This is a genomic window from Desulfofundulus sp. TPOSR, from assembly GCF_011393055.1.
Classification (GTDB): Bacteria; Bacillota; Desulfotomaculia; order Desulfotomaculales; family Desulfovirgulaceae; genus Desulfofundulus; species Desulfofundulus kuznetsovii.
Genome location: NZ_JAAOEF010000001.1, coordinates 1,626,654 through 1,683,002 on the forward strand (window position 1 = coordinate 1,626,654; position 56,349 = coordinate 1,683,002).

65 protein-coding genes (2 of these 65 running past the window's edge) are annotated in these 56,349 nt (G+C 57.3%); 61 read left to right on the forward strand and 4 right to left on the reverse strand.

Annotated features, from left to right (window positions below; all coding sequences use genetic code 11):
- From G7K71_RS08075 to G7K71_RS08140, 14 genes are all read left to right on the forward strand, one after another.
- Positions 1-481, forward strand: the 3' portion of a protein-coding gene (locus tag G7K71_RS08075) for a TraC family protein (protein WP_121450800.1). 284 nt of this gene lie to the left of the window's left edge; only the last 481 of its 765 coding nucleotides appear in the window; the start codon falls outside the window, past its left edge; its stop codon occupies positions 479-481.
- Positions 462-2,276, forward strand: coding sequence for a VirB4 family type IV secretion system protein (locus G7K71_RS08080; protein ID WP_165859272.1), 1,815 nt, complete (start codon positions 462-464; stop codon positions 2,274-2,276). The genes G7K71_RS08075 and G7K71_RS08080 overlap by 20 nt, the downstream gene beginning before the upstream one ends.
- A gap of 1 nt (position 2,277) precedes the next feature.
- Complete coding sequence (locus tag G7K71_RS08085; protein ID WP_166344805.1) at positions 2,278-2,475, forward strand: hypothetical protein; 198 nt, start codon at positions 2,278-2,280, stop codon at positions 2,473-2,475.
- A complete protein-coding gene (locus G7K71_RS08090; protein WP_121450803.1) occupies positions 2,472-4,274 on the forward strand; it encodes a hypothetical protein in 1,803 nt (600 codons plus the stop codon). The genes G7K71_RS08085 and G7K71_RS08090 overlap by 4 nt, the downstream gene beginning before the upstream one ends.
- Positions 4,275-4,330: 56 nt before the next feature.
- Positions 4,331-4,894: a hypothetical protein gene (locus G7K71_RS08095; RefSeq protein WP_121450804.1), complete on the forward strand. Its 564-nt coding sequence runs from the start codon at positions 4,331-4,333 to the stop codon at positions 4,892-4,894.
- 24 nt (positions 4,895-4,918) lie between these two features.
- The gene (locus tag G7K71_RS08100) at positions 4,919-6,034 is read left to right on the forward strand and encodes a peptidoglycan DD-metalloendopeptidase family protein (protein ID WP_166344807.1); all 1,116 of its coding nucleotides are present in this window, start codon (positions 4,919-4,921) and stop codon (positions 6,032-6,034) included.
- A gap of 295 nt (positions 6,035-6,329) precedes the next feature.
- Positions 6,330-7,025 carry a hypothetical protein gene (locus G7K71_RS08105; RefSeq protein ID WP_121450806.1) on the forward strand — a complete coding sequence of 232 codons (696 nt, stop codon included), beginning with the start codon at positions 6,330-6,332 and terminating at the stop codon, positions 7,023-7,025.
- Positions 7,026-7,151: 126 nt separating this feature from the next.
- Positions 7,152-9,089, forward strand: coding sequence for a hypothetical protein (locus tag G7K71_RS08110; RefSeq protein WP_166344810.1), 1,938 nt, complete (start codon positions 7,152-7,154; stop codon positions 9,087-9,089).
- Positions 9,067-9,729, forward strand: a complete 663-nt coding sequence (locus tag G7K71_RS08115; RefSeq protein ID WP_166344813.1) for an SAF domain-containing protein — start codon at positions 9,067-9,069, stop codon at positions 9,727-9,729. The genes G7K71_RS08110 and G7K71_RS08115 overlap by 23 nt, the downstream gene beginning before the upstream one ends.
- Positions 9,730-10,614, forward strand: coding sequence for an AAA family ATPase (locus G7K71_RS08120; protein WP_121450809.1), 885 nt, complete (start codon positions 9,730-9,732; stop codon positions 10,612-10,614).
- The gene (locus G7K71_RS08125) at positions 10,615-11,952 is read left to right on the forward strand and encodes a CpaF family protein (RefSeq protein ID WP_121450810.1); all 1,338 of its coding nucleotides are present in this window, start codon (positions 10,615-10,617) and stop codon (positions 11,950-11,952) included.
- Positions 11,946-12,764 (forward strand): type II secretion system F family protein, encoded by an 819-nt coding sequence (locus G7K71_RS08130; protein WP_165859273.1) that lies wholly within the window; start codon positions 11,946-11,948, stop codon positions 12,762-12,764. Before G7K71_RS08125 ends, G7K71_RS08130 begins: the two co-directional genes overlap by 7 nt.
- A gap of 12 nt (positions 12,765-12,776) precedes the next feature.
- A complete protein-coding gene (locus tag G7K71_RS08135; RefSeq protein WP_121450812.1) occupies positions 12,777-13,592 on the forward strand; it encodes a type II secretion system F family protein in 816 nt (271 codons plus the stop codon).
- 19 nt (positions 13,593-13,611) lie between these two features.
- The gene (locus G7K71_RS08140; RefSeq protein ID WP_243113698.1) at positions 13,612-13,797 is read left to right on the forward strand and encodes a Flp family type IVb pilin; all 186 of its coding nucleotides are present in this window, start codon (positions 13,612-13,614) and stop codon (positions 13,795-13,797) included.
- A 104-nt stretch (positions 13,798-13,901) separates the two neighbouring features.
- Here G7K71_RS08140 and G7K71_RS08145 read toward each other — a convergent pair whose 3' ends face one another.
- Positions 13,902-14,696: a hypothetical protein gene (locus G7K71_RS08145; RefSeq protein ID WP_125185621.1), complete on the reverse strand. Its 795-nt coding sequence runs from the start codon at positions 14,694-14,696 to the stop codon at positions 13,902-13,904.
- Between G7K71_RS08145 and G7K71_RS08150 the strand changes: the two genes are divergently transcribed.
- From G7K71_RS08150 to G7K71_RS08175, 6 genes are all read left to right on the forward strand, one after another.
- Positions 14,685-15,221, forward strand: a complete 537-nt coding sequence (locus tag G7K71_RS08150; protein WP_125185622.1) for a hypothetical protein — start codon at positions 14,685-14,687, stop codon at positions 15,219-15,221. The two genes, G7K71_RS08145 and G7K71_RS08150, sit on opposite strands and share 12 nt — an antisense overlap.
- A 178-nt stretch (positions 15,222-15,399) precedes the next feature.
- The gene (locus tag G7K71_RS08155) at positions 15,400-15,858 is read left to right on the forward strand and encodes a prepilin peptidase (protein WP_121450814.1); all 459 of its coding nucleotides are present in this window, start codon (positions 15,400-15,402) and stop codon (positions 15,856-15,858) included.
- 443 nt (positions 15,859-16,301) lie between these two features.
- On the forward strand, positions 16,302-16,592 hold the full coding sequence (locus G7K71_RS08160; RefSeq protein WP_121450815.1) for an AbrB/MazE/SpoVT family DNA-binding domain-containing protein: 291 nt from the start codon (positions 16,302-16,304) through the stop codon (positions 16,590-16,592).
- The gene (locus G7K71_RS08165; protein WP_121450816.1) at positions 16,573-17,019 is read left to right on the forward strand and encodes a putative toxin-antitoxin system toxin component, PIN family; all 447 of its coding nucleotides are present in this window, start codon (positions 16,573-16,575) and stop codon (positions 17,017-17,019) included. The genes G7K71_RS08160 and G7K71_RS08165 overlap by 20 nt, the downstream gene beginning before the upstream one ends.
- Before the next feature lie 254 nt (positions 17,020-17,273).
- The gene (locus G7K71_RS08170; RefSeq protein ID WP_166344816.1) at positions 17,274-17,942 is read left to right on the forward strand and encodes a copper amine oxidase N-terminal domain-containing protein; all 669 of its coding nucleotides are present in this window, start codon (positions 17,274-17,276) and stop codon (positions 17,940-17,942) included.
- Positions 17,943-18,055: 113 nt separating this feature from the next.
- A complete protein-coding gene (locus G7K71_RS08175) occupies positions 18,056-20,314 on the forward strand; it encodes a hypothetical protein (RefSeq protein WP_166344819.1) in 2,259 nt (752 codons plus the stop codon).
- 427 nt (positions 20,315-20,741) lie between these two features.
- On the opposite strand, the gene G7K71_RS20205 is transcribed toward G7K71_RS08175, so the two are convergent.
- Positions 20,742-21,341: a site-2 protease family protein gene (locus G7K71_RS20205; protein ID WP_395858267.1), complete on the reverse strand. Its 600-nt coding sequence runs from the start codon at positions 21,339-21,341 to the stop codon at positions 20,742-20,744.
- Positions 21,342-21,953: 612 nt separating this feature from the next.
- Here G7K71_RS20205 and G7K71_RS08185 point away from each other — a divergent pair.
- From G7K71_RS08185 to G7K71_RS19835, 22 genes are all read left to right on the forward strand, one after another.
- Entirely contained in the window at positions 21,954-22,346 is a 393-nt protein-coding gene (locus G7K71_RS08185) for a hypothetical protein (RefSeq protein ID WP_166344824.1), read from the forward strand.
- Positions 22,346-23,116, forward strand: a complete 771-nt coding sequence (locus G7K71_RS08190; RefSeq protein WP_166344829.1) for a DUF6338 family protein — start codon at positions 22,346-22,348, stop codon at positions 23,114-23,116. Before G7K71_RS08185 ends, G7K71_RS08190 begins: the two co-directional genes overlap by 1 nt.
- A 133-nt stretch (positions 23,117-23,249) precedes the next feature.
- Entirely contained in the window at positions 23,250-23,393 is a 144-nt protein-coding gene (locus tag G7K71_RS08195; RefSeq protein WP_165859276.1) for a hypothetical protein, read from the forward strand.
- 33 nt (positions 23,394-23,426) lie between these two features.
- The gene (locus G7K71_RS08200; RefSeq protein ID WP_243174603.1) at positions 23,427-23,807 is read left to right on the forward strand and encodes a type II toxin-antitoxin system Phd/YefM family antitoxin; all 381 of its coding nucleotides are present in this window, start codon (positions 23,427-23,429) and stop codon (positions 23,805-23,807) included.
- Positions 23,804-24,265, forward strand: coding sequence for a type II toxin-antitoxin system VapC family toxin (locus G7K71_RS08205; RefSeq protein WP_121450823.1), 462 nt, complete (start codon positions 23,804-23,806; stop codon positions 24,263-24,265). Before G7K71_RS08200 ends, G7K71_RS08205 begins: the two co-directional genes overlap by 4 nt.
- A gap of 90 nt (positions 24,266-24,355) precedes the next feature.
- A complete protein-coding gene (locus tag G7K71_RS08210; RefSeq protein ID WP_166344831.1) occupies positions 24,356-25,306 on the forward strand; it encodes a copper amine oxidase N-terminal domain-containing protein in 951 nt (316 codons plus the stop codon).
- 166 nt (positions 25,307-25,472) lie between these two features.
- Positions 25,473-30,905, forward strand: a complete 5,433-nt coding sequence (locus G7K71_RS08215) for a PKD domain-containing protein (protein ID WP_166344834.1) — start codon at positions 25,473-25,475, stop codon at positions 30,903-30,905.
- A gap of 56 nt (positions 30,906-30,961) precedes the next feature.
- Complete coding sequence (locus G7K71_RS08220; protein WP_166344837.1) at positions 30,962-31,408, forward strand: TadE/TadG family type IV pilus assembly protein; 447 nt, start codon at positions 30,962-30,964, stop codon at positions 31,406-31,408.
- Between the two features lie 37 nt (positions 31,409-31,445).
- Positions 31,446-31,829, forward strand: coding sequence for a TadE/TadG family type IV pilus assembly protein (locus tag G7K71_RS08225; protein ID WP_166344839.1), 384 nt, complete (start codon positions 31,446-31,448; stop codon positions 31,827-31,829).
- Positions 31,826-32,503, forward strand: coding sequence for a pilus assembly protein TadG-related protein (locus tag G7K71_RS08230; protein WP_166344842.1), 678 nt, complete (start codon positions 31,826-31,828; stop codon positions 32,501-32,503). Before G7K71_RS08225 ends, G7K71_RS08230 begins: the two co-directional genes overlap by 4 nt.
- A gap of 40 nt (positions 32,504-32,543) precedes the next feature.
- On the forward strand, positions 32,544-33,263 hold the full coding sequence (locus G7K71_RS08235; protein ID WP_166344845.1) for a hypothetical protein: 720 nt from the start codon (positions 32,544-32,546) through the stop codon (positions 33,261-33,263).
- Complete coding sequence (locus G7K71_RS08240; protein WP_166344848.1) at positions 33,253-34,017, forward strand: GGDEF domain-containing protein; 765 nt, start codon at positions 33,253-33,255, stop codon at positions 34,015-34,017. Before G7K71_RS08235 ends, G7K71_RS08240 begins: the two co-directional genes overlap by 11 nt.
- 18 nt (positions 34,018-34,035) lie before the next feature.
- A complete protein-coding gene (locus G7K71_RS08245; protein WP_166344851.1) occupies positions 34,036-34,755 on the forward strand; it encodes an SAF domain-containing protein in 720 nt (239 codons plus the stop codon).
- A 12-nt stretch (positions 34,756-34,767) separates the two neighbouring features.
- Positions 34,768-36,009 carry a CpaF family protein gene (locus tag G7K71_RS08250; RefSeq protein ID WP_166344853.1) on the forward strand — a complete coding sequence of 414 codons (1,242 nt, stop codon included), beginning with the start codon at positions 34,768-34,770 and terminating at the stop codon, positions 36,007-36,009.
- On the forward strand, positions 35,985-36,878 hold the full coding sequence (locus G7K71_RS08255; RefSeq protein WP_121450833.1) for a type II secretion system F family protein: 894 nt from the start codon (positions 35,985-35,987) through the stop codon (positions 36,876-36,878). Before G7K71_RS08250 ends, G7K71_RS08255 begins: the two co-directional genes overlap by 25 nt.
- Positions 36,875-37,663, forward strand: coding sequence for a type II secretion system F family protein (locus tag G7K71_RS08260; protein WP_166344855.1), 789 nt, complete (start codon positions 36,875-36,877; stop codon positions 37,661-37,663). The genes G7K71_RS08255 and G7K71_RS08260 overlap by 4 nt, the downstream gene beginning before the upstream one ends.
- Positions 37,664-37,793: 130 nt before the next feature.
- Positions 37,794-37,991, forward strand: coding sequence for a Flp family type IVb pilin (locus G7K71_RS08265; protein WP_166344857.1), 198 nt, complete (start codon positions 37,794-37,796; stop codon positions 37,989-37,991).
- Between the two features lie 46 nt (positions 37,992-38,037).
- Positions 38,038-38,217, forward strand: a complete 180-nt coding sequence (locus tag G7K71_RS08270) for a hypothetical protein (RefSeq protein WP_166344859.1) — start codon at positions 38,038-38,040, stop codon at positions 38,215-38,217.
- Positions 38,214-38,696: a TadE/TadG family type IV pilus assembly protein gene (locus G7K71_RS08275; protein ID WP_166344861.1), complete on the forward strand. Its 483-nt coding sequence runs from the start codon at positions 38,214-38,216 to the stop codon at positions 38,694-38,696. The genes G7K71_RS08270 and G7K71_RS08275 overlap by 4 nt, the downstream gene beginning before the upstream one ends.
- Positions 38,693-39,235 (forward strand): hypothetical protein, encoded by a 543-nt coding sequence (locus G7K71_RS08280; protein ID WP_166344863.1) that lies wholly within the window; start codon positions 38,693-38,695, stop codon positions 39,233-39,235. Before G7K71_RS08275 ends, G7K71_RS08280 begins: the two co-directional genes overlap by 4 nt.
- 59 nt (positions 39,236-39,294) lie before the next feature.
- On the forward strand, positions 39,295-40,026 hold the full coding sequence (locus tag G7K71_RS08285) for a hypothetical protein (protein ID WP_166344864.1): 732 nt from the start codon (positions 39,295-39,297) through the stop codon (positions 40,024-40,026).
- A gap of 170 nt (positions 40,027-40,196) precedes the next feature.
- The gene (locus G7K71_RS19835) at positions 40,197-40,328 is read left to right on the forward strand and encodes a hypothetical protein (protein WP_279286280.1); all 132 of its coding nucleotides are present in this window, start codon (positions 40,197-40,199) and stop codon (positions 40,326-40,328) included.
- Positions 40,329-40,626: 298 nt separating this feature from the next.
- Here the strand turns inward: G7K71_RS19835 and G7K71_RS08290 are convergent, their stop codons facing one another.
- Positions 40,627-42,207 (reverse strand): IS1634 family transposase, encoded by a 1,581-nt coding sequence (locus G7K71_RS08290; protein ID WP_166344866.1) that lies wholly within the window; start codon positions 42,205-42,207, stop codon positions 40,627-40,629.
- Between the two features lie 127 nt (positions 42,208-42,334).
- Positions 42,335-43,171: a hypothetical protein gene (locus G7K71_RS08295; RefSeq protein WP_166344868.1), complete on the reverse strand. Its 837-nt coding sequence runs from the start codon at positions 43,169-43,171 to the stop codon at positions 42,335-42,337.
- A gap of 280 nt (positions 43,172-43,451) precedes the next feature.
- Between G7K71_RS08295 and G7K71_RS19350 the strand changes: the two genes are divergently transcribed.
- From G7K71_RS19350 to G7K71_RS20035, 19 genes are all read left to right on the forward strand, one after another.
- On the forward strand, positions 43,452-43,967 hold the full coding sequence (locus tag G7K71_RS19350) for a hypothetical protein (protein WP_243174604.1): 516 nt from the start codon (positions 43,452-43,454) through the stop codon (positions 43,965-43,967).
- Positions 43,968-44,042: 75 nt separating this feature from the next.
- Positions 44,043-44,669: an HD-GYP domain-containing protein gene (locus tag G7K71_RS08305; RefSeq protein ID WP_166344870.1), complete on the forward strand. Its 627-nt coding sequence runs from the start codon at positions 44,043-44,045 to the stop codon at positions 44,667-44,669.
- Between the two features lie 111 nt (positions 44,670-44,780).
- Entirely contained in the window at positions 44,781-45,764 is a 984-nt protein-coding gene (locus tag G7K71_RS08310) for a ParM/StbA family protein (RefSeq protein ID WP_166344872.1), read from the forward strand.
- 162 nt (positions 45,765-45,926) lie between these two features.
- Positions 45,927-46,190, forward strand: a complete 264-nt coding sequence (locus G7K71_RS08315) for a hypothetical protein (RefSeq protein ID WP_166344874.1) — start codon at positions 45,927-45,929, stop codon at positions 46,188-46,190.
- Between the two features lie 252 nt (positions 46,191-46,442).
- A complete protein-coding gene (locus G7K71_RS08320; protein WP_166344876.1) occupies positions 46,443-47,021 on the forward strand; it encodes a hypothetical protein in 579 nt (192 codons plus the stop codon).
- A gap of 5 nt (positions 47,022-47,026) precedes the next feature.
- Complete coding sequence (locus G7K71_RS08325) at positions 47,027-49,417, forward strand: DNA topoisomerase 3 (protein ID WP_166344878.1); 2,391 nt, start codon at positions 47,027-47,029, stop codon at positions 49,415-49,417.
- A 3-nt stretch (positions 49,418-49,420) separates the two neighbouring features.
- On the forward strand, positions 49,421-50,278 hold the full coding sequence (locus G7K71_RS08330; RefSeq protein ID WP_166344880.1) for a S1 RNA-binding domain-containing protein: 858 nt from the start codon (positions 49,421-49,423) through the stop codon (positions 50,276-50,278).
- Positions 50,235-50,897 (forward strand): hypothetical protein, encoded by a 663-nt coding sequence (locus G7K71_RS08335; protein WP_165859280.1) that lies wholly within the window; start codon positions 50,235-50,237, stop codon positions 50,895-50,897. The genes G7K71_RS08330 and G7K71_RS08335 overlap by 44 nt, the downstream gene beginning before the upstream one ends.
- A gap of 927 nt (positions 50,898-51,824) precedes the next feature.
- Positions 51,825-52,169, forward strand: a complete 345-nt coding sequence (locus tag G7K71_RS08340; RefSeq protein WP_121450849.1) for a DUF4258 domain-containing protein — start codon at positions 51,825-51,827, stop codon at positions 52,167-52,169.
- Positions 52,170-52,185: 16 nt separating this feature from the next.
- The gene (locus G7K71_RS08345) at positions 52,186-52,464 is read left to right on the forward strand and encodes a YgiT-type zinc finger protein (RefSeq protein ID WP_165859281.1); all 279 of its coding nucleotides are present in this window, start codon (positions 52,186-52,188) and stop codon (positions 52,462-52,464) included.
- Positions 52,465-52,577: 113 nt separating this feature from the next.
- The gene (locus G7K71_RS08350; protein ID WP_166344883.1) at positions 52,578-53,150 is read left to right on the forward strand and encodes a hypothetical protein; all 573 of its coding nucleotides are present in this window, start codon (positions 52,578-52,580) and stop codon (positions 53,148-53,150) included.
- Positions 53,151-53,181: 31 nt separating this feature from the next.
- Positions 53,182-53,433 carry a hypothetical protein gene (locus tag G7K71_RS08355; protein ID WP_313884914.1) on the forward strand — a complete coding sequence of 84 codons (252 nt, stop codon included), beginning with the start codon at positions 53,182-53,184 and terminating at the stop codon, positions 53,431-53,433.
- Between the two features lie 47 nt (positions 53,434-53,480).
- Positions 53,481-53,729, forward strand: coding sequence for a hypothetical protein (locus G7K71_RS08360; protein WP_121452475.1), 249 nt, complete (start codon positions 53,481-53,483; stop codon positions 53,727-53,729).
- 370 nt (positions 53,730-54,099) lie between these two features.
- Positions 54,100-54,333: a hypothetical protein gene (locus G7K71_RS08365; protein WP_166344885.1), complete on the forward strand. Its 234-nt coding sequence runs from the start codon at positions 54,100-54,102 to the stop codon at positions 54,331-54,333.
- On the forward strand, positions 54,326-54,520 hold the full coding sequence (locus G7K71_RS08370; RefSeq protein ID WP_166344888.1) for a hypothetical protein: 195 nt from the start codon (positions 54,326-54,328) through the stop codon (positions 54,518-54,520). Before G7K71_RS08365 ends, G7K71_RS08370 begins: the two co-directional genes overlap by 8 nt.
- A 98-nt stretch (positions 54,521-54,618) precedes the next feature.
- The gene (locus G7K71_RS08375) at positions 54,619-55,434 is read left to right on the forward strand and encodes an ArdC family protein (RefSeq protein ID WP_313884915.1); all 816 of its coding nucleotides are present in this window, start codon (positions 54,619-54,621) and stop codon (positions 55,432-55,434) included.
- Positions 55,431-55,622, forward strand: coding sequence for a hypothetical protein (locus G7K71_RS08380; protein ID WP_166344894.1), 192 nt, complete (start codon positions 55,431-55,433; stop codon positions 55,620-55,622). The genes G7K71_RS08375 and G7K71_RS08380 overlap by 4 nt, the downstream gene beginning before the upstream one ends.
- Positions 55,623-55,698: 76 nt before the next feature.
- The gene (locus G7K71_RS08385) at positions 55,699-56,139 is read left to right on the forward strand and encodes a RadC family protein (RefSeq protein ID WP_166344897.1); all 441 of its coding nucleotides are present in this window, start codon (positions 55,699-55,701) and stop codon (positions 56,137-56,139) included.
- 20 nt (positions 56,140-56,159) lie between these two features.
- On the forward strand, positions 56,160-56,349 hold the 5' end (the start) of the coding sequence (locus G7K71_RS20035) for a DUF3854 domain-containing protein (protein ID WP_166344900.1). 815 nt of this gene lie beyond the right edge of the window; 190 of the gene's 1,005 nt are visible here — the first part of the coding sequence; its start codon is at positions 56,160-56,162; the stop codon falls past the right edge of the window.

Genomic DNA, 56,349 nt, shown 5'->3' on the forward strand with positions numbered 1-56,349 from the left:
TAACGTCGAGGACGCCCTGCGGGGCGCGCTGCGGCAGCTGAACTATCCGGTGCAGTTCCTGGTTACCTCGGAGGCGGTGGACACCAGGGCCGCCGTGGAGGAACTGCGTGAGATGGCTCCAAGCCTGCCGGGTACACTGGCGGACATGGCCCTGGCCCGTGCCAACTGGTTAACCGGCTTGATGCAGGAGCGTGCGGTATCGGCCCGGCGGGCCTACGTAGTGCTCTCCTATAACACCGTGAAGGGCTTCGACCATGCTCTGGAAGAATTACAGGCCAGGGCAAATACCCTTGCGGTGGCCCTGGCGGGAGCGAAGATACGCCTGGAGCCGCTTTCTTCCGAGGCCCTTGTGGACCTGCTGGCGCACCTGTTGAACAGAGGACGCGCCTGGCGGCCTTCGGAGGCGGTTAAAGCCGGGGTATTGTGCCTGTATCACGTGGGCGAAAGGGATGTGTATGAGGATGCGGTTCCTGCAGCGTAGGCGTAAACAAGAATCGGTGGAGAAAGATCCCCTGACCCGGCACGTCCTGCGGGTGCAGAACCTTTTCAGTCCGTCGGGGCTTATTGACGAGTTCGACTGCCTTGCTTTAGGCGACCGCTGGTGTAAAGTTTACGGCGTATTAGGGCTGCCCCGCGAAGTGACGGTGGGTTTTCTTGATGAAATCTTTTTTGCGGGGGACGTGGATCTGTCCATCCACCTGGAGCCCGTGCCGGACGGGGAAGTATTGAAAAACCTGACCCGCCGCGAGACACAGGCCAGGGCGCAGTACGACCTGGATCGCAAGGCGGGGAGCATTTACCGCCTGCCGGAACTGGAGGCCCAGATCCGGGACTACCGCAGCCTCCGGGAGGCCGTGCAGTTCGGCCAGGACAGGCTATTTCACGGCACACTGTTCATAGCCGTCCATGGCCATACCAAAGATGAGCTCCGCAGGCGCTGCGACCTGGTGGAATCGGTGCTGGCCCGGCGCGGCGTGCTGGCCCACCCCCTGGTGTTGCGGCAGGCGGCGGGGCTGAAGAGCGTTCTGCCCTTTGCTTCCAACCGGGTGGAAGACTTCGCCAGGAACATGACCACCGGCGTGGGGGCCTGCTGCCTCCCCGTAACGGCTTCCGGGAGCGGCCACACGAAAGGCATAATGCTGGGGTTCAACTATTTCACCGGGTCCCCCGTCCTGCTCGACCGGTTTGCCGGGGAAAAAATTATCCCCAACCAGCACCTGTTCATTTCCGGCGAGTCCGGTTCGGGCAAGTCCGTATCGAAACGGCACATCGCCCTCCTGGAAGGCTACCGGGGGGTAAGGACGGCCTTTGTGGACCCGGAAAACGAGTACATTCGCTTCACGGAGGCTTTGGGCGGCCCGGTGGTGCGCTTGAAACCCGGTGTGTTTTCCGGAATGAACCCCCTGGAGCTGGAGCCGGAACAACAGGAAGACGGAACCTGGCGGGTGAATGTACTGGATAAAGTTGCCGACGTGCGAGGTCTTGTAGGGGCCGTTTTCCGGTACTTTTCCGGGGACGGCCTCACGGCGCGGGAGGCGGCCCTGCTGGAAGAAGCCGTGCTGGAGGAATACCGGGCGAGGGGCGTAACGCACGACCCGGGAAGCCTTTACGAAGGCGGCATAAAAAAGCCCATGCCCACCCTTTCGGATATACAGAAACGCCTGGCGGCCAAGCCCGGCGGGGAAAGGGTGGCGGACGGCATGAAACCGCTTCTTTCCGGCGGTTCCCTGGGGATGTTCGACGGCCAGACCACCTTGACCCTTAAGGAAGCGCCATATATATGTTTTGCCCTCAAGGGTCTGGGCGACGACCTGGCGCGCTTCGTGGGCGTATACGCCGTGCTTTCCTGGCTCTGGCAGATGTTCGCCCAGCGGGGCGGCAGGGAGGTGCCCAAGTGCGTGGCCGTGGATGAAGCCTGGATGTTTCTCAGACACCCCGACGCGGCGCTTTACCTGGAAACCCTGGCCCGGAGGGGCCGCAAGCACGGTTGCGCCCTGACCATCGCCACCCAGCGGTTTGAAGAATTCGCCTCCAGGGAGGCGGGCCGGGCGGTGATCGAGTCCTGCGCGACAATTCTGGTGTTAAGGCAGGAGGAGCATGCGGTCAAAGCTGTCATAGAATACTTCCACCTCTCCGAAGGGTGCCGCAAGATTCTCTCGGGGGAACATGCCCGGCCCGGCCTGGGCATCCTGCGGGTTTCCGGGCAGACCTTTGCCGTGCAGGTTACGCCCGCACCGTTCGAGTGGGAATACGTTGAAACGAAGGTGGGGGGATAGCATGCAAGACGACCACGAATACAACCCGGTGACCCCGTTGTTGCCCATGTTCCTGGGTTTGTTTATTGGCCTGGCCGCCACCGTAGTGTCCTATGTGGTCTGGCTCGTTTGGTGCATCTGGCGTGCGAAGAAGCTGAACCGCCAACCCACCGGGTTCCCGGAGGCAATCAAAGCCCGCATGAGGAAGTGGGGGCCATGAAGCGGGCGGCGGCTTTGTTTTTCGCCCTGCTCCTGCTCCTTTTTCCCCTGGCCCCTGCACTGGCGCAGGTTGATTTAATACAAGATCAGCCGGAAGACGCAGCCGGAGACCCGTGGGCGCCGGAGGACCGGGGAGGCACCTTCGAGAAAATCGTGGCCTCCCTGATAACTTTTCCCATTCGGATTTCCGAAGGTGCGCTGAAGGCCGCCGGGTTCAAATCCATAGACCAACTGGTGTTCCTGGAGGGGGTTCCGGACGACCAGAAGCGTTTCGTCCCCTGGGAGACTGAGGGCGAAAGGGGTAACCTGCGAGAATGGTTCGTCGCCTTATGCTCGATAGCCGCTCCTTTTTACCTTATCGTTATAGCGGTCACCGCGTTCAAGTTTTTCTACGCGGCGGCCAACCCGGGGGCCAGGCGGGAGGCAATGGAGTCCATCCAACGCTGGTTTTTGGCCGTCGGTATCATCGTGCTCGCACCCTTCGTCCTGGAAACCTTCATGTGGCTTTCATCGGTCCTGCTGGACGGAGTTGAGGGGGCTTTCCAGTACGTGGTCCAGGGTACGGGCAGAAGTGTGGGCGATTGGGGAGTTAACTTCGGCGGGGTGAACGTCAGTACGGGCTCCGTTCTGGCCACGGCCGTGGTCAAGCTGGCGTTCTTCCTGTTCTTCTGTTACCTGAACGTCATCTACCTGGTGCGCAAGCTGGCCCTGACGGTGTTCTATGTGTTCACCCCCTTGATGGCCCTCATGTGGGCCGGCAACAAAAACGTTACCGCTGCGGCCGTCTGGCTGGGGGAGTTGGCGTCCAACGCTTTCATGCCCGTGGCCCACGCCCTGGTGCTGGGTACCATCCTCATCCTGGCGGACGTAAAAAACCTGGAGGCCTCCTGGCTGGCCGTACTGATATACCTGTACACGGTCGTACCGCTGTCGGAGGTCCTGCGCAATTCCATGATGGGTATTTTCACCAGAGCGGCGGGGTTGAACGAGAAGGCCGTGGCCACCGGCGCGATGGCCGCCCTGGGCCTGGGCGGGGTGGTGTCCCTTGCCCGGCTGGGTGCGGCGACTTTCGCCTCCCGACCCCTCCCGCTGGAAGGGGAAAGCCCCGCTTCCGGCGGAGGCGAAGCACCAGAGGGCCCGCCTCCGGGCGGGTGGGGCGGCACGCCCGGCGGGATTCAACCTGCTCCCCGGCGGCAGGCCGGGTTTACCTCCCCGGATCTGCGCGGCGAAATGCCTGCCGGCTCTTCCGGCAGCCCGCCGGTGGCGGCCAGAGGAATGGGTTCGTCCTACGGGATGTTAGGTACACACTCCGCAGTTGGTCAGACGACGCACCCGGTAACCGGGTCGGAAGTCATTCCGCCCGGGTCACCGCTGAAAGGACGGGTTCAAAACCCGTCAATAACGGGACTTCTGGCGGCAACCGACACCGCCTCGCGGGCCGGTGAGTTCGCCCGCACCGGGGCGAGCATCGCCGGCGGCTTTGTCGGCGGTGTAGTGCCCGGCGGTGAAGCCATTGTGAAAACCGGGGCGTCCCTGGCGGCAGCCATGACCAGGGGCGCTTCTGTGGTAGCCGGCACCACCCTGCAGGCGGCCCGGCGGTCAAAAGAAGAAAAAGTGGGCTTCGGGGAGGCTTTAAAGGCCGAGACCGGGGCGGGCAGCGTCACCGGGGCCGCCGGCAGGGTGCTTTCCACGGCGGCCATGAGCGCCTGGAACCCGGCCCTGGGGCAGCGGCAGGCGAAGCTTTACGCGGCATATGACGCGGCGCAAAGAGGACTGGACGGATTAAGGTATAGGAATTAATGATTACTGCGGGTACCGGAAAGGTGCCCGTTTTTGTTTTTTGAGGTGATTAAACTTTGAGCTACCGCAGAATGGGACGTGGTCTGGCGCAGCAGGCTTTGAAAAGGGCCGCACTAAAGCTGCTCAAAAAGTCCGGGTCGAAGCTGGTGGCCGTAATCATCGGTACGCTGGGACCGCCCCTGATCATCTTTTTTATTGCGGTGGCCCTGGCCCTCTTCCTCTTCGCGGCGGTCTACGCGGCCATGCCGGGGGACCAGCACCTGACCGGCGTGAAGCCGTCCCAAGCGGACGCGGCCATCCGGGACTTCGCGAAGTCGCGGGTGGCGGAAATGAACGTGAAAGAAACCTGGCTCGTCCCCGGTGATGGCGCGTGGTACCCGGGTAAAGGCGAGTACACGTTCGGACGCCTGGTGGACCGCTACGGGCAGGACACGAAGCTGGTCAACGAATGGGGGGACGCCTACGCGCCGGTGCTGTACCGGGCGCTACAAACGGCGGGGACGGACCGTATGGCCGACCGGGCCTGGGTGGAGGCAAAAATCCGGGAAGCGGCGAAGGAATTACGCCCCTGGTTTTATTACAAGGAAAGCAAAGTCACCTACTGCGGCAAGGATGGGTGAACTGCAGAAACGGTTTACCTCCTGGTGGAGGCTTACACGATCAGGGGCCACAATCTTTACCGCTACCGATGGGTGACAAAAACCTACGGTGACGGTGGTTCGGTGACTTACGAAGAACTTGCAGGCATCGAGACCCTGGACAACGGCAGGAAGTACCTGAAGGCTTACTTGGCGAAAGCGCTCGGACTGCCGTCTGGTTCAACAGACATTGAGCTGGCCGGGGACATGGTCTTTAACGCGGGTATAGCCTTCACACAGGCCAGGAAAGAATGGCTGGCCTGGCTGGATCATGCCTTCGGTGTGACCTACGCCTGGGCCTCCGGTGCGGGGATCCCTGCCGAGTTCCGGACATTTCTGGAAGAGGCTGAAAAGCTCACGGGTATACCCGCCTGGTTTCTGGCAGGGTTGATTCAAAAGGAATCAGACTGGAATCCTCTGGCCGTTAACGACAGGACCGGGTGTTTCGGGTTGACCCAGCAGCACCCGGACTACTGGCCTGAACGGGCGCGGGCCGCCGGGTTCGACCCGGAGCGGGATAAGTGGAATCCCAGGGCGCAGATTATCGTCGGTGCGCTGTACCTGGTCTCCCTCTTTGACGCCCGGGGACTGGAATGGGAGGGTGATGGTTGGAAAAATGATTCAGACTTACATGCAGCTCTTGCACGTTATGGTGGTTATGGAGCGGACGTTGTGGGAGCGAAGCCTTATATAGATAAGGTCGTCACGGCGGCGCAAGCCTACCGCACCCCGGCGGTGTGGCCGGTGCCGGGGACGGGCAGGGGCGACATCACCAGTTACTTCGGCATGAGGTACCACCCGACCCTGCATATATGGAGGATGCACAACGGTATTGACATCGCCGCGCCGGAGGGGACACCGGTCGTATCGGTGTCGGGCGGTGTGGTCACGACCGGGTACGACAGTGAATCGGGTAATTTCGTGGTCGTCCGGGACGGCACTTATGAGTACGTCTACTGCCATTTGTCCCGGATATTGGCCGTAGACGGCCAGGCCGTAAGGCCCGGCGACCAGATTGGCCTGGTGGGGGCCACCGGTGAAGCCACCGGTCCGCACCTGCACTTCGGGGTAAAGAAGCTAAATACCAATAGCTGGATAGACCCGTTGTTGGTTTTAAGTTAATATTCTCCCCCGGGCTTGAAGGTCGGGGTATCCGACGCAGAAAGGACGGTGAGCTGTCGTGTTGTCCCTTGCTGTACTTTATGCGGTGGGGTGCCTATTAAATTGCACCTTTTACCTCATCGCCCGTTTGGTGGGAGCACAGCATGTTGCGGACAATCGGGCGCTGGCGTCGGTGTGGTGGATGCTCGGCGCCTGGAGCTGGTTCATACTGGCAATGGTGCTTTTTTAGAAAGGACAGACCTCTCCCACAGCGAATCGGATCAGGAAAACGTCGTTTTGGGAGGGGGTGGGACAAATGGGTTCTCTGTCGGTGTTAGTTTTCGGCTTTTCAATGATTATGATTGGAGTGGTGTCGTTGTTGTTAATGAGGTCGTACTTTTCGAAGCTTTTCAGGCGGATTAAAGAAAGCCATTTGGCGGCTGAAATTAAAGGACCCCTCGACAACTTTGGAGTCGTTGCTGAATTGGTCGGGAACGTAAGAGCTGTCTATTCCCCGGTTGGGGGAGGGCGGTACATTTCGCGAGAAAAGACGGTCCTCCTGAGTTACCCCCCGGGGAGCAAAGGTCTGTGGGCACTTTTGGAAGCAGCTCACGAAGCGGGGCACGCGGCTAAACCGCATCCCCTTACCGAATTGCTGGCATCAACCCCGTTAAGGCTCGCGATCAGCATGGTGGCTCCCGTGGCCATATCTTTTTTTGTGGGCTGGCGGGTGCCGCACCAGGCAATTTCTTTAGCTCTGCTGGCCGTTTTACTGAGCTTTCCTTTAATTGCCCTGGCGGCCATCACGCAGGAGGAGGTTGGAGCCTGCCTTTTTTCGAGGCGCTGGATGTGTTCCTATCTTGATGGGCAGGGCTACGAGACCTATCAGGGTGCTGTTGCTAAAATGATACATGCCGAGGTGGCTTTTGAAATTTTGGACGGGTTTGCCCTGCTTTTGTTTTTCGAGGGTGCAATCGTTTTATTTTGGGGCTTGGGGAGGACGTTAATATGAGCGCAGGCACGCGGTGGATAAAAGAAGAAATGCTGGTTGCCGTTGCGGCGATAAGCGCCCTTTTGTTATTGACGGTAGTCGGGAAAATGTTGTTCCTTTTCTGATTGGATGGGGTGGTGGCAAATCATGCTCGTTCTCCTGGCGCATCCGGATCCAGAAGTCCTGGCAGGCTACCTTCGGGGTGCGGATCACGAAGTCAGGGAGCTGTACGTGAACGACCTGGCCGTTCAGGCAGCCGTGAAGTTTGGTGCTGACGCCGTAATTTACTCCGACAGCCTGGAACCGGTTGTGCCCCACGAGGAGGCACTGAAGGCTCTCCTCGACGCCGGCCTGCGCGTGGTGCTCCTGGCCCGGCGGGATAGCCCTCTGGTACCCTATGCTGGCGCCCTGGGAATCCGGGACTTAGTTTTCCTTCCTGCTTCCCCGGCCCAGGTCCTGTACCGCCTGGAAAACCCCGCATCTCCCCAGGAAGCGGCTGAGTTGGTGAGGGGGCTTATGGTAACCGGAGGCGTAGCGAGTCCGCTGAACCCGGCCACACTGGCCGAGGCGGGCCTGGAGCCCGACGAAGCAGCGGTGGGGGAAGTGGAAGCAGGTGAGGCAAAGAGAAAAAAAGCGGGGCTGCTTGGAAAGCTGAACCAGCTCCGTCCGGTTAGCATCAATCAAGCCGGTAAACCTGAACAGGAAAAAATGCAGGCCGGAAACGACCCGGAGCCGGAAAGATCAACTCCGGGAGGAGAAGACGCCGTAGAGCCGGACTACAAACCCCCGCAGGATACGGGTAGCGGTATTCCTGTTCTAAACAGGGTGGTTTCGGGCACCCCCAAAGTGCTCCTGGGACTTGGTAGCGAGCAGCTGGAAGAATGGTTCCAGGGGGTATTTGACGGCGTTCTGGAAGTAATCCACGCTTCCAGGACGCCGGAAGATTTTAAGGAAGCCGTTGAAAATACCGCCCCGGATATAGCCGTACTTATGCGTCCGGGGCCGGCCGGAGGCATAGCCGGCGCTCACAAGCTTGCCGCATGGGCGGTTACCAGGGTGCCGGCCGTCCTGTTCATCGCAGGGGAACTCGACGATGCAGGCAAAGAAATGGCGGAAGAGGCCGCCGGTGCGGGGGTGCGCCACATACTTACCTGCCCGCCCGGCGGTTTCGTCTCCGGGGAAGAACTGGTCTTCCTGGTCAACTCCCTGATCCGTGAGCTGAAGCCCGGACAAGCAGGACCGGCGACGGCGGTGCAAAAGCCCGAGCCGAAAAAGAAACCGCGGAAGAGCGGGCGGCCGGAAAGAAAGCTCCGGTTCGTACTGCCCAGGGTATCTGTTAAAGAATCCGTGCCATTGGAGGAGGAAACCCCGGAAGACGAAGCGGAAAAGGATGTGCCCCTTCATGAGGCACAAGGGAAAAATCCGGCATCCGTAGTCCCCGGGGGACTTCTGGCGGTCGTATCGCCCTGGCGTCCGGGTCTTGCGGGCAGAATCGCCGCCCAGGCGGCGAGGATGTTCGCGGCCACCGGAAACGAAGTGGCCTTTATATGCGCGGCGAAGGAGAGCACGGGTGCGGTCTGGCTGGACGTGAGCGACGAGGAACTCATCATGTGTGACTGGCGTGTGCCCGGGTCGGCCGTTCCCCTGGTGCGTGACAGGCTAAAGCTCTGGCCGGTGGACCCGGCAAAAGACCTGGACTGCGGCAGGGACGGCGTGATCGAGCTCATAAAGCAGGCACGCAGGACTGCCGTCTACACGGTGGTCGACTTCGGCGGTGACGTCAGCCTGGCCGGTAAAGCGGTATTCCTCGGGCGCTCGGTAGTGATGTGCGTCGTCCCCGGCGGGGACCCGGTGGAGCTGAAGACGGCCCTGCTCTGGTTCCGGCAATTGAAAGAGGGGAGGGAAAACGTGGTGGCGGGCATAGACCTCAGGGGGGTGCCGCCGGTCGTGCCGGAACAGCTGAACCCCGTGCTGACCATCCGCCACAACCCGGCGGACGCCCTTTCCGAAGCCCTGGTGCGGGGGGTGGAAGGAGAGTTTTACTGGGAAAGGATGAGGAGCATTGCCAAAAAACAAACTGGTTAACGTTTTAACAGCCCTGGTCCTGGTCGTACTGTCCGGCGCTCTTGTCTGGTACATCATCGGGATTACCGCGCCGACGGTACCGGTGGTCAAGGCCCAGAAGAAAATACCAGTGGGAACGGTCATCACCGGCGACATGGTGAAGGTCCAGCCCATGGCCAGGGTGGACGTACCTCCCGACGCCGTATCGGATGTCCGGGAGGTAATCGGCAAAACCGTCATTCTCGGCACTCTCCTGCCGGGAGACCCTGTCAGGAAGGCGCACATCAAGGCGGGAGTGGGCAGCCTGCAGGCCCGTCTCAGCTCCCTGGCCCCCGGGAAAGTGGCCGTGGACCTGCCTGCTGAGATAGCGCTAAAGGGACTTTCCGCAGGGGATAAAGTGATGGTCTTCGGTGAAGTGCCGGTCGGGGATGCAGCCTCGAAAACGGCGGCCACGGTTGTAGAACTCATAGCCCGTGATGCCGTGGTTCTCGAGGTGCCCGGGGACAGGCCGCAGGGCGAGGGCGTATTCGGCGGCACCGGCGGCAGCAGGGGGCCGGTGGTGGTGGCGGTAACGCCCGAGGAGGCCAAAAAAATCGCCAACTCCATCGTCAGGGGCAAAAGGACGGCGATAGCCCTCCTGCCCCGGGAGGGGGTCAGGTAAATGTTCGGGTTGGGCAGGAAAAAGAAGAAGGATATGCAGGAACCCGGGGAGAGCCTGATCCTGTGGGGGCCTGCAGCGGGAACGGAGCATGCGGAGCAGGAGGAACGGGAACGGGAAAAGGAAAACCCCGGGATGATCGACGGCATTCCGGTCTCCCCCGGGGCCCTGCCGGGGCGGGGGAAGATAGTAACCTTCCACTCTCCCAAGGGTGGGGACGGCGTGAGCACCGTGGCGGCAAACGTAGCCGCCCTGCTGGCCAGGCATGCCGGGACGGTGCTGGTGGACCTCAACGGGGTGGGCGCGGTGAGATCCAGGTTCGGGCTGCCTTCCGACTGTCCGGTGAACATCCTGGACTGGGAGAGTGCTGAAGACAGGCGGCACATATCGGTTTACGAGCACCAGTGCGGGTTGGCCCTGGTGCCCGGCGTGGTGCACTACGACGATCTGGAGCGGGTCAATCCCGCTCTTGTTTTCCGGGTCCTCGGAATCCTGAAAGATGCCTACGAGTACGTGGTGGTGGACGCACCGCCGGTAAACGGGGCCAACCCGGCCTGGGCCGCCGCGGTGGTTTCCGACAGGGTGTTCACCGTCATCACTCCCGACCGGGCAAGCATCGACATGCTCGGGGGTACCGTGAACTACCTGGAAAGGCTCGGGTGCGAAGATCGCTCGGCGGTAATGCTGAACAAGGCCGGTGTGCCCGGGGGTATACGTGTCGCCGACCTGGTGGACAAAAATCCCCTGGGGGTGGAATTCAAGGCTATCCTGCCGTACAGCGATGCGGTGATGGAATATAACAACCGGAGACAGGTGGTAGCGCTCGCCAGACCCAAAGACCCCTTCTCCCGGGCGGTGTCCGCTTTCACGGAGGAGGTGTTTGACTGAATGGATATAGAGCTGATCAGGAAACTGGCCGGTAACTTGAACGAGGTCGTGCCGCTGGAAATTGCCACCGCCGATACTGAACAGGGCCAGGACGCGGCTATCTCCCAGGAGAACCTTTCCCGGCTGAGGGGTTACGTGCAGCTGGCTTTGAGGCAACAGCTGAAGCCGGAGGAACTGGGGAAGTCCCGGGACCCGCTGGTGCGCTCGCGGCTGAGGAGCATAGTGATGCGTGCCCTGGTGGAGCTGGACATCCCCATAGGCAGCGGTGCGGCGGCGGCCCTGGCCGAGGAGCTTGCGGACGACCTCCTCGGTTTCGGCCCCATCGAGCAGTTCTTTTACGACCCGGAAGTTACCGAGATCAAGGTGATCCGGTACGACCTGATCCGGGTTGAAAAGCACGGTATTGAGCGGGTGGCGGAGGGGGTGCGCTTCCGGGACGAGCAGCACTGCCGCGACATACTGGAGCGTATGCTGGCCCCCACGGGGCGGCGTATCGACATCAGCAGTCCCCGGGTGAACGCCAGGCTTTTCGACGGCTCCCGGCTGATCGCCCACATCCCCCCGGTGGCCGTGGAGGGCACTACCATCACCATCCGGCGGTTCCGCCAGGACATGACGGTGGAAAACCTGCTCAAGCGGGGGGTGCTCACCCCGGAGGTGCTGGAGTTCCTCAAGGCGGCCGTTCTGGCCCGGATGAACATCGTGATATGCGGCGGTACCAGTTCCGGCAAGACGACCCTCCTGAACTGCATCGCTTCCTTCATTCCCGACGAGGAGAGCATCATCACCATCGAGGACCCTGCGGAACTGCAGCTGCAGCACAGGAACGTCAGGCGCCTTGAGGCAAAACCGCCCAACCAGGAGGGAAAGGGGGCAGTCACCCAGCGGGACCTGATGGTTGACGCCCTGCGCATGGCCCCCAAGCGGATCATCATCGGGGAGTGCCGCGCGGGGGAGGCCTTTGACATGCTGCAGGCTATGAACACCGGCCACCTGGGGAGCATGACGACCATCCACGCCAACTCGGCCCGTCACGGCACCCGGCGCCTGGTCAACATGGTCCAGATGGCCGAACTCGACCTGCCCTACGAGGCCATTATCGAGCAGATAGCCGACGCGGTGGACATCTTCATCCACGTCCTCAAAGACCGGTCGGGACGGCGGCGGCTGGACCACATCGTGGAGGTGACCGGCGTCGAGCGCACGCCCGAGGGAGTGCTCAACGTGGGGCTGAACCCCCTCTGGCAGTACGACCGTTCTGCCGAAAGGCTGGTCTGGGTGGCGTCAAAATTCACCCGGGAGCGGATTTTCCGGGAAGAGGGGGGCTGGACGTGCTGACGCTTTTGAGCATTGCCGCCGCCGGAGCCACCGTTCTGGCCCTGCTTGTACTCATCTTCGGCCCGAATCTTTCCGGCCGCACCCGTTCCGTAAGGCTTAAAGAACGCAGGACGGCCGTGAAACAGGATCTTCCCGTGCTGCTCGCAGGGGCTGCCGGGTGTGCCCTCCTGGCTTACGCGGTGACCGGGACGGTTTATTTTGCTGCCGCCGCCTCGCTGGGCGGCTTTTACGTGTCCAGGTGGTGGCGTGGCGTGCAGGAAGCCCGGAGAAAAGAACTCCTGCGGGTGCAGTTCGCCGACGTGCTGCAGCAGTTGGCCAGCGCGGTACGGGGCGGCCTGAATCCCTACCAGGCCCTGGAGGACGCCGTGCCGAACATGCCCCGGCCGGCCAGGGACGTTTTCTTTGAAGTGCTGCGCAGGACCAGGACCGGGCAGACCATTGTCCAGGCCCTCGATACTGTGCGCCAGGAAACGGGCTGGGAAGACCTGCGGGTCCTCACCGTCGGCCTGAGCCTGTACAGCAGGACGGGTAGTGACCTGGCGGCCATATGCGACCACGCCCTGGAAGCCTACTACGAGAGGGAAAGCTTCCGGGCGTTCATCGACGCGGTTACCGCCGACAGCCGCATGACGCTGAAAATACTGTCCGGTTTGCCCTTCCTGGTGGTGGGGTTTGCCCGGGCGGTGAACCCGGAGTTCGCCGGGCCGCTCTTCCACACGCTGCCCGGGAGCGCGGTATTTATAATGTGCTGCGCGATGATCTTCCTGGGCAATGTGGTGGTTAAGAAGATGATGGCCGGGGTATCGCAGTAGGGAGGGGGAAATATGGATCTGCGTCTCATGGCGGCTCTGCTGGCGTCGGCGGGTATAGCCGCTTTAATGTTGAAGAAGCCGTCTCTTTTTTCGGAAGACGTCCGGGGGAGGGCGGAGGAACTGCTGGCCCGCACGGGGAAAAGGTTCTCTTCCGGCGATTCCCGCACCCTGCTGGAAAGGAAAATCGTCCAGGCGAACCTGGACATCCGGCCGGAGGTGTTTGCGGGTTTGCGTATAGCCCTTCCCCTGGCCTGCATGGCCCTGTTCGTCCCGCCGGCGTTGTTCGGGTTCCTGGACATATACTGGGGGATCGTCCCGGCGCTGGCGCTCTGGTTCCTGCCCGGCTGGTGGCTCAACAACCGGGTGAAAAGCCGGGTGGCCGCCATCAGGCGGGACCTGCCGGACTTCTCCATCATGTTTTCCACGGCGCTGGCCGCCGGGGCGGACATCCTGACTGCCCTGGAACAGGTGGCCTCCTCGCTGAAGGGGGAGCTGGGGGCCGAGATCCAGCGTGCCTGCCGCGACATGGCTGTGGGGAAGAGGCGCACAGACGCCCTGGCGGAGATGGCGGCCCGGTGCGGGGTGGACGAGTTGACCGCTCTGGTCAGGGTCATCGAGCAGGCCCAGCGTTACGGCTCACCCCTGGCCGAAACGGTGAAGCAGCACGCCGCCCAGATGCAGCTCCTCCGCCGTTACGAGGCCCAGCGGGTGGCCGGGGAACTGGGGGTCAAGATCATCTTCCCGATCATCATGTTCATCCTGTTCCCCATGCTGGTTCTGGTGGGGTTCCCCGTCGTCTGGCACCTGGTTGCCGCCCTGGGCAACTAATTGAAGGAGGTGATATCCGGTGCTGAATAAAGTCAAAACCCTGGCGGTCAGGTTTCACCGCGACCGGTCGGGAGCCGGAATTGCCGAGTACGGCCTGATCCTGGCCCTGGTGGCGGTGGTATGCATCGCGGCTCTCACCGCTCTGGGCGTTGCCCTGGTGAACAAGTTCAACAGGGTCAAGGAAGCCCTGGACAGCACGGGCTAGTCAAGATCCCCGGGTTACCAAACCCGGGGATTTTTCTTGAGGAGGTGTTGCCGCCGTTGTGGCTGTGGTTGTGGGCTTTCATGGTTTTCGCGCACATTTTTTTCTTATTCTGCTTGGGCATTTGTTTCCACCGCGCCGGGCCGGAGTTCCCGTACGGAATTGACCAAAGCGAGTACATCATCAGGTGTCAGAGAAAAAGCATAATACTTCGCAAACAAAACCCTGAAATCGGGAGGTTTTCTTTCAAGAAGGTTTTTGCCCGTTTTCGTGGAGAGAAGAAGCGTGGTAACGGCGAGGACCGTACGCCGGATCGTGCGGACGGGAACCCCGGAAATGCCGGTGCCCGGTATCTGCCCATCCCGGAAGAGCCAGGTTTGAAATTTGACTTTGACCCCCGCTTCATCCGAGTTCTTCGAAACGAGGAAGGCGGCGGTTGCAAGTTCGTATTTAATGCTTACGCTGGGATCTTTCGTACTTTCGTAGACGCGGTACGCGAGAGGCGACATGTGAAGTTCCCATGCATCCTTCTTCCGGAGAGCATATATCATGGGGGTGACCTGAACGCTTCGGGCAAGGAAATAGCAATTCACAAGTTTCCAGATCAGGAGGAAGATCGCGAAAAAGGAGAAGAAAAGGCCAACCCACATTGCTATAGAAGTGATTCCCTGCAGCAGGAAGGCGGTGAAAAAGCCGGAGCAAGCAGTGACGGCCACAATGCTTACGCAGGAAAAGCCGACCACAAGTACGTGCCGGCATGTTACCGCGGGAGCGCAGCGGAGCCCGGCACGCAGGAGCTCCCTCTCAGGGAAGCAGCTGTACAGTTTTTTCTCATTCCGAAGAGGCTTATAGTCGTGCTTTTCTGGATTTTTCGTTCCTTGTGGTACGTGATGCTCCTTCATGACCTGGTGTTCCTGCCCCTGTTTATATTTCTTTTTCTGCGATTTGTAGGCATCGAATGGAAAAGTTGCCCCGCCGGGCCGGTACCTCACGGCTACGTGGAACCGGTTTTGTGGCTTCAATTTCTGAGTGACTGGAACCGTTTTGGGGAAACCGGTCAGGTGGCCGGTGTTTTCCGCGTCTGCCTGACTTTTTATCTTCTTCTCCTTGGCGCGGACTTTATCCTCCCGGCAGTACTGGTTCCTTTTGCGCGGGCGCTCGGCAGGTGGGTCAAATCCATGCCTGCTTCCGTGTACCTCGACTGTCTTACGGGGTGCAGTTTCATCCTGGTGCCCCTGCTGGGAGGTTACGCAGCGGCGGCGTGGTTTGCAACGACATCTCTTACCGGCCTGGTGGTGACGGAGGGCAACCGGGCATTACTGCTGCTCTGGGCGTGCTTTTTTGCGTTCTACACCCTGCTGGTGCCTTACAACCGCAAGGTTTACCACTGGCACGCCGGCCTCTGGTGGCGTTTCATCACAGTTTGAACCGCTATCCCTTAAAGGGGGTCATACTACGGAACGATTTGCCGCGGAACTCGCCGACCGGGCCTTCTACTTCGGGCTGGGCCTGCTCGCTTATGCCGTTTTTCGCTCGGTCATCACTTTAACCATTGCGACCGCATACAGCTTTTGGGAACTATTCAGAAGCAGGGGGTGTTAGTGAATGTCGATTGAATTTCCTGTCATCATCGCTGCCATCGTAGCTCTTGCGGCGGCTTATACGGACGCCAGGTGGGAAATGACCATCCCCAACTGGTTGACGTACCCGACCGCTCTCGGCGGGGTGCTCCTGGATTTATGGCTGGGGAGGTATGATTACCTTATCGGTGCACTGGTAGTGTTCGTGGCCATGTTTTTATGCTGGATATTCGGCTGGATAGGGGGCGGGGATATGAAGCTCGCCCCGGGGCTGGCGCTCTTCCTGGGACCCCTGCCGGTACTGTACGGGGTGGCCCTGGCGTCCGCCATCTTCGCCATATGGGGCGGCTTTAAAGCCTGGCGCGGTACGGGCCGGCCGGCGGCCTTCCTGATGGTCCTGGTGGGGAGAATGCCCGGCGGGGCTGTGCCCCTGGCGGTGTTGATGGGTCCGCTGGCGGTGGGGTTGAAAGTGCTGGGGGTATGAGAAATAGCTGTCAAAATTGCGGAAAACAACAGCATTTGCTAAAATAAGACAAGGAATACCATAACTGCGGGCCTCACCTGCCGGGGGAGATTCTTCTCCGAAAGGGGGTGGGGCAGGGATGATTACCGCACAAGACGTAATACAGATCGTGCAGGCAACCATCCAATTGCTCACCCTCGTGGTGCTCATCACCTACCGCAGGGAATAAGGTAAAAACCCTCTAAACTGTGCCAGCAGTTTAGAGGGCAACCGAAAAACCTCGGCAGGTCGAGGCACCAACGCCGTTTGTTATGGTATTCCTGCTTTTAATCTAACATATAGCCCCCATAATGTCAAGGGAAGTTGACTGCCCGGCTTTGCCGGGCTTTTTGTTTGTAGGAACGGTTGTAATTTCTGCCTTATAGAGTATATAATAAGAGAAACTCTGAAAGGTGGAATTCCGTATGTCTGAAAGGATAGCAACAAAGCGAAGCTACCCCGTTGTTAAAAAGGTGCGTGTTTGGGGAAAGGGTCAATTTACCATCCCGTCCGAGATGAGAGAACGCCTGGGAATCAATGAAAACACAATCCTGGAAGTTTTTCAGGCCGGTAAGGCTATTGTGGCTACCCCGGAAAAGATAACGGTCAAGGAACTGGCTGCTTCCGTCCGTAAGGAAATGGCCAGAAACGGTATCGACCTGGAAAAACTTTTAGCTGAGTTGAGAGAGGGTAGCCATGAGTATAAGACAGATTAAAGTGTTTCTGGATAGCAGCGTTATTATAGCTGCCCTTGCCTCAAGTACGGGCGGTTCACATGAAGTGCTGGCCCTGGCCGAGTTAGGGATAATTGTTCCCTGTATATCCGAAGACGTAGTGGGCGAGGTCCTGAGGAACATTCAAAAGAAGCTGCCAGGTTGCATGGACAGCTACTACGTCCTGTTTAAGACACTGCCGTTCGAGATAGTGGACGCAACCAGTGAGGATCTGGAATACGCCAGTTCATTGATCAACGAAAAGGATGCTCCAATACTGGCGGCGGCCATATCCGGTAAGGTAGATTGGCTGTTAAGCCTGGACAAGCATTTCCTGAACAGCGATTTGAAAGGGAAGGTAAACTTTGCTATCGGTACACCCGGGGATTTTCTACAAGAGCTGGTGTCCTTTCTGAAAGGAGATGGTTAACCAGGAACCTGCCCGGCCCTGCCGGGCTTTTTTTATTTTTAGGGCTGTTTTTGCCCTGCCCGTGCTATAATATTCCAGAAGGTGGTGGTTCCTGGAACAAAAGTTTTCGTTCATGCGTCGAATATATATAAAAGGAGTGGTATCATCTGCTGAGATTTTTCTGGTTCATCATCATATTGGCGCTTTTCGTGATCTTCGTGCCGGGAATGCGCCCGGTGTAGGTATGGACAAACTTTCCAAAAGGAGAGATGTTTATGCGTAAAGCGGCTGTGCTGTTTATTGCAGCTCTGATGCTCCTGAGCTTTGCTACCTTCGCGTGGGCGGAAGCGCAGGATGGCGGTGGCGGACCATCTAACTTAGACGCTGCGACGCACGGGGTAGATAACGGTTTCATCGACGGTTCAGTGCCCGTATATGGAGGAGGCGGGGGTTCGGGTAACGTTGCCAAACCTATCACCATTGTTGTCAACGGCAATGAGATCCGTCCCGACGTGGCCCCGATGGTGAAGTCCGGGCGCACCTTCGTACCCTACCGGTTCATAGCGGAAGCCCTGGGCTGCAGGGTGGACTGGGACGGTAAAGACCAGAAAGTGACCGCCGAGAAGGACGGCCTGAAGGTAGTCATGTACGTCGGCAGGAAGGCCGCCTACGTCAACGGTATGGAGAAGCAGATGGACGTGGCCCCGATGGTGAAGTCCGGGCGCACCTTCGTCCCGGTGAGGTTCATCAGCGAGGGATTGGGGTACAACGTCAGGTGGGAGAGCGACACCTGGACGGTGATCATAAATTCTCAGGATTACGACCCCGGCCAGGGCTTCCAGAAGGTCAGCTATAACCACAATGAGCCCAGGCTGGGCATAGTCACCGACGGCGTGTTCTGGAAGGGAGGTTATGACCCTATCAAAAGGTCGTGGATCAATTAGAGAATTAAGTAAAAAGGGCTCAGGAATATTCGGTCCAGACAAACGTTCAGGCTCACTCGCCTGACGTTTTTATTTTTTTGAGAAAAACTTGGGAGAGCAAAGGGGGAATGCACGTGCGCAGGGTTATCGTCGCGTTTCTGGTTCTGGTGTTCCTGTTTACTTCGGCGTTTCCGGCGCTCGCGGCAACGACGTCCGGGTGGGGTTTGTGGAAGGACGTGACCACCTTCGGATTCGACGATTATCACACCAGGGTGGGGGACAATACGAACTTCCCGGTGATGTGGCCCGCCTGGTACGCCTTCCAGAACCCGCCCGAAACTTCCTACTCCCAGCCGCTGATCCTGGACGGGGACTACTTCGGCAAAGACCGCCCGGTGATCATCGCGGCCATAGGAAAAGCACTATGCGGGTTTGTTTCCAAACAGGCCAAACCCGACGGGAAATTTCAGCCCAACCCGCCGGTCTGGTCCCTGCCCCTGAAGGGCGACGGCCCGACCAAGAGCCACCCGACGCTGGTGGACCTCAACGGCAGGAAGCTGGTATTCGTAGGCACCGAGCACGACAGCACAGTGGGCGGGGCATGGCTCCAGGTGTTCGACGTGACGGACTTCGACCACCCGAAGGAAGTGTTCCGCGACTGGTCGAAACAAGTTCATGACATTGTCTCTGCTCCGGTTGTTTACGATTGGAACGGTCGCCTGATAGTAATAACTACAACCGGTGATACACAACGGATAGCTCTCTGGGTTAACATGGACAAGCTAAAGGAAACTGGAAAGCTAAATCCGGGAGAGGAAACGGTTTACTACCTCGATCTCCCCGGCCGCACATCGTCCACGCCGAGCATCGTGAAGCTCGCCGACGGGTCCGACGGCTTCGCCGTGGGCGTGGACCAGGGGCTGTACAGCGGCAAGCTTGCAATCTATAAATTCAACGATATCCTGGGAGAGAACAATGGAAAACCGTATTTAAAGAGCAAAGAGCTATACAGGACAGCAAACCTCCCCTCCGGCCTGGTGGCCAGCTTCTCGGTCAGCGGGGACCGTACGAAGCTGTACTTCGGAGACTGCCGGAGCCGGGTGTACTGCTACGACACGCGGGCACTGAAAGGCGCGTGGGTGAACACCGCTGTCGCCGGCACCTTCTCCAACCGTTCCCCGGCCCTGCTCCCGGGTACGGTCTTCTTCCCGGCAGTGGGCGGTACCAGCTCGGGTGACGTGAACTCCCCGGGCAAAGTGATCGCCGTGGACCGCAACACCGGGAAGACGATGTGGGTGGCGAATTTCGACTCCCGGGCTCAAACAGCCCCGGCGGTCTGGGCGGTCAACGGGCACGGCAGCATTGTCCTCGAAGGTACGCGCGGCATTTCCGGCAAATCCTCCCCGGCACTGGCCATGCTGGGCGCGGGCACCGGTGAGAAATACGGGTACGTCAACCTGCCCGTGTCCAGCGGCGGCGGGTCTTACGCCGCCGGTGTTTCGGGTGAAATCTCCGTAGCCCACGACCACCTGGTGGTCACCACGAACGAGGGCATATTCGCCTGGAACGCCATCCCCATCGACCTGGAGGCTGTCTCCATCGACTCCGGCGTGCCCAGGGGTCAGAAGGCGAAAGTGGGGCAGAAATACACCGCCACCGTGGTCTTCAAGTACAGGCAGGATCCCGGTGTCGAGTGGCCGCTTGACCTGATACCCGTGGCGGCGTTCCACGTAATCGGCGACACAATCAATAAAGCGAGTTTAAAGGACGAAGCGGGCGCACCGCTGCCGGTTTACGAGGGCAACAAGCAGCAGGTCATCTCCCTCAACAAGCAGGGTGACACGGTGACGGTCACGTTCGACTGGACAGCCCAGCCGGGCTCGAAGAAGCTGGTCGCCGCCCTGAACACGTTCTACCCGGACATCATGAACCCGAAGCTGGTGCGGTACTACCCCGAACTGACCGAAAAGAACAACGTGGTGTCCGTCAATATCGAGGTTGAGGGCCTGCACGACGTCAAGGCCACCCTCCTGCCCGCCAAGACTGTCTGGAAGACGCTCCCCGGGCGGGACGTGAAGATAATCGTAACCGGCAGGGCGACCAGGAAGGACGACAGCAGCGGTGAGATCCCGGTGAGGTTCACGGTGAGCGGCCCGGGCGGGCCCGTAACGAAGACGGTGCGGCTCGGACCGAAGGACAGCGAGAGGACGATTTACACCTTCACCACGTCCACCCCGGGGACGTACAGGTTCCGTGCGGAAGCGTGGCCGGCGGACGGCTCCTGGGAGGACGCCTACCCGCCGGACAACGTGGCCGAGACCACGGTGAGGGTGGAGGTCGTGCAACTGCCGCCGAAGGACAGCAAGATCCATGCGGAGTTGATTGGGGATTAGATTGTAGATCTGGTTCAGGGGCCGGGGTTGACCCGGCCCTGTCGTTTTTCAGAAGAGTTTTCGTGTGCTGCTAAATTCCCACCTGTATTTTGTACCGGTTTGCGAAAAGAAGGAGGTGGCAACAAAGGAGTTGATTATTTTCCGACCCATATACAACCTCTGGTTCAGGTTTGCCAAAAAAAGAATTCTGGAAACCCAAAGCGTTTACGAATACGGCTATGCGGATTTTAGAGTATCGTCGCTTTTCACCTCCATAACCGCCGTAATAGGCGGTCTAATGTTTTACCCATATTATCTGAGAGGGGATATTGGGAATTATGAAGCTTTTTTGCTCATGCTGGTATTTGTTGTAATCAAGTTTGGCTTAACGCATATTGTGGGCATATCACTTCAAGAAACTGTGTTTATTTTGGACTTGCCCAGTCATTTAAAAGGGAGGGTTGTTTATGGTTGTTATAATTTCGCCAAGAAAGAAGCGGTAGAAAAGAAAGACAATCAAAATAGCGCGGACAATATTGGCAAACAAAAACGAAACGTTTTTCTTTCTGTATGTAGGTTTGTAAACCATGCGTTCAAACTCACAATAGCCCAATTTTTTAGCAAAACAATAAAGACCGATGGCAGCTTGTCTCATATCTGTAAAAGCGGAAATCGGGATCATATTAGTCACGAACGAATTGAGGTTGGCGAAAGAAAAACCCAACAGAACTATTTTGCAAACACCGGCAGCGTGGCCAGCAAAAAAATAGAATATCCCGAAAAAGACAGCATTTGCCACTGGTCCTCCAATAAAGGGAAGGAACAGCCGTGGACCGAATGGAGAAGGCATTTCTGGCTTTGTGAATCTTGTACAGTTTCCACCATCGGGGAACAAGCGAAACCTGAATATGGCATTTCTTACTTTGATGGAAAAAAGAACCCGGCTACTTCCCACATTAACCCCAGTGACAGGAATTCCCAGGGAGAAGTACACACAAGCATGGCCAATTTCGTGCAAAAAGATCGCAAGGTAATGGCCCATCAACATGGAAACGATAAATGCCAGTATTTCCACCACTTAATTAATCAACTCCCTGTGGAAAAACTGCGCTTCGGAACAAAGCTGTTAATTATTATCAGTTCTCCCGTTTGGCTCATCCACCTGCTCTTTGACAAAAGGGACTTAAGGATAATCGACACTGTGAAATACAGAGACTGGGAAGCTGACCATTTCGGGAAAATATGTTTTGACCCCCGCATGCCGAGGGAGATGGAAAAAGATATTGCAATTAACGAAACAGTTACCAGCGCCATCGGGTTTTGCTCAGCGTTTTTGGTATTGATGGCGTTAAAGTAAAATACCGCGGCTGGGTCTGCGGCCTGCCGACGGAAACCACGAAACTGGTGGGTGTTGCAGACGCAGACGGCAAGCGGGTCGGCCGGTTCAGCCCAAGGAAAGTCAGGTTGCTGGTGCGGTCTACAGGGTTTTCCTGGAAGGAGATGAATGGCCGCATTACTCCCCCGGTTGAAACCGGGGGAATCCTGCGGCTGAGATCTTTAACATCGGGAAGTTTTTTCTCCGGACACGAGATTTTCTGTTTACTGCCGAATCCCACCTGTATTGGTACCATTTTGCGAAAAGGAGGTGACGAGAGCAAAGGTGTTCCCGGTAAACAAGATGACGTTTAAAGTTCTCGCTATTTACTTTAAAAAGAAAATCGCCAAGCTGAAAAAAGGCCGTCCGCGTCTCTATTTTGATATCTTGCATGGAGAATGCATAATCCTGCCTGACGTTGTGATCTGGACCGGCTACGGTTTGTACCTGGCGGCCATGCTTTTTGCGGCATGGCAGGACGGGTGGGAGCCGGCTCCGGTTGTCAGGGCGCTAACGGTAGGCGGGTGGTTGCTGTTTTTCCATCTTGCCGTTGTTGCCTTTTACCTTGCTTACCTGGTATGGAAGGATTTAGTACGAGAGCGTCGAAATGAGTGGGTAGACCTGTCGTGGGGCGAGATCCGGCGAGGTGAGTTTGATTTTGAGAGGTGGTGCCGTTAGTGGCCGGGCTGACTCTCGCGGCGCTTTTGTTTTTATTGATGATATATGTTCCGGGCAGTGTAGCACTGGGTGTAGCCGGAAGACGGCGGACGGAACGATCATTGTCAGATGTTTTAACCACCGGCTCCGGTGTATTTGTAATAGCTCTCGGGATTATGGGAGCCCTACAACTCGCCGGTCGTTCCGGCATTTTCGAGCGTTTTATGAATACAATCATGGCCGCCAGCGGGGTTGTGCAGGTGAAGCCGAGCCCCGAGGCCATGTTAATAATGTTTTCGGTCGAATACACGGTGGCATTTATTTTGGGGTGGGTAGAACTGCTCATGGTAACCGGCAGGCCATGGGACCAGCGCGGGTCGGTGGTAAAAGTAAAACCGGGTGATTCGCTGTTGGAAACGCTGATTGCGTACCGTAAAGCCGGATTGCGGCCGGACGTGGTTATTCATCTGAAAGATGGCCACAAGGTGGAAGGTGAATGCCTCCGTTACAACTGGAATGGGAAAACGGCATTTCTGGTCAGGGACGCGGATAACCCGGAAAAACAGATATGGGTCGGTCTGGACGAGGTTGTTAGGATTGAATTTGTCAATCTTAACATTGTGGAGATTGCGGAAAGAGATAAAGAAAAGTCCCTGGAGTTATTGCGAAAAATAGCAGCTCATAAAAAGGTGTTGAACTGGATGTCCCCTGGTTACGGGGACGAAGTGTATGAAGGGAAAATCCGGGCAATTAAGAACAACCCGGGTAAGTTAGAGCGGGAAGGTTTGTAGTCCTCCCGCTCTAACTTTTTTCTGGACGAAAATCTCGGGGGGTGGGTGTATGACAGTCGTTATGATCTTCCTAACCGCTCTGTGTGGGGTGTATTTAAGCTGGGTAGCTGTACTGTGGTTAAAAGGGTTTCTTATGCCAGGCGCACATCCGGGAATCATAGTCCTGATACTGGTTTACGGCTATGTTTTGTGGAACGCCAAAGAAGAATTGTGGGAAGGGAAGGAACCCTTCTGGTTCAACCTGCTCGTTCCCCGGAACAGCATTTTGCTGCTTTGAATATCGGGAAGTTTTTCATGCGGGCACCCGGAAATGGAAAGAAATTCTTGCGGGCAGGTGATGTTGCATGGTATAATATTAACAGCAATGCAGTTGAAGGGAATGATAGCAATGCATATAGTCAATGTAACAGATATCCGGCAAAACGCCAGCAAAATAATTACCCGGGTGGTTGAATCCGGTGAACCAGCAGTGGTTCTGCAAAGGTCAAAGCCAGTCGTTTATATTGTTGGGGCTTCCGCTTATGAAGAAATGCTGAGAAAACTTGAGGCGGCAGAAAATTTGTTCCGGGTGGCCGAAACGAAAAACACCCTGCAGGAAATCACCAGGCTGAGGGAAAAAATGGCCCGGAGGGGCAAGCAGCAGGACTCTGTACCCCTTATCCGGGAGTTGCGGGAGGGCAGGGTACGTTGAGCCGCTACGTATGCCTGGACAGCAGCGTACTGATCAAGCTCCTCACCTGGGAAGAAGGGAGTGATGCCGCAGCGTTCCTGATGGAACGCATTATTGAATCCGGACGGACAATAGTATTGCCCGCTTTTGCCTGGGCCGAGGTGGGCAGTGTATTGCGCCAGAAAGCCAGGAGAAAAGAAATAACCCCGGAGGAAGCGGAAGAAGCCTGGCGCATGTTCGGCCGGTTGAAGATAATAACCTACCTGGAAAATGAGAGGGTGTCGGCTGCGGCCTGGGACATCGCCGTAAAAGAAAACCTCCCCACGCTTTACGACGCCGCATACCTGGCGGTGGCAGAGATAGCCGCACAACAATCCGAGGGGGGTGTTTGTGAGTTCTGGACCGCCGATGAAAGGCTGGTGAACACGCTGGGCGGAAGGAAGAAATATGTGAGGTTGCTCCGGGGCGTCCAGCCGTAATGGGAAGGAAAGAGAGGAGCATGATTACCGGCTTCAGTTGACCAGTTAGTCGATCATCGTTAACCTGTAAATACATAAAGGAGGTTACCTATGAAAATCAAGCGGATGTGGAGAAAGGGCCTTTTAATACTCACCGTAACCGTACTGGCGCTCACGCTGTTTGCCACCGTGGGGTGGACGGGGGATGAAGACGTGGAGTATATGCGGTGGAACGGCCCGCCCGTTGATAGTCTCACCCCCATCAAGTACCGTATGGGCAGCAAGATAGTCATAATGGAATTTCCCGACATTGAAAAATATGCATGGAGACTTGGGGCAGGAATGGGCGAGAGATACCCGGCAGAGGAGGTTCTTGAAGTTAACGGGGTGCCCTGGCAGGACTCACCCTATGCGGAAGTAATCAAGGAAAACCTGACCTTTTACGGTGAAAGCGGCAGTTATTTCGCCCGCCACCCCGAGTTGATGGAGATTGTCCTTGACAAGCGGTTCAACGGTAAGGGAGCGGAGGTCTGGAAGCTTTTCAGCCAGGGCAAGTCCGTAGCCGAGATCAAGCAGATACTGCTGGGCGGCAGTGAAAAGAAGCAGCCCGGAACCGGGTCTTCGAATGAGAAGCCTTCCCCGGAAGAACTGCCCCCGCCGGAACCCGGGGAAGTCTCCGTGGTGCTTTATTTGAACCAGAAGGACTATTCCGTTGCCCGCGAAGGTACCTGGCACAGGGCCAGCCTGGACGCGGCACCGGTTTACCAAAACGGGAGGACCCTGGTGCCTCTGCGCGGGGTGATGGAGCAGTTCGGTGCGGATGTGAAATGGCTGCCCGAAAGCAAGCAAATCAAGGTGCAGCTCGGGGACAGGGAAGTGGTGCTGACCCTCGGCTCCACCGAAGCCCAGGTCAACGGGCGGGCGGCAAAACTTGACGTACCGGCAAAGGTGGTTAACGGCAGGACCCTCATCCCCCTGCGCTTCGTCTCGGAACAGATCGGCATGGATGTGGTCTGGGAAGCAAAAACGCAGAGCATCACCATAAAGCAAAAACAAAAGTAAAAGAGCAGCTACAACCGGCAACCCTGCCCGGATCGGGCAGGGTTCATATATTTTTTGGAGGCGGCTGCCGGTAAAGAGAAGGGAGGGATGGATAAAAAATAGCGGCTGAATTTATCTGGAGTCTGCAGCGAAAAAATCGAGCAAGAAAAGAGGTGATCTTTTACGTATGAGGAAAGGGAGGCAGCGCGTAACGGCGCTGGTAATCCTGGTGGCGTTCCTGTTAACCCTGTACCCGGCGGGGCCGCCCGCCTACGGCTGGTCCGACTCCGGCCTGCCGTGTAAGAAGGGAACAGTAGTAAACATTTCTAATTTTGTTCCGGTCATGGCCAACTACATCGGTGTCTGGGACGTCCAGATCAGCGGGGCCGTGAGCGGGTCCGGTAAAACAGCATACTTCAACACTTTTGACAACGGGGGCGGTTTGGGCTACAACTTCGTATCCAGCAGCAGCTACACCACCGCCGCGAGGGAGCTGAACGGCAACCCGTCGTTCGTCACCAGCAGGATCGGCTCCTACGAGTCGACGATCAGCTGGGGTTCCGGCTCCCAAAAGCGGACCTACATCCGAGATTTTGCCGAGTTGTGCGGTGCTGTGGTTACGGGCTTCAGCCAGGGCGTCGTGTACGTAATGACCACCCCGTACCCCAGCGCCCGGATCAGTCCCCCCTCCACCGCCAAAGCCGGGGAGCAGGTGAAAATCGCCATCAGCGGCACGTCATTCGTCCACTCCAGCAACCAGTACCAGTCAATCACCTACAAATTCTACGTTGACTCCGGCCTGGTGGACAGCGGTTCGGGAACCAAGAGCTTTTCCAAGCAGGTATCGCACACCTTCCCGACCGCCAAAACCTACACGCTGAAGCTTGAAGTGACGGACGGGGTTGGGCGCACCACCACGACAACCGAAACAATCAGCGTCCAGGCCGGGGCAAAGCCGCCTGCGCCTCCGCCGGGGGGGAACATGCCGCCGGTGGCCGATTTCGAGCTGCCACCCAGCGCGGAAGTCAATGAGCCGGTAAACGTGCGGGACCGTTCGGTGGACTACGACGGTACCATCACCAAATGGGAATGGAGCGTCAGCCCCTCCTCTTATACCGGCACGCTCGGCAACACGGGCGGCACACTGAAGTTTACCCAGAAGGGCACGTACACCGTGAAGCTGACCGTAACGGACAACAAAGGGGCGAAGGGCGAGTGCACCAAATATATCGCCATCGGTGAATCCCTGCCGCCTCCACCTCCGCCGGAACCGCCGGAACCGGAGAACAAACCCCCGGTAGCGCGCTTCTCCATGCCGTCCGAGTGCGGCCCGGGACAGACCGTTAACGTCACCAACCGGTCCTACGACCCCGACGGGTACATTGTGGAAGTGAAATGGCGTATAAGTCCCTCCACGGACGTGGAAGAAAACCTGGGCGATGACGGTGGGACCCTGGTGTTCCACAAACTCGGGACGTACACGGTCAAACTGACCGTTACCGATGACAGGGGCGACAGTGACTCCACGGAGGAAGAAATAGAAGTCGTCAACCAGCCGCCTAGGGCCAGGATCGTCGTCCCGGATAAAATCGTTCAGGGCGATGACGTAACCATCCGCAGCGCCTCCCGCGACCCGGACGGGGAGATCGTCAAGCTCACCTGGTCCGTGACCCCGGCTGAAAACGTGGTCGGGGAACTGGAAGGGGAGGAAAGCACGGTATACTTCGATAAGGAAGGGCAGTACAAAATTGCCCTGACCGTCGAGGACAACTGGGGGGCCACGGACACCGATGAAGTTACGGTGACCGTGGAACCGGCGATACCGCAGGCTTTCTTTACGGATGAAGGAGCCTACAAACAGAACCGCAGGATTGTCCTCACCGAAGCGGGGCAGTCTTCGGCCAGGTACCCCATCATCAAAGAACAGGACGAGTGGGAGATCCTCCCGGCGGGCAACGGCGCGACGTCCGAGGCCATCAAGGTCAAGGACGTGTCGCCGGACAAAAAAGAGGTGCTGTTCAAGACACCCGGTACCTACAAGGTCAGGCTCCGGGTAACCAACACCGCCGGTCACACTTCGGAATGGTACGAGCGGACGCTGGACATCCGGCCGGATGAGCCGCCCGTGGCGGACTTCGTGGTACAGCAGGCTTACCTGCGCGACCCCGCCATCGGGAAGAAGGCCACCGTCGAGGTCAGGGACACGTCCTACTCCCCGGACGGAGATATAATTGCCCACCGGACCTGGAAGTACCGTTACGACAGCAACAACGACGGGAACTTCGAGGACGAGCAGTGGGTGGTGTTCAGCGACGGCAACGAGATGTCCCCCAGCTTCCAAACCGACCAGGTCGGCAAGTACCAGATCGAGTTGGAAGTGACGGAGGGATTTGGTGAGGACACCCTTACGGAGTTTGTATCGGCGGAAGACTATCTAAAGGCCGATACGTCCTCCAAACCCCTGGATGAGAAAAAGACCGAAGTCATCAATATCCGCCCGTCCGTAGGGTTTGACGTGCTGCGGAAGAAGAAGGCGGATATCATTTTTACGGTAGGCAACACCCAGGGGACCGGGTTTGATGCGGCCATCGTACAGAACCTTGATGGGCTTATCAACCAGTACTTGAAACCGGAGCTTGAGGCAAACAACGTCGATTACCAGATAAGCTCGGTTCAGGCGCAAAGCATGACAATGCAGGATACATTCAATTGGCAGGCCTACGATCATGTAGGTCGTTGGGGGGAAGACACCGGTGGCTACTATACAGGGCAGAACCACATAATCATAGTAGGCAAGGATGTATATTTCTACGGTTACGGTAGGCCGGCTTTCAAGGATTTCCTGTTCATGCCGGACAACACTTCGGGTAAGAAGACGTTTACTTTCGATCTCTCGGAGAGCGGCATTAACTACCACAGCATGGAGGGCGGCGGCTTCCTCTTCAACAGCAAGATCCAGAACGACATTCTGAGCGGTTATGTCATCCTGTTCGCGCAGGCGGGCATAGAGCTGTACGAAATCCCCGGGGTTAACGTAAACTCCTTCCACAACGAGCAGTATTACCTATTGGCCAATGCCCCCTATGCGAACAAGATAGGGACGTTCCCAAAGGCGCTTAAGGGCGACCATAGCATCAAGATCGAGGCAACGCCGGACAGACTGGATCTCTGGGATAACGGGAGTAAGGTTATTGACGGGTTTGCTTTGCCGCATCAGTACGGCAATGGTTTCGGTCCGATTGCCAGCTATGCTCCGCACGATTGCGACATGCTGTCCTGGTTCACCTTCAAGAACCTCGTTATGACGGTTACGAGCGGCAAAACCCTCGATGAGGTTCTCCAGGGCCAGGTCATATGGCGGGACGATGCTGCACACTTTCTGGTCAACATTAGCGCTGTTCCCTATCCGGAATTCAACGATCCGGTTAAGGCTGCATACATTTACTCGCAGCTTTTGAACGACCGGGTTGACTTTTCCGTGCTGGGCAGTACCGCCAACCAGGCGCAGGCCATGAACATAATCGCCCGTAACGACGGACAGGGGACGTTCATCCTGAACAGCAACCGGAATACGGCCATGCAGCAGTTGACGAGCTATATCATCAACAAACTGAACAGCCTTTACCCGCCGGTGGAAAACTACGTCCTGCTGAACGAAGAAGTTTACTACAAAACCTACTACAACGACCCCGAAGAAGACCCCAAAATGGCCGAGCGATGGAAGTACAGCCACGACCCGACCTATTTCGAGAACAGCCTTGGCCTGGCCCCGTTCCACGAGCAGTGGCTGCCCGCTCCGGTATACCGGTTTGATAAGGTAGGCGAGTTCGTCACGACGTTCCAGGCGCGGGACAACCCCAAGGATGACGACCGCTTCGACGAATACCGCCTGTGGTCGTACATGCCGGCGGAAAGCCTGCACCTGTACGTGCACAGGAGACCGGTGGCCATGTTCGGGGTCAGTTTGACGCCCGTAGGGAGTGGAACGCAGCAGTATACCATAACGGAGGATTTTGAGGATACCGGTTACAACTTCAGCTTCAGCGGCGACTGGGTAAGAAGCACAAATCAGCGTCACGGCGGTTCCTACTCGTTTAAAAGCAATAGCATAGGCCACAGTCAAACGACAAGCACCCAGTTCAATGTCACAATACCATCCGGCGCAACGGACGGGCGCATATCGTTCTGGCACCTGGTGAAGTCGGAGGCCAATTATGATTTCCTCAGAATTTACATTGACGGTAACAGAGTCGTCAACCGCTCAGGGGATGGTAGCTGGCTATACTATGAACAGGCTTTACCCACGGGTGAGCATACAGTAAAATTCGAGTACACCAAGGACGGCAGTGTAAGCAGCTACGATGACAGCGCCTATGTCGATGATATAGTGGTTTCGTACAAGCAGAACACCGTATCCTACTACACAACCAGCTTTACCAGCGACGCCTACGACCTGGACCACATATCACTGCCCAACAAGGGGATTGTCGAGCACAGGTGGTCCTGGCGGCCTGCCACCAGCCCGACCTGGAACAGCGGCAGGCCCACAACGCTGGCTAAAGACAACGATTACCTGATCAAGTACGAGGTCAAGGACATGGAGGGCGTGTGGTCGTTCCCCGTGATCAAGCTCGTCAGCACGCGGAACGTGAACATGGCCCCGGTGGCCCAGTTCACGGTCAAGCCGAACCCGGCAGTGGTCAACAAAACGGTGACCATCACCGATATGTCCTACGACCCCAATGGTGATCCAATCACCCAGCGGCAGTGGCGCGTCAGGCCGCCGGGAGGTGCCTGGAGCAGCCCAACGAGCACGCCGCCGACGAGGTTCGGTACCGTGGGCGAGTGGACAATCGAGCTGAAAGTCAGCGACGGCTCGTTATGGTCCGAACCGTTCTACCAGACGGTGCAGGTCATCCCCGACAACACGCCGCCCGTGGCCCGGTTCACGGTGCAGCCGAACCCGGTCTATGACTGCGACCCGGTAACCTACACCGACACGTCGTACGAACCGGACGGCGACCCCATCGTAGCCCGCGAGTGGCGCATCAGGAAGGACGGCGGGGCGTGGCAATACTTCACCAACCCGCCCACCGTGTTTGAAAATGTGGGTGGGGCCGGAGTCTACGACATCGAGCTGAGGGTGCAGGACCAGCCCAGACTGCCCCAGTTGGAGCCCAAATGGTCCGATTGGTACCGGCAGACACTGACCGTGCTGGACAGCTTCAGGGTTATAGGGAGCATAGAACCCAACCCCGGGGAAAGAGGCAGAAATGTCACCATAAGGGCGTCGGCGGTAAGGATCTCGAACGGGCAGCCGGTGGAAATCGACAGGATGAAGGTAATCATTCCCCTGCCGCAGAAGCCCGACGGCAGTGCCGCCCTGCCGCCCGGTGGCTCATCCCACGAAGCCTGGATGACCTACAACCCCGCGGACAAAACCTGGTCCTACACCTACACGATACCGGAGCGCACGGTGCACGGCCGCTGGCCGGACGACGGCACCTACCTGGTCAAGGTGGTCGGGTACCGCAACGGTACGGCCAAGGAAGACGTGATGCTGCTGGAGATAAAAGGACACATCCAGAGAAGGTTGATCATCAGGACGCTGTCCTGGTAGCAGTGCCTGGTAAAACCCCCTCTCCTCCGAGAGGGGGCTCTTTTTTTCAGGGGGTGATGCTCATACGGGAAGAAAATATTCTCTCGCCTGGCCGCGACCGACGTGGCTCGGTTGTGGTTGAATTCGGGCTGGTCGCGCCGCTGTTCGTCGCCATGGTCATTTTCCTGCTGGTCCTGGGCCTCTGGCTGTACAACAGCTCGGTGGCCGCCCAGGCCGCACGCCTGGCCGCTCACCACCTGGCCGTGACCGGGGACGCCCGGGAGTCCCGCGACCAGGCCTTACGGCACCTCAGAACGGTGTCCATAGCAACGGAGGGCATGGACGTGGCCGTATGGAGGGACGGGGACACGGCCCGGGCGCAGGCGAACCTGTCCATGAAAAACTTTTACCCGGGCCTGCCCAAACTGCTCGGAGGGGGCGGGTGGAACGGCCCCATAAAAATTCAGCGGAAGGTGGGGTGTGTCATTGAGTACAGGTTCAGGAATCCCTCCGAATTCAACTGACCGTGGTCGCAAACATCTTCACGGTGATGCAAAAGGGGTGATCCTGGTTGAATTTGCCGCCGCGTCCCTGGTGCTGATCATCCTGTTCCTGGGGATGATAACCCTCTGGGGCGTGCTGAACGACTACGCCAATATAAACAAGGTGTGCCGAGAGGGAGCCCGGGAAGCGGTTCTCACCGGGAGTGAGTACGCCGGTTACCGGAAGGCCCTGGAGGTGGCCTGGGTGTGGGGCCTCAAGCCCGAGCGGCTGTCGGTGGAATTCTACCCGGACAGCGGGGGTAACAGGCGGCTGGTGACCTGCGTGGCAACCTACCGGGCGCCCCTTTTCTCCCGGAACTTTCCAGCCCTGGCCGGTAAAGGCGGTCTTGACGAGGTGACCTTGAGAAGCGAGGCCACATTCGGGTGGTGGGACTTCTCATGATCCGCAACCTGTTGAGTGACGAACGGGGGAGCATACTGCCCGTAGTGGCCATGGTGGTGGCCGTAGCTTTCACCCTGGCGGCCATCGCCCTTGACTTCGCCCGGTACAAGGCGGCCTCGGAGAAACTCCAGACGGCGGACGACGCGGCCGCCCTGGCCGCGGCCATGACCGCCGACCGCTACGTTACCCTGGAGATAGACATGGGCGAGTACACCACCTGCTGCGGGGATGAAGAATGCGACCCCTGCTGCAGGTCCTGCGGCACGACCGTGGTCTCGGGCCTGGAAAGGGATCTCATCGACAACGGCGGCTGGGAGAAATACTGCTGCGACTGCGGCGGGTGCTCCTACACCATACTGGACCGCTGGGTGGAGTTCAGGGGATCCAAAGCCTTTACCGCCGCCGAGACCATGTTCGAGCTCAACCGCCCGGCGGAGATGGACGCCGCACAAGGGGGTGACGCGAGGATAACCGGGATAACCGTCTACGACGACAGGCACAGCCCGTACTACCCGTCCGTGGTCGTCAGGACTTTCGGCCGGGTGAAGACCCTGGCGCTGAACTTCCTGGACAGGTTTGCGCCGGGCAACTTCGATTACCTGTCCGCAAACCGGTGCGGCCAGGGGGGGGACGTTTTACTACGACCTCAACGGAAGGTGGCACCGGGCGGCTGAAGATGCATGCAATTAATTACCGAAAGAAAGGGTGGTGCCCTTGCAGGGGTTGATCAGCGGGAGCTTTTTCGTGGCGGCCTCAATTTTTCTCGCCGTCAGGGGCTCCCCGGACGTGGTGACCGCCGGGGCCGTCCTGGGGAGCGCCCTGTGCGCCGGGTTCGTCTCGTCGAAACAGCACCTGAAGGCCGTGCTCCTCGGAACTGTCCTGGTGGCGGTTTCCCTGGTCCTGCAGTCAATTGCCGGCCGCTGTACCACATGCATTCAGGCGGACATGCTCCTGGCCGCCGGGGTGGTGACCTCATCCGTAGCGGCGGGAGGGCACAGGTTCCGGGTGGTGAGCGGGGTGCTGGCGGCGGTTCTGGTTGCCGCCCTGATGTTCTGGGGCCCGGCACCCGGGCAGGGCGGCTTCAGTCAGGAAACGTTCGGCAGGTACATCGCGGTCGAACAGGGCGGGAAAACCGTCAAACTCGATACGGCCCTTAAACCCGTCCTGCTATTTTCCCCGGAGTGTCCCGCCTGCCGGGATGCTTTGAAGCAGTTGATCGGCAGGGACCCGGCGGGGAAGGGATGGCAGCCCGTAATCGCGCAGGGCGACCCGGCTGAAGCGGAACGCACACTCAAAGGCATGGGCTACACCGGGGAAATTTCCCTCTTCCGGTGGAGGGGTCCGGTACCCGTCATGGTCTGGACGGAGGACGGCAGGACCTGGAGCACCCACAGCGTGCGGGAAATGCTGGAGGTGGTGCCCGTTGAGCCTTGAGGTGTGCAGCCTGATCAACTTCTCGTCGGCCCTGGCCGCATCCGCAATGGCCGCCGCCGGCCGGCCGTCGCTGGCGGTGCTGTTCCTGGTCGTCCTGGCCCTGGCCAACGGCGGTTTCTACCTCTTCTTGAAGAGGAAACCGGCAAAAATCAGGGAATTTGCCTCCCTGGCGGAGGAGGCGGAAACCCTGAGACGGCAGTTGGTGGAAATGGAATCGGCCCAGTGGACCAGGGCGGCGCGGGTTGCGGAGCGTACCGCGCCCCTGGTTTTCTCGTCGGCCAGCGACAAACTTACCGGGGCCGCTACCCGCAGGAGATTTGAGGTATGCTTGAACTCCATGATGGCCTCCACGAGGCCTTTTTCGGTGTTGTTCCTGGACATCGATTATTTTAAGAAGGTCAACGACACCTACGGGCATCGGGCCGGGGACGACGTGCTGCGGGGATTCGCCCGCACGGTGTCCCGTTGCCTGCGGCCGGAAGACCTGCTGGCCCGTTACGGCGGCGAAGAGTTTGTAGTCCTTTGCCGGTCGGACCCGGCCGGTGCGGGTAAAGTGGCGGAACGGATACGCGAAGCAGTGGCCGCCCGGCCCTTTGAGACCTGTGCCGGGCCGGTGGCGGTGACCTGCAGCGTCGGGGTCGCCGGGCGCACGCAGCAGGACAGCATGGAAACCCTGCTGGAACGCGCCGACAGGGCGCTGTACGCCGCCAAAAACAGTGGCCGCAACAAAGTGGTAATAGCTGGAGAAAACTGAACAGGGAGGGAATGTTGGATGCCTGAACTGCCGAAGCTCAGTCTCAAAAAGAAGAACACTTCCTTCTGGGTGGCCGTGCTGCTGAGCCTGGCCGCCGCCTTCTCGCTCTACGCTACCTTTCACCTGGTCTACCGTCCCGTCGGAGTGGTAATGGTGGCCAGAGAAGTTCGACCGGGGGAACAGATCCGGAAAGACGCACTCAGGGAGGGCACGGTATTCGCCGGCGACCTCGCCCCCGGAGCCGTCAGGTCGCTTGATGCGGCTGTAGGGAAATATGCCGCCTCGTCGTTGTATCCCGGGGAACAGCTCATCGCGGACCGGCTGGTGCAGGACCCGGATAAGGCGACGGGGGCTTTCAGCTACCTCCAGCCCGACGAGACATACGTCGGCTTCAATTCGGAAGAAGCCCGCTGGCCCAAGGGCATTAAAGAAGGGGACACCGTCACGGCGGTAGCCGTGATGGACACCGGGGCGCGGATCGTCGGCACGAGGCTCAAGGTCATCGGTACCGACAAACCCGTTCCCGTGCTGGGGCAGGTGCAGGTGATGAAGCAGGCCGTACCGGACAACGCTTCCACCATCACCATCGCCGTGCCGCGCAACCTGGTTGCCGAGCTGTTGTACGCGAAAGCCCGGGCGAAGGCTTTCTATCTCCTGCCGGAACATCCCAAACTGGTATTCCGGGAAGAGGGGGAAACCGTTTCGGCTGAAAGCAAACCCGGGCCGCAGAAACAGTAGGGGGGATGCCGGTTGGAATTTCACGACCTTCTCAAGCGGGTCAGGTACCGCGTGGTGAAAAAATGCGGGGATTTGTTCCTGCAGGACTGTGAAGACCGTACCAGGCAGGAGGAAGTGATCAGGAAAGAGGTCAGGGAGCTGGTGGGGCGGAAGGATACCGGCCTGGAGAAGGAGGTCATCTCCTACCTCATCGGCCTCGGGCCGGTGGAACGGTTCCTGGAGGAACCGGACGTAAACGAGATAATGATCAATAAAAGGAACGAAATCTGGATCGAACGCGCCGGGAGCAAAATGGAGCGGGTGGACGTGGAGTTCGAGAGCGATGAGGAGTTGCTGACGTTCGTCCACCGCATAGTGCACCGGTGCGGCCGCCGGGTGAACTTCAACAAACCGCTGGTGGACGCCCGGCTACCCGACGGGTCGCGGGTGAACGCGGTGGTGCCGCCTTCGGCGCCCAACCCGGTGGTCACCATCAGGAGGTTCGTGGTCAAGTATTTCTCCGAGGAAGACCTGATCGCCCAGGGGTACATGAACCGGGAGATGGCCGACTTCTTCCGGTACGCCGTCCGGGGCAGGCTGAACATCATCGTGTGCGGGGCCACCGGTTCCGGCAAGACCACCTTCCTGCGCCTCCTGGCCAGCCACATTCCGGAGAATGAAAGGCTCATTGTCATTGAAGACACCCGGGAGCTGGCCCTGGACCACCCCCACGTGGTGTCCCTCGAGGCGTGCGAAAAGGCCAGCATATACGAACTGATGGTCAACGCCCTGCGCATGAGGCCCAGCCGGATCATCCTGGGTGAGGTGCGGGGCGCCGAGGCCTTCGAGCTCCTCCAGGCCATGGGCACGGGTCACGAGGGGAGCCTCACGTCGCTGCACACCAATTTCGGCAAAATGGAAGCCATACACCGGCTGGTCAGGGCCATGATCCGGGTGGGCGGTATGACCGCCGAAGACCTGATCGCCCAGATTTCGGAGACGGTGGACATGACCGTGTTCATCAAGAAGTTTCCCGACGGCAGGCGGAGGATCACCCACGTCACCGAGGTGCGGAGCGAAAACGGCCGGCCCGTGTTCAACGACATCTACCGGTACGACTACGCGGGCGCGAAACACGTGGCCGTGGGGAGGCTGAGCGACGAACTGCTGGAGCGCATGCGGGAAAATCTCCTGGGCGAGCCCCTTCCCGCCATCGCCCCCTTCGGGAAAAAGCAGGAAGGGGGGAAAACATGCCTGTCATTGCATGCGCTTTGATGGCAATAGCGTTTCTGGCCTGGTATGTGGCGCTTAAAAAAGAAAACCCGGTTGCTTCCGGGGTGAGGGGCCTGCTGGCCCGGGCGGAAGCCGAAAGTGAGGCCATATTCCTTATTCCCGGGGGAAAGAAGGACACCGGCTGGAAGCTGCACCGGCTGGGGGTGAAGATTGGCTACCGCACTTTTCTCCTCCTGGCCGGCACGGCGGGAGCCTTCCTGGCGGTGGTGTCCCTTGTCGCCCTCAAAAACCCGTTCCTGGCGGTTGTGTCCTTCGTCCTGACCCTGGCCTTCGCCCACGGCCAGGTTGACGTGCTGTACCGGAAACGCAAAGCGGTGATCGACGAACAGGCCGAGGTCGCCCTGCAGATGCTGGCCGGGCTTTACCAGGTTACCGGGGATCTGGTGGACTCCCTCAAAAAGGTGAGCCAGGGCACCGCCTCCCCCCTGAAGGAAGAGCTCCAGCAGGTGGTGGCGGAGTACAACGCCGGTAAAGACCTGGGAACCGCCCTGAAAGACTTTGCGGAGCGGGCCGACAACCGGGACATAGAGCTGTTCGTCCAGGGGGTGTCCCTGTCGGAACACTACGGTACCGACACGTCGCAGGTGATCAAGCACATTGCCGAGACCATCCGCAACCGCCTGCTCCTGCGGGACGAACTGAAGGCGGAGACGAGAGGCCAGAGCATGACCATCAACCTGTTTTTACTCCTGGTACCCCTGGCGGCGGCAGGTATCTGGATATTCTCCCCCACCTCCAGGGAAGTGCTCATGAACAGCCTGGCCGGGAAGGTGGTTTTGACAGCGGTGGCTGTTGTCGAGTACGTGGCGTGGTACCTCACCCGCAGGAAAGGGGTGGTGGAAGAACTATGATGGTTCTTTCCTGTGTGCTGGTTTTCATGGCGCTGCTGGCCTGGCTGGTGAGGCGGTTTGCAGGTTTCCCCGGGACGCTGGAAGTCTTCAAAGGGCTCGGCTCCCTGGCGGCATCCCCGCAAAAACTCAAAGAACTCGGAGTCAGGCTGGAAGCGCTGAACATAAAGGTGTCGCCGGAACTGTTCATGGCCTCCCGGTTTGCGGGGGCCCTGGTCCTGGCCGCTGCCGGGGGAGTGGTTATCTGGAAGTCCCCCTTTGCCGGTGCGGGGCTCCTGATCCTGGCCTTCCTGGTCTATAAATTCCCCGAATGGCAGCTCGCCAAATTGGAAAAAGCCCGGAAGGAAGAAATCAGCCGGGAATTCCCGCTCATGGTGGACATGGTCAGGGTATACGCCCGGGCCGCGGACCTCTACCAGGCGCTCAAGATCGTGCCCTATGCCCTGAAAGGGGAACTGGCCAAACAGATGCATGTTTTGAGCGCGGAACTTGAAATTGCCCCCATGGCCGAGGCGCTGGAAAACTTCGCCCACCGCTGCGGGCTCCGCCAGGTGCAGGACTTCGTGGGCGTGGTCCTCCAGGGGATACGCTCCGGCATGGACGTGGACGAGATCCTGCAGCGTTACTCCAGCATGGCCTACGAGCGCAGGGTGACTGAAATAAAGAGGAAGATTAAAACGCAGCCGCTGATCCTCTCCGTCCTGCCCGGGCTGTTGATGTTCAGCCTGATCGTCCTCTGGGTGCTTCCCATGTACACAAACATCATCAACAAGCTCAAAGCTTTCTGAGCAAACCCGCCTTGCGGCGGGTTCTTTTTTTCGGGGGGTATTTCGCGGGGGAAGGAGGGTTGAGGGTGTGTTCGACGCAGCTCCCCCGGCGATTTTTTCATAACCAATCACATAGAGGAGGTCACTGGACATGAAAAACATCTTCAAGCGCTTTTTATCCGACGAGAGGGGCAACGCTTTCATCGAGAACGGCCTGTGGATCATCGTGGTGGTCCTGCTGGTGGCCGGCGCCGGGTACGCCCTGGCCAACCAGGGTATCAAGTCCAAGTTCGACCAGATTCAGAATCAGGTTACCAGCACTCCGGTGCCCAACATCAGCGGCCAATAACAGCAAAAGGGGGGAGGGACGGGGGTGCTTCCCCTGTCCCGGCAGTATGTTCGGTTTACTCAAGCGCATATGGCATGACGAGAGGGGGAGTCACTTTCTCGAGGTCGCCCTGTATATAATCCTGTTCACCCTGGCCGTGGCACCTTTTGTTTCGGGCCTGGCGGGTGAAATCGGGGTGAAAATGCAGGAAATGAGGAACAAGATCGGGCAGGTGGGCGGCCCGTGAGTTTCCGGAAAGATTCCCGGGGTTCCGTCAGCGTCGAGGCCCTGTTCGTCATCGCCATCCTGCTGATGCTGTTCTTTTTTGTCGTAGAAATGGGATTTTTAATGTACGACTGGGCGGTGATAAACCATGCTGCTAGCGCGGCGGCGGTGGAGGCGGCCATGAACGGCCGCTTCTCCGCCGGCATCCGCCAGGCCATGGCGGAACATATAAGGAAAATGACCACAGAAGGCAATGCGATGGGTACCGACGCTTCCGGTACCTCGCCTCCGGGGAGTGTCAACCCGGGGATCATTTACGTCTACGGCACGGATGCGAACATGAACGTCCAGCGGGGCGGGACGATTACCGTGGGGGTGGCGTACCCCTTCCGGTTCAAAACATTCCTTTTCGACGCCCTGGGCCGGTGGCTCACCGGGGAAAACCAGGTTGTCCTGAAAGTTAAAATGACGGCGGTCAGCGAGGTGTATTTTGAGCAATGATCTTATCGAGAGTTGGGCGGGACCAGAAAGGCTTCGCTTCCGTCACCTTTCTGGTCCTGCTGCTGGCCATTATGGCGGTGGGTTCTCTCCTGGCGGATGTGGCCCAACTGTACGCGGTGAAAATAGCCGCAAGACACTATCTCAACCTCTCACTACGGGCGGCGGCGGGCCAGCTGAGTCTGGACGACCTGAAAAACAACCGGATAGTCATAGACGAACCGGCGGCCCGGGACAGGTTTTACGAGGTTCTGCGGGCGAACTTCAAACTTGACGGAACCAACCAGCCTTTGCCCGGTTCCCTGGTGGACGGCCCTGTGGAGGTATGTTATTTCAGGGTGGTCAACAGCGACATGCTTCCCTTCTCCTACACTTTCGGCAGCTATTCCGAAACCATCACGCGCCCGGCGGTGACCGGGATAATCAGGTTTCCGGTAAAAGTTAGTTTCTGGGGGAGGATTATCAGCTCGGGAGTGCCGGACAGTACGGACATGTACGTGCACTCGACCGTTGCGCCGGAACTGATTGCGGAACATTTATAGGGCCGGGTGCCTTGCCCGGCTTCTTTATTTTGAGTCAAAAATGAAAGGAGGATAATCTTTTGCGCCGAGTTTTGATTTTCCTGGTGTTGCTGCTTCTACTTACCGCTCCTGCCCATGCTGAGATCCGGGTGGTGGAACAAGATGATTTGCCAGTCACTGTCGCTGGTTACCGGGTGTTGGACGTGCAGGATGAGCGGGAACTTGCCTGCGTGGAGTCGGTGGTCTGCGAGATCTACCACCTCCAGTCGGTGCTGCCAATCCTTGAAGAAAAGGACTGGTCGGTGTACGTGGTGCGGAAGAGGTGCAATGGACCTGCTGACGCAGCAACGGGGTCTAGCAGTGAAATTGCCGGGCTGGCCGTTCCGGGGAAAGCCTTCATATTTGCCAGCGGAGCGAACGCGAAATACCTCCGGGTGACGGAAGAAAGCGACGTCGGAACGCTGGTTTTTGGAGTGCCTGCCTCTCCTTATCTTTCGGCTTACGCGACGGCTCATGAATTGGGGCACCTGATCCGGTTCGGGTTTCTTTCCGAAGCGGATTTGCAGGAATACGTGGGATTGCGCGGCCTGAAAGGGACGGAAAGGAAGAACCGGTACGACGACCCGGAGGAACTGTTTGCTGAGGACTTCCGCTGGCTCTTCGGCTCGGAGGCGGCTAACCGGGTGGAGTACAGGCCGTCTTATCCGAAACCGGGGGAGAAAGAGCGGGAGTGGATTCTCGGGAAGCTCGGGATGGGCTCCGGGTACCCGTATAAGGAGTATCCGGCTTTTTGTTTTTTTGGATGGAAGTGATGAATCCCGGCCCGTATGACGGGCGCCTAGGCCTGGACGAGTCAGTGGCATGACCGGCTAATTTTAAGGCTTTTTTGGAGGTGAGCGTTCATGCTTAATAAAGTTTTCAGAAATCCGGCTTTGAAAATGACACGGCTACCGCTTGTCGGGCCGACGGGAACAACGCGGAATTGGACGCCGAACTGGCGAAGATGGAGGAAAATGCCCTTTATTACCAGGAGCTTTTCTTTGTCCATATAGAAGCCGTCGGAAGTCCCGATACTTCCGCCTCGCCGGAGGCGGTCCCTTCGGGGTGCACCTAGCGCTTCCTGTGTAGATGGGAAATACAGTTGGATGAAAAATAGTTAGAAGGGGATGCTTACGATGGAAAGAGAAAATGAAATTTTTGCAATGTGTTTAAAGAGAACGCCTAACATTGTAAAATTCGAAACCCGCAGAGATGAATGTAAAGAAATCATTAAATATTTATCTCCTCAGGAGAATATTGGTGTCCCAAACTGAACTTTAACACCCAATCCCAATAAAACCCCGGAAAATCAAGGCTTCCGGGACATAACGAGTTGGCGTGCCACAACATTTTACCTTATTGTGGTAGATATGCTAATTAATGATTATTACATGATTTGGAACTCCTATTCCCAATGCTTTAAAAGCTTGAAAAGCATTTCCTGGTAATTCAGTTCGGCACAAGTATCTTATGCCTTCCAGGGTTAACTCGACAGCTTTTAGATTTTTTAAATCCCTCATGAGATACAAGTATTCAACCTGGCTGCCGGCCAGCTTGAGATACCGGTAAAAAGCCGATTCCAACACCAGCGCCAGAAAACAAACCATGACATGTGCCCTTACCCGGCGGTCTTTCCAGTGGTAGATTGGCCTTAAATCAAGGGTGGATTTTAATTCCCGAAAGGCCCTTTCCACCCGCCAGAGTTCTTTGTATGCCAGGGCTGCCTCTGCGGTGTCCAGTTGGGAGTTGGTCCTGAGAACATACTTACCGTCATAACGGGCATCTTCTTCCAGAGCCTTCTGATCCACGGCAACATTGGCGCCTGATATTTTCAGAAACCTGCTGTAGCCACTGTTTGACAGCATTGATTTAAGACCTTTTTCGTTGAGCTGTTTTTCCAATTTCTTGACAATCTCTTCCCGGGCTTTTCGGTCGTGTTCAGCCTCCATTGGGTTATAGCAGATAATGTAACGATTGGCATCATGCCAGACTTCTTTTACTTTCAAGTTCTCGGCCACTTCTTTATAACGGCCGCCCGTTTTCAACACTTCCGCAACCGCCTGCATCCGGCGCATTTTTACGCCGACGATATATTCGATATGTTCTTTATCCAGCTCATCCAGAAGTGTTGGGCTAACCATTCCCCGGTCGGCTACGAAGATTACCCGCCGGAGCAGAAACCGTGTTCGGGTATCATGGATGACCTTCTTGAAGGTCTCGATGTCGGCAGTATTACCGGGAAAAACCTGGTGAGCCACCGGTATCCCTTCCCGGGTCATAAGCACTCCTACAATAATCTGCACCCGGTCGGAGCGGTGGTCTTTGGAATACCCGTATTCCGCCAGACCTTCGGGACCATTTCCAGTGAAGTAGGTGGAGGTGGTGTCCCAGAAAACCAGATCCAGTTCCAGGTTAAATAGATTTTTCGTTTGCTCAAATAACTCCAGTTCAATGGTTTCCTTATGTAGGATGAGAAAGTCCAGTGCCCGGTAAAAATGGTGTAACTCCAGTTCCTTAAAGGCGGGCCGGTAGATCTCGTTGACCCATTCGTTGACCGCCCGCTTGGACAATGGATCACTGATACGGTTTAGGACCATGGCGTATATGGCTTCATCAAGAGGGCTGGTTATTTCTGTTTTATCAAGAAGGTTTTTGATAATGGCAGCCAGCCCCAGCTTTTCCCACAGGTGCCGGAAGATCAGCTCAGTACCCCATTCTTTTGCCTCTAAAACCATGAGCCTGGCGGCTTCAGCTTGGACCCACCTCTTTTTGGAGAATTTAGCCAGGCTTTCAATAAAACGGTCGAGGCTACCCGACTGGGCATCTTCAATGCGGCCCAGGTTAGCAACAACTTTCTGGCGTACTTTACCGTTTTCGCGAACACCTTCGACTATTTGCAAGTACGTCCTTTTAGTGCCATCTTTATTGGCGAAGGTTTTAGTCCTGACAAACATAGCATAATCATTATAACATGGCAATATTGGATATTCAAAGACAGTAAATGGTATACGTGGCACAACATTTTTTGATATTCCCAATATACATCCTTGATTTTACTGGGTTTTCAAGAGTTGATAGAGCCTAAAACCGGCTTTTACTGTCAAAGTTGAGCCAAAGAATATCCAGTTGGATAATCTCTCGATCAAGTTTCAAGAAATCCCAAAATGCATTAATAAAATCAAAGGCAGATTGAGGGTTAAAGGTTAAAACGTTATATTGTGGATAGCTATTCATTTCTTCTAAAATTTTTTTAAATATAATATTGTCTTTGTGCTTTTTCATTATCTTTGAGATATAATGTTTTGGTAAACGGTTGAATTTCTCTATAATACCTATAATCATTTTAATTTTTGCAATGCCTGTTATTTTGTTATAATGAGTTAGGATTACCTTTATTTGTTCTTTAAAGTCAGAATACATTCTTTCATAAAAACCATGAAATAAAAGGCCTCTTTCTTTTAAAACAGCATCAATTGTGGGGTGAACTGCTATATCGTATATTCTGCTAGCTACAGAGCGTAGTGAAAGTATGTGTTCATCATTAATTCTTCCATCTGAATAATCCCAAATAAATGGATAACGGAGAACTCCGTGGAGGTAGTAATGGCATAACTCATGAGCTATATCCGTCATGTTTATTGGTATAGGAGTTACAATTGTTACAAAATAATCTTTTTCGATTGATATAAATTTGGATGATATAAATTTGGGAATAGGTGTAACCCGAGTAAATGCATAATATTCATTACTAATTGGTTGGTTCAATACCCTAAAATAATCTTCCATGCTGTAAAAATTTAAATATGCATTGGGAATGCTAGACTCTGTTTCTTGCCAAAAGACTTTAAATATTTCAGGGAGACGATCTAATTCCTCCAATACTGAGGAGGAGGATTCTTGCTTTGCAATACTGTTCATTTATTTACCACTCCATTTTTGAGGTTAATGTTTTAGTTCTATTTTCTTTGATAGTAATATATCTGTTTGGTTTTGAATGGGTTCAGGTTTCAGTAAAGAAACTGTTGATTTCTGTATGTACTTTTTCAATATAGAAAGACGAAAACCCTTTTCGGTTTTTGTATACAAAGTTACAAAAATCGTCAAATTATTAACCAAAGGAGGTACCGGAATATGCTTCTGGGTAGTTCGGAGACCAGCGGCTCTGCCATCCTCGCCAAGCGGCTAAGGATGGACTTCATTGCAGAACCTGACTAACGCGAAGACCACGCGGACGCTCCGGGGCGGGCCGTACCGCCGGCGCGTTCCCGTCCTGACCCCCAGGTACTGCTGGAGGCGCTGTGCAGGCTGGTTCTGTGCGGGGAAGTGGACCGCAATACGGCCGGGAGAACGGCGGGGCCGGGCGTGCAGTTCGACGCCCTGCTGGGTTTGTTCGGGAATAGAAAAAGGTAAATGTGTGGTGGTACCTGTGGAGCATGTCCTGACCGAGCGTGAGCGGCAGTTAGCTGAGCTTTTCTTCCGGTGCCTCGTCCAGGCCAGTAAGTACGGGCCGGTAGACGTAGGCGCCTTCATCCACTCTTTCCGGGAATACCTGTACGGCAGTTTCGTACCGCCGGAAAGACAAAGACCCTGGAGACAGTTCAGATGCCTCAATTGCGGCGTAGAGTTTTCCGCCGAAAAAGCGGACCGTATGTTCTGTAGCGCATCCTGTGCGGCTGCGTGGAACAGTAAAAACAGGGCCAGGAAGAGAGCATGATAAGGCCGGGTACCTTTTTTCTTGGGGTGCCCGGCTTTTGCTTTATTAAGAACCTGTAGAAAGGTGGTCTCGTACATGCGCACACTCATTCTCCACCGCCCGGGCCTGCCCGGGTGGCTGGCCGAAATGTTGAAGTACCAGGGGCCGAACAGGCTGGCCGTACAGATGCTGGCCTGGCACGAGACGCTGTATTGTCACGCCATTGCCACGGCGGTGTACGCCGAAGCGGTGGGCCGGGCGCTGGGCTTGCAGGAAAAAGAGCTGGAATGGCTCACCCAGGCTGCATTCTTTCATGACTGCGGCAAGATTACCTGGCCTTCAGCGCTGGTAAGTAAAACCCGTTTGAGCGACGACGACCGGAAGCTGGTTAACGCCCATCCTATAGCGGGGGAGTATTACCTTCGGGAATACTGGCCTGACGTACCGGATCCAGTGTGTCGTGTGGTCAGGGAACACCATGAGAGGCCGGACGGCTCCGGCTACCCGAACGGGCTGAGAAACGGGGAGACACACCCCCTGTCGGTGATAGTTGCTGCAGTGGAAGTCTATACGGCACTCCTGGAGCACCGGCCCTACCGGGACAAAAGTTTCACCCGGGCTGAAGCCCTGGCGGAACTGGAAAAACAGGGGTTTTCGGGGGAGGTGGTCCGGGTGCTGGCGGGCATAAGTAAGGTGGCGGTGGGGAAGGCAGTGGGGAAATAGATAACACTAGTGTTTTATACTAGTGTTATCGGTGTGGTAAAACGGGTGCTTTGAGAAATAGCGCGTTTAACGCGCTTTTTTTGTGACCATTTACCGAAAGGAGCTGGTTTTATGATAGCCATCGACGTTGGCTACAGCCATACTAAGGCCGTGTCTCCAGATCGACGAGTGCTCATACCTTCCGTAGTGGCCCCATACAGCGAACTACCGCTGGCTGAACTATCCCGTAACGGCTCCGGCCACGTGGTTGAAATCCGCAGATTGAACGGCGATACCAAAAACGGCGTTACCAAAAAGTACTTCGTGGGTGAGCTGGCCCTGCGGGAAGGACAGGGGGCGACGTTTACCCTTGACCGGGAGAAACACAGACATCCCAACCACGACATCCTCGTACTGGCAGCCGCCCGGCTCCTGGAGGCCCGGGAGGGTGCTACCCTGGTGGTCGGGCTTCCCGTAGCCTACTACCGCCTGCAGAAGGAAGAACTGCGTAAACAGCTGGAGGCTCTGCACGCGAAGGTGTCTGTAGACGACGGTCCCCTCGCCCGGGTCTCCTTCGGGAAGGTGGTGGTATATCCCCAGGGGGCTGGAGCGCTGTTGACGGCCTCAGACCTGCCGGAGAACAGTCTAATATGCCTCGTGGACGTGGGTTTCAAAACCACGGACTACGTACTGGCTAAGGTGGCCGGTGGTATGGTCGGTCCCGAAGGTGGCGGTTCTGTTGAGTACGGCGTCTTCCAGATGTATGAAACTGTGGCAGCCGCCTTCGGATCCGAGACAGGGGCTCCGCTGGATATGAACGTGGCAGCAGCCGTAGCCGCTCAGGGCAGGGTAACGTTCCGGGGCAGGGAACTGGACCTGACGGCATCGGTGAAGGCGGCACGCGTCAATACCGCCCGGGCCATAGCCGACCGCGTGCTTGCGGCCCTGGGGCAGAAAGGAGACTTCGTGGCGAAGTTCTACCTGGCCGGCGGTGGGGCGGTAGCGTTGCCGGAGCTGACGGATATGTTCCCGGCGGCCGAGGTCCTGCCGGACCCGCAGTGGGCTAACGCGGAAGGATTTTTGAGGGTTGTAACCGGAACCCTCAAAAGCGCGTAAAATCAGGTTTTGAGGGCAATTTTTCGCTTCAGGTACCGGTACTCCTTTGTGGCGCTGATCATCGTGGCCATTGAGTGCCGGAACCGGAGCGGGAAAAAGAGGTCTGAAGCCGCATGACGCCTGGAAAAGAAGGTACCGGTGCTCTTACAGGAGTGGTTCATCGTGGCGAGGAATAAGACAAAGTATAAGCGGTTGGAATTGCGGCTGCCGGCTGACCACCCGCTGTTCCGTTACCCTCCCGGCCAGCGGGCGGCCAGGGCGAGGGAACTTATCGACACGGGCATCCGTCTTGAAGAGCGGCTGTTGGAGATAGAGCGCCAATTGGCCGGGATTGCGCAAAAGCTTACCGGTGGAGCGTGTACCAGCACCCGGAAAGCTCCCAAGAAGACCGTGGAGTTTGATGTGGAAGCATTCATGAACCTTTGAGCGAGGTGGTTTTAATGTTCGAACCCGCATACACCCGATTGGCGCGGGCAGTCGTGCTTCAGGCGGTTAAAGACGCTGTAAACCCGGTGAGGTATGACTCACACGACTATTCCGCCAGGCATATCAAAGCCGACGCCCGGAAATTCATTCAGAAAGCGGTACTGGAGGACGGCTACGAGCATGGTATATTCGAGCTGGCGGGCGTGGACCCCCGGCGGGTCCTGGCCCACCTGGAAGAAAGGATGAAGACACATGTGGATTGCCGTAGACGTGGACAACACCGTGGCAAACACGAACCTGGAACTGGTGCGCAGGTTCGGTGTGCCGCTGAACAAATACCCGGCGCCGGAAGTGCCGCCGGGGTTTTTCAATACTGAAGAAGGTATGAGGCTCCTGCAGAGGGCGGAACCGTTCCCCCGCGCAGCCGAGACGCTGAAAACCCTGGCGGACCTCGGCTACCGCATCGCCTACATCAGCTCCCGCCCCGGGGACGCCCTTTTTCTCACCGTGCGCTGGCTGCAGAAACACGGTTTCCCTGCGGACCAGGTGCTGTGCGGCCTGGACAGGCAGGAGAAGGCGGAGGTGGCCACGAAAGAACTGCAGGCCGTGGCAGTCTTTGAAGACGATCCGGTGCTCGCAGCGGCCCTGCTCAACAAAGTGCCGGCGTTGTGGCTGAAAGACTGGCCGTACAACAGGAAACTGCCCGCCGGGAAGGGCGCGAGATGGAACGCCGACAGGGTGATCAGGTTCAGGGCCTGGAGCGAGGTGGAAAAGGCGGTGGTCACCAGCAACCCGGACCTTGCGGCCCTGATCGGCAAAAAGGGGGAATAGCACCTTTGCGCACATTGGTTATTGCCGAAAAACCGTCCGTCGCCCGCGACATTGCCTCCGCCCTGGGGAAATTCGCGCAGAAAGACGGCTACCTGGAGGATGACCGTCTGGTCATCTCCTGGGCGCTGGGCCACCTCCTGGAACTGGCCGACGCGCACGAATACGACCCGGCCCTCGTCAAATGGACTCTTGAGCAGCTTCCCATCCTTCCGGAGGAGTTCAAACTGCATCCAATCAGGAGTGGTGCGAAGCAACTCAAGATCCTGAAGCAACTGCTAAATTCGGCGGACGTGGCGGAAGTAATCAACGCCTGTGACGCGGGGCGTGAGGGGGAACTGATCTTCCGCCGCATATACGAGTGGTGCGGCTGCAGGAAGCCAATCAAACGCCTGTGGCTTTCGGAGGCCACCCCCTCCGCCATAAGGGATGCCTTCAAAAAGCTAAAGGACGGCCGCGAACTGGACAACCTGGCAGCGGCGGCCAGGGCCCGGGCCGAAGCCGACTGGATTGTGGGGATCAACGCCACCCGGGCGTTTTCGGTGAAACACAAAACCCTGCTTTCTGTCGGCAGGGTGCAGACGCCCACCCTGGCCCTGGTGGTGCAGCGGGAAAGGGAAATCCGGGGTTTTAAGCCGGAGACTTACTGGGAGGTTCGGGCCACCTTCCGGAAAAGCGGCGGGGCCACCTACCGGGGCAGGTGGTTCAGGGGTGGCGAGAGCCGCATCAAAGAAAAATCACGGGCGGAGGAACTGGTACGGGCCGCCCTGGCCGCCGGTTCCGGCAGGGTGGCAGAGGTTCAAAAACGCACCAAAACGGAGGCCCCACCCCTGCTCTTCAACCTGAACGACCTGCAGAAAGAAGCCAACCGGAAGTACGGAATGACGGCCCAGAAGGTCCTGGACACGGCCCAATCTCTGTACGAGAAGCACAAACTGATCACCTACCCCAGGACCGACAGCCGCCATCTAACGGAGGCACTGGCGCGGGACACCCTGCAAAAACGCCTGGCCGCCCTGGAAAAATGCCCGGAATACGGGGAACTGGTCCGCCGTATAAGGCCGGGGATGATGCCGGGCAAACGTCACATCGACGACGCCGGAGTCACTGACCACCACGCCATCATCCCCACGGACGTGACTCCGGACCCGGCGGCCCTCAACCCCGGGGAACGACAGGTATATGATCTGGTGGTCCGGAGATTCCTGGCCATGTTTTACCCCCCGGCAACCTACGACGAAACCGCCGTGGTCACCGAAGCCGGGGGCGAGACTTTCAAATCCGGGGGCCGGGTCGAGATCGAGCCGGGCTGGAAAGCGGTATACGGGCCGGAAGAAAAGGAGGAAAAGGATGGGAAAGACGAAGACGGAGAATCACAACCGCTCCCGCCCCTGGCCGAAGGCGAGACGGTCGGCGTCGAAGAAGCGGGGGCCGTCGAGCGGCAAACGAAGCCGCCGAAACGGTACACCGAAGCCACGCTTCTGGCGGCCATGGAAAATGCCGGCCGCCTTTTGGACGATAGGGAAATGGCCGAAACCCTCAAGGCCGCCGGCGGCATCGGCACCCCCGCCACCAGGGCGGCAATCATCGAAACACTGATCAAGCGGGGATACATCGAGCGCCGCAAGAAAACCCTGGTACCCACCCCGCGGGGTGAAGCACTGATAGACCTGGTGCCGGAAAAACTGAAATCGGTGGAACTGACCGCTCAATGGGAAGACGGGCTGCGGCGTATAGAGGAGGGGCTGGAGGACGCCCGGACGTGGTTGCACGGCCTCAAGAACTTCACCGGGGAGGTGGTGGCCATGGCAAAAGAACAGGAAGCAAACGGCGCGGTACATCAGAAGGATGTGATAGGCAGGTGCCCTCTGTGCGGCCGTGACGTGCTGGAGTTTGCCAGATCATACGGTTGCAGCGGGTACAAGGAGGGCTGCGGGTTCGCCATCTGGAAGGAAATCGCCGGAAAGAAGATTACAGCCAAACAAGCACAGGAGTTACTCCAAAAAGGCAGAACCGGCGTAATTAAGGGCTTTAAATCCAAAGCCGGCAAGAGTTTCGACGCCATATTGACCCTGGGGGAAGACGGCAAAGTCAACTTCGAATTTGCCGACCATGCAGGCCGGGCCCTGGGCAAATGTCCCCTCTGCGGCAAGGATGTCATCGAGGGGAAGAAGGGCTACGGCTGCGCGGGATGGAAGGAGGGTTGTAAATTCGTTATCTGGAAGGAGATCGCCGGGAAAAAGATTGCGGCCAACCAGGCAAAAGAACTGCTCCAGAAGGGCAGGACCGCCGTTATCAAGGGCTTTAAGTCCAGGGCCGGCAAGGACTTCGAAGCCGCCCTGGTCCTGGGAGAAGGCGGCAAAATAGAATTCGAGTTTAAAAACCGACAGGAGGGATAGGACATGCGTTTTGCGCCGGAAGGAACCAATTACAGGGATATAGATCCCTGGGACGCTCTTTACACGGCAAGGGACAAGGAACAAACCTTGAACGTAACCATAGTCAACGTAAGGTCAATTAACGGCCATGGTTACACCTGGGAGGTCAGCTTTGGAGAGCAGGAAGACTTGTTCGGTATCGTTGGGTTAATTCCCGAATCGGAAAGCGGACTTCCGGAAGGTACATCAATGAACTGGTTCAAACATCAAGTTGTGGCGGCGAAAATCAAGGGAATCGACCGAAAAAACAGCATAGTCGCCCTTACCAGAAAAGAGGTCGTGGAAGAAAATCTGCGCCGTATGATTGAACAGTTGGAAGAATCGGAGCAACTGCTTGCGCTGGTCAGGGCGTCCTCTCCGAGTGGCATTGTTGTGGACATCGGTGGTGGCGTATTAGTCAGGATACCCCGGAGAGAAATAAAGTTGTCCCGGGCAGTACCCGTTGAAGTACAGTATCCCCCGGGACAATTCGTAAAAGTGCAAGTGACCGGAATCGACAAAGCGGCAAAGAAAATCGACGTTTCAATGATAGACCCGTGGCAACCCGGAGAATATGTCCGTGGCGAGATGGTAACCGGGAAAATAATTCAAATTAAAGATAATATCGCCTTCGTTCAAACGAAACCCGGTTTGGTCGGTATCGCCCCATACCCTAAGAGCGAACAGGTAAAGATTGGGGAAACCGTGAAATACCAGGTGCAGAGGTACGATCCGGACAACAGAGTGCTCCACCTGGTGCGCTGGGACGAAGAAAGAATCCGGGGAAGGAGGCGGCAACGTGCAAGAAAACGCAGGGAACGGGCCTCCGAGCAAAGGTATTAATTACGCAAAAGGGATTGCCCTGGGCATGCCTCAATACAAGCGGGGGGACAACGAATCCATAGATTATACCGGTAGAGCCTTCGAACTAATGGAAATGCTGGCTGAAGCCACGGCAATGACTACCGGCGCGGCGGCCACCGCGTTGTCCTGTCACCGTAAAGTAGCTGGTTCGGCGTTCAACAGCCTGTGGTGGGCTGGAATGGTCCGATGGGTCAACGTATTTGCCGAAATAGGGCAATTCAAGGGGCAGTTCCGTCTCTGGCTTCCGGCCGACGGCAGGCCGCCGAAGGACGCACAGGAAGCCTGCCGCCTGGCTGCGCTGGGGCTTTTCTATGCTCTGGCCAGGAACGAAGTGCCCGGTTTTAAATGGCAGGTGGTTAGGAACGGGAAAAGCGTTGTTATGGCAGAAATGCGTTTTACCGTTGCTGATAATGCAACTCAATGGATCATTGACGCTCCCCGCCGGGAGGAAAACCCTGTTCCGAATGCCGACGTATATATTTTCCCGACCCTCCGGGAAGGAAAAATCCTCACCCCGCCGGGCAAAATGTACACCGCGGACGAACTGCTCTTTGCGCCGGGTGAACTGCGCCGGAAAATTTTTCAGAAAACCACTTGACAGCCATATGGTAACCTGCTAACCTTTGGGTTAAGGATATAGACACAAGTTTTAAACTTCTTGCCTATCAGGACGCCTTTCTCTTGATACGGGTGGAAGCCCCGGAGTGGTCGCCAGCGATGAGCGGGCGAATTCACTGGCAAGAAGTGCTCCGGGAAAAATTCCTCGCGATGAGCAGGGTGTACTCTCGGGGCAGGTGCGTCACGGCGATGAGCAGACGTACCGGACCTGCGTCACGGCGATGAGCAGACGTAGGCGGCGGGACCCAGCCGTAAGGAATGGGCAAAACGGTACAACTGCACGGCGATGAGCGGCAGGGTACCTTGCCTGGCCGGAGCTGTATCCGGCCCCTGGGGTGAGTGGCATTAGGTCACAGCGGTAGGAAGGTGGACTCTTCCGAAGGCAACCGTAGTAACCCCTTGTAACCGAAACGTCCCAAGCGCTATAGGCCGGAGGTTGCCCCCCTCTATTAGCGTTGAAAGTTGGATGAGAGGTATGGCCGACCTCGACATGAAATGGGCTAACCGCCGCAGACCGGGAAGGCCCGACCCAGCGGCGCTACAAGCGGTGAGGAGTGGTCGTCCTCAAATCAATGGGCGGTGTCGCGTTAGCGGCCCAGGAGTTCCAAATACTGGGACGTACGCGAGATAAGTACGCCACCGGTCGGCATACGGAAGAAGGCAGCGGTTTTGGCCGGTTTGAAAAGGAACTGCTGCGCATTGATATGCACGCCTCATTAGCGTGCGCAAGAAACGGAATATTAGCAGCAAAGAAAGACACTTTGGCGGACGAAAGCAAGAAGCAGTTGCTTGCTCTGTTAAAGTGTTTTTCTGTTTTTTGCAAGCCCTCCGCGGGCGTTGGAAACGGGCGCCCGCGGGAGAAAAACCCGGGCGCTTCAATTTCGAGAGAAAGGAGGCAGCCCGGGAAATGTATGACGGCAAAGAACGATGGCGGGAAGAAATGATCCGCATTCGCCGTGCCCGTATCCGGTTTTCCAGGCATTGCCGGAAGCGGATCAAAGCAAGAGGTATAACGGTGGAAGAAGTGTATAACGTTATAAAGAACGGAGAGATCATCCAGGGCCATGCGCCGGGAATGTACGGAAGCAATCCGGATCCTGTGAGAGTGGTTATGGGTCGTGGGAACGGTGGTCGGATCCTCCATCTGGTCGTGGCGCTTCACGGGAAAACCGTAATACTGGTTACAGCCTACGAACCGGATCCGGATGTCTGGGAAGACGATCACCGGACTCTCAAATCGCCCCGGAAATAAAAGGAGATGCGATATCATGGAGAAGCTTGAGTTGGTCGGCATTTGTGCCGGGTGCTACTACGAGAACGCCGAACTTCGGTTTAAAGAAAAAACGCTGGTAAAAGATGGCGCAGCGCTTTGTCTCAAAAGAATCCCCTATTACTACTGCCCGCGCTGCGGAGAGGAAACTTACGATCTCGATGTCGAAGTTTTTGTGGAACGGGCAATAAAGAGGTTTACGGAAGGAAACGGAAAAGGCGAAACCATCGACGTTGGTAACCTGTTCCGCGTTCCTTCCGAGTCGGCAGTACAGTAAGGGATGCGAGTGTAAAGAGAAATTAAGGGCCGCCGGCCTGCAAAACCAATCATCATTTCCAGGGAGGTGATTGGGCGCGGGCCGCAGGCCCGTAGCCCGGAAGCATGAAAGAAATGCTGGTCAAGCTGGTTAAGGAAGTTAACGAAATGCCTACGGTAATACGCGACATAATGGCCGCCAGGACGGACCTGGAAAAGAAACTTTCCCAAGGCGGGGACGAAGAAGCCCTCCGGGCCGTCAGGGACAACCTGGCGCACACCGACCGGGAACTGGAGTGGCTGCGTTCCCGCCAGACGGCCGCCGTAGCGACCATCAACCTGCTGTCGGCGCTCATCGGCGCGGGCAGAGCGGATGACGCGCAGGCGATGCTGGCGGCGCTGGGAGAAAATAAGCAGGAACGGGCGCAAAAGTCCGAAAGCAAACCCGAAAAGGAAAACAAAGAAAAGACAAAAGATCAGGAAGAGCTGAAGATCGGCACGTTCACCATCAAGGAAGCCAAACCCGGCAAGAATGAAAGCACCATTTGGGCTATTGCGGTTACAGCCGATAACGCGGAGTATAAGATCTGCGCCAAAAATGGCACCGGCAAGGCCCTGATGGAAGCCGCCGGCAAGCAGGCGAAAGTCAAGTACCGCCCCTTAAGCGGTGACAGGCTGTTCGCCGTGAGCGTGGAGATTGCCGGCTAGCCTCCGGAATGTTAAACTGGAGGTGGGGGCGGTGATAACCGTGGAAACCATGAAAGAAACAGCGGCTGCAGCCGAGCCGCCGGAACTACCTCCGCACTGGTTTCTCTACCTGGTGGAAAGAATGGACCGGATGGAGAACAACCTGCGGAGCGAATTCCGGCAGGAGATCGGTGATGTTAGGCGAGAACTGCACGGTATCTACCGCTGGTCAATCGGTCTTCTGGTGACCATGCTGCTGGGATTCGGCGGCATCGTCGTCACGCTGGCGGTGACCTTGCGGTAGCCGAGTGTAAGGGAGAGCCGATGATAAATGAAAGAGGAGTGGTGAAGATGGTCTCTCCGAGATATAATGATCTCGGGGTGATTACCATGGCTATTGCGAGGGAGTATGTCAAGGCCCTTATAGACCGGTTGAGCGACGAACAGGTGCAGGCATTGTGGGTTATTCTTAACTCCATGGCCTGGCCAACTGAAAAGGTTTCACCGGAAGAAGCGGCTGAAATCGAAGAATCGTTTGCCGAAATAGATGCCGGTAAAGGCATAAAAGCCGAAGATGTCTGGAGGGAACTCGGTGTATGATATAATCTTTTCCCCCAAGGCTATTCGGCAACTCAAGTCGTTAGAAAGACAAGTACGTGATGTTCTTAAGCTGGAATACGCGGATAATCGCTTTAGGCTTCGGGTGGGTGACTGGCGTGTGACCTTCCGGTATCGGTTTGAAAACCAGGAGGTTCATATTGCCGAGGTAGTCCATCGGAGCAAAGCATACCGCAGGTAAGAAGATTGGAATACGGCCGTCAAGGCCAGAAAGAGGACGGAAAACAGGACATTAATGTCCTGACCGTCCTCTTTTTGTGTTTTTAAGACCATCAGGGCTTCTCCCGGCCCGAACTATTCTCACGGAAAGGAGGAATGGGGGCGGGCCGGATGGAGGTCCGTCCCGGAAAGAATGAAATTTGAGAGGATCAAGCCGGGGGTGCTGTTCCGCACCCCGTGGCACAAGGAACACCTGTTTTATAAAGTCCCGGACCCCCAGCCGTGGCCGGAGCTCGGCCCCTGCAGCGCGTGCGGCACCATTGCCGTATGGAACGCACGGGCCGTCGAAACTGACCGCCTGGTGCACTTCTGCCGGAATGAGGAAGTCATCCCGGTGAAGGTGGAAGGGGGAAGGGGAAATGGCTAAAACCGAGTACCTGCAGGGCGACGACGCGCAGTGGCTTCTTAAAGAGGGGTACTGCGAAGCCTGCCTGCGCCCGGCCAGGGAGTGGGTCGAAGAGAACCGGTTCGGGCACGTAGAGGTCCACGGTGATTACGACAGCCGGGGCAACCTGACAGGCTTCCTTTGCCCGCAGTGCGCGGGAGCGAGTTAACCGGATAACCGGGCCACCCGGCCCGCCAAAATTCCCACGGAAAGGAGGGAATGGGGCGGGCCGGTTAAGGCCCGCCCCGGATCATGAAAGAAGAAATATTGCGCGAAGCGCTTGAAAAGCTGCTGTCAATGTTTGAAAGTGGCAACCTGCCGCCGGCGGTGGCCCGGACGATGATCCGGCGCCAGGCGGGTGATGAAAGGCCGTCTGACAAATGGAGCCTGGGCAACCGCCTGCTGATGTACCTGGCCGGGACGGAGGACGCCAGGGGTTTCAGACAGTGGGAAGAAGTAGGGCGGCACGTTAAAAAGGGCGCGAAAGCGTTCCACATCCTCGCTCCGCTGACCAAAACCAGGAAGGTCAAAATACAGGACCCCGAGACGGGCGAGGAGCGGGAAGAAGAACGCCCTGTGATTGTGGGTTTCCGGTTTATACCGGTGTTCCGCCTGGAGGATACGGAAGGCGAACCGCTGCCGGAAGTGGACTATGCCCCTCCGGAACTACCGCCGCTTTTCGACGTAGCGACCAGGATGGGCATCAAAGTCAAATACGCCCCCGGTGATGGCAGCTGTTACGGCAGTTTCCAGCCCGGACTTAAAAGGATCAACCTGCACACTCACGACGTCAAAACGTACTTCCACGAGCTTGCGCACGCGGTGCATAACACCATCCGCCCGCTGGTGGGAGGCCAGGATCCGGTGCAGGAAGTGGTCGCCGAGACAGTGGCCTGTACCCTCTGCGAGATCTACGGCTATACCGGATATGCCTGGCACGGATGGCAGTACATCAAAGCCTGCGCCGGCGGCGAGCCGAAACAGGCGCTCAAACTAGTAATGAAAGTGCTCTGCGAGGTCGAAGAAGTGCTGGAAAGGATCTGGGAAGCCGCCACCCCGGAAGAGAGGGGGTGTGCGGCTTGACATACTGGAACTGGGAGGCACGAAACGCAGGTGAAGATACCACCTACCTGGTGGCAATGTCCAGCATACGGGAGATTTCCCTGCGCGAGGAGATTGCCCGTGGCGAAAGGTTGATACGGCTGCTGCGCCTGGTGGCGGAGACGGAAGACCGGAACCGGGCACGGCGGATGGCGGACTGCGAGATTTAGAACTTTAGGCGGCCCGACCCGCCCAATCACCCGAAGAGGAGGTGAAAGGGGCGGCGCCGGCGGCCGCCCCGGGAGCATGAAGAAACGGGTAAATATCGTTTCGGTGAAACTTGTCAAGGAAGCGGGCATATTTTACGCAGCCCGCAGAATAACCGGACCGGAGGATGTGGCCGATCTGGTTCGTGACTTTCTGGAAGACGCCGACCGGGAGATCTTCCTGGTCATATGTCTTAATGCCAAGAACGAACCGACGGCAATCCATACGATAGCGGTAGGTACGCTGAACAGCGTCCAGGTCCACCCCCGGGAAGTCTTTAAGGCGGCAATCCTGGCCAACAGTTACCACGTAATCCTGGTTCACAATCACCCGAGCGGTGACCCGAAACCTTCCGATGAGGATATGGCTATCACAAGAAACCTGGCCGAGGCCGGGAGAATAGTCGGCATCCCGGTGCTGGATCACGTCATCATCGGCGACGGAAAGTTTGCAAGCCTGAAAACAAATGGATTGATTTAAGCAGAGGGGGGGGATCGGGGGTGCAGGCGGAACACCGTTACCCCGAGGAAAAATTCATTCCGGTGAAACCCTGGCGCCCCTGCCCCATCTGCGGCAAGGGCGACTGGTGCGGTTTCAACAGCTTCATCGCCAGCTGCATGCGGGTGCGCGAGGGCTCGTTCAAGGAAGTGGTCCTGAGCAACGGCCAGGTAGCCTACCTCCACTGGCTGG

Coding starts and splice junctions, on each gene's coding strand:
- G7K71_RS08160 (WP_121450815.1), top strand. CDS start 16,302: ATGTCTGAAAGGATAGCAACAAAGCGAAGCTACCCCGTTGTTAAAAAG.
- G7K71_RS08350 (WP_166344883.1), top strand. CDS start 52,578: ATGCTGGTCAAGCTGGTTAAGGAAGTTAACGAAATGCCTACGGTAATA.
- G7K71_RS08370 (WP_166344888.1), top strand. CDS start 54,326: ATGGCTAAAACCGAGTACCTGCAGGGCGACGACGCGCAGTGGCTTCTT.
- G7K71_RS08080 (WP_165859272.1), top strand. CDS start 462: ATGCGGTTCCTGCAGCGTAGGCGTAAACAAGAATCGGTGGAGAAAGAT.
- G7K71_RS08170 (WP_166344816.1), top strand. CDS start 17,274: ATGCGTAAAGCGGCTGTGCTGTTTATTGCAGCTCTGATGCTCCTGAGC.
- G7K71_RS08090 (WP_121450803.1), top strand. CDS start 2,472: ATGAAGCGGGCGGCGGCTTTGTTTTTCGCCCTGCTCCTGCTCCTTTTT.
- G7K71_RS08305 (WP_166344870.1), top strand. CDS start 44,043: ATGCGCACACTCATTCTCCACCGCCCGGGCCTGCCCGGGTGGCTGGCC.
- G7K71_RS08290 (WP_166344866.1), bottom strand. CDS start 42,207: ATGTTTGTCAGGACTAAAACCTTCGCCAATAAAGATGGCACTAAAAGG.
- G7K71_RS08255 (WP_121450833.1), top strand. CDS start 35,985: ATGCCTGTCATTGCATGCGCTTTGATGGCAATAGCGTTTCTGGCCTGG.
- G7K71_RS08295 (WP_166344868.1), bottom strand. CDS start 43,171: ATGAACAGTATTGCAAAGCAAGAATCCTCCTCCTCAGTATTGGAGGAA.
- G7K71_RS08155 (WP_121450814.1), top strand. CDS start 15,400: ATGTCGATTGAATTTCCTGTCATCATCGCTGCCATCGTAGCTCTTGCG.
- G7K71_RS08110 (WP_166344810.1), top strand. CDS start 7,152: ATGCTCGTTCTCCTGGCGCATCCGGATCCAGAAGTCCTGGCAGGCTAC.
- G7K71_RS08270 (WP_166344859.1), top strand. CDS start 38,038: ATGTTCGGTTTACTCAAGCGCATATGGCATGACGAGAGGGGGAGTCAC.
- G7K71_RS08120 (WP_121450809.1), top strand. CDS start 9,730: ATGTTCGGGTTGGGCAGGAAAAAGAAGAAGGATATGCAGGAACCCGGG.
- G7K71_RS08385 (WP_166344897.1), top strand. CDS start 55,699: ATGAAGAAACGGGTAAATATCGTTTCGGTGAAACTTGTCAAGGAAGCG.
- G7K71_RS08135 (WP_121450812.1), top strand. CDS start 12,777: ATGGATCTGCGTCTCATGGCGGCTCTGCTGGCGTCGGCGGGTATAGCC.
- G7K71_RS08260 (WP_166344855.1), top strand. CDS start 36,875: ATGATGGTTCTTTCCTGTGTGCTGGTTTTCATGGCGCTGCTGGCCTGG.
- G7K71_RS08265 (WP_166344857.1), top strand. CDS start 37,794: ATGAAAAACATCTTCAAGCGCTTTTTATCCGACGAGAGGGGCAACGCT.
- G7K71_RS08245 (WP_166344851.1), top strand. CDS start 34,036: ATGCCTGAACTGCCGAAGCTCAGTCTCAAAAAGAAGAACACTTCCTTC.
- G7K71_RS08340 (WP_121450849.1), top strand. CDS start 51,825: ATGTATGACGGCAAAGAACGATGGCGGGAAGAAATGATCCGCATTCGC.
- G7K71_RS08105 (WP_121450806.1), top strand. CDS start 6,330: ATGGGTTCTCTGTCGGTGTTAGTTTTCGGCTTTTCAATGATTATGATT.
- G7K71_RS08145 (WP_125185621.1), bottom strand. CDS start 14,696: ATGAAGGAGCATCACGTACCACAAGGAACGAAAAATCCAGAAAAGCAC.
- G7K71_RS08330 (WP_166344880.1), top strand. CDS start 49,421: ATGCGTTTTGCGCCGGAAGGAACCAATTACAGGGATATAGATCCCTGG.
- G7K71_RS08310 (WP_166344872.1), top strand. CDS start 44,781: ATGATAGCCATCGACGTTGGCTACAGCCATACTAAGGCCGTGTCTCCA.
- G7K71_RS08195 (WP_165859276.1), top strand. CDS start 23,250: ATGCCAGGCGCACATCCGGGAATCATAGTCCTGATACTGGTTTACGGC.
- G7K71_RS08345 (WP_165859281.1), top strand. CDS start 52,186: ATGGAGAAGCTTGAGTTGGTCGGCATTTGTGCCGGGTGCTACTACGAG.
- G7K71_RS08085 (WP_166344805.1), top strand. CDS start 2,278: ATGCAAGACGACCACGAATACAACCCGGTGACCCCGTTGTTGCCCATG.
- G7K71_RS08280 (WP_166344863.1), top strand. CDS start 38,693: ATGATCTTATCGAGAGTTGGGCGGGACCAGAAAGGCTTCGCTTCCGTC.
- G7K71_RS08150 (WP_125185622.1), top strand. CDS start 14,685: ATGCTCCTTCATGACCTGGTGTTCCTGCCCCTGTTTATATTTCTTTTT.
- G7K71_RS08215 (WP_166344834.1), top strand. CDS start 25,473: ATGAGGAAAGGGAGGCAGCGCGTAACGGCGCTGGTAATCCTGGTGGCG.
- G7K71_RS08220 (WP_166344837.1), top strand. CDS start 30,962: ATGCTCATACGGGAAGAAAATATTCTCTCGCCTGGCCGCGACCGACGT.
- G7K71_RS08200 (WP_243174603.1), top strand. CDS start 23,427: ATGGAAAGAAATTCTTGCGGGCAGGTGATGTTGCATGGTATAATATTA.
- G7K71_RS08125 (WP_121450810.1), top strand. CDS start 10,615: ATGGATATAGAGCTGATCAGGAAACTGGCCGGTAACTTGAACGAGGTC.
- G7K71_RS08360 (WP_121452475.1), top strand. CDS start 53,481: ATGGTCTCTCCGAGATATAATGATCTCGGGGTGATTACCATGGCTATT.
- G7K71_RS08210 (WP_166344831.1), top strand. CDS start 24,356: ATGAAAATCAAGCGGATGTGGAGAAAGGGCCTTTTAATACTCACCGTA.
- G7K71_RS08165 (WP_121450816.1), top strand. CDS start 16,573: ATGAGTATAAGACAGATTAAAGTGTTTCTGGATAGCAGCGTTATTATA.
- G7K71_RS08365 (WP_166344885.1), top strand. CDS start 54,100: ATGAAATTTGAGAGGATCAAGCCGGGGGTGCTGTTCCGCACCCCGTGG.
- G7K71_RS08320 (WP_166344876.1), top strand. CDS start 46,443: ATGTGGATTGCCGTAGACGTGGACAACACCGTGGCAAACACGAACCTG.
- G7K71_RS08230 (WP_166344842.1), top strand. CDS start 31,826: ATGATCCGCAACCTGTTGAGTGACGAACGGGGGAGCATACTGCCCGTA.
- G7K71_RS20205 (WP_395858267.1), bottom strand. CDS start 21,341: ATGTTGATGGGCCATTACCTTGCGATCTTTTTGCACGAAATTGGCCAT.